General features: G+C 61.8%; 51 protein-coding genes (1 of these 51 cut by a window edge). 24 read left to right on the top strand and 27 right to left on the bottom strand.

From position 1 onward, the window contains the following. Together HMI60_RS02145 and HMI60_RS02140 are read left to right on the top strand one after the other, a co-directional pair. Positions 1-207, top strand: the final stretch of a protein-coding gene (locus HMI60_RS02145) for an alpha/beta fold hydrolase (RefSeq protein ID WP_193590465.1). It extends 660 nt beyond the left edge of the window; only the last 207 of its 867 coding nucleotides appear in the window; the start codon falls outside the window, past its left edge; it ends in the stop codon at positions 205-207. Between the two features lie 82 nt (positions 208-289). Beyond that, the gene (locus HMI60_RS02140) at positions 290-892 is read left to right on the top strand and encodes a TetR/AcrR family transcriptional regulator (protein ID WP_055976272.1); all 603 of its coding nucleotides are present in this window, start codon (positions 290-292) and stop codon (positions 890-892) included. Positions 893-917: 25 nt separating this feature from the next. On the opposite strand, the gene HMI60_RS02135 is transcribed toward HMI60_RS02140, so the two are convergent. The 10 genes from HMI60_RS02135 to HMI60_RS02090 all read right to left on the bottom strand — a co-directional run bounded on the left by HMI60_RS02135 (position 918) and on the right by HMI60_RS02090 (position 12,729). Further along, positions 918-2,516, bottom strand: a complete 1,599-nt coding sequence (locus HMI60_RS02135) for an ABC transporter ATP-binding protein (RefSeq protein WP_193590464.1) — start codon at positions 2,514-2,516, stop codon at positions 918-920. Beyond that, positions 2,509-3,354 (bottom strand): ABC transporter permease, encoded by an 846-nt coding sequence (locus HMI60_RS02130; protein WP_193590463.1) that lies wholly within the window; start codon positions 3,352-3,354, stop codon positions 2,509-2,511. The genes HMI60_RS02135 and HMI60_RS02130 overlap by 8 nt, the downstream gene beginning before the upstream one ends. Continuing rightward, complete coding sequence (locus tag HMI60_RS02125) at positions 3,338-4,279, bottom strand: ABC transporter permease (RefSeq protein ID WP_193590462.1); 942 nt, start codon at positions 4,277-4,279, stop codon at positions 3,338-3,340. Before HMI60_RS02125 ends, HMI60_RS02130 begins: the two co-directional genes overlap by 17 nt. Before the next feature lie 27 nt (positions 4,280-4,306). Next, positions 4,307-5,854 carry an ABC transporter substrate-binding protein gene (locus HMI60_RS02120; RefSeq protein ID WP_110504183.1) on the bottom strand — a complete coding sequence of 516 codons (1,548 nt, stop codon included), beginning with the start codon at positions 5,852-5,854 and terminating at the stop codon, positions 4,307-4,309. 138 nt (positions 5,855-5,992) lie between these two features. Further along, positions 5,993-7,036, bottom strand: coding sequence for an NAD(P)-dependent alcohol dehydrogenase (locus HMI60_RS02115; RefSeq protein WP_079581295.1), 1,044 nt, complete (start codon positions 7,034-7,036; stop codon positions 5,993-5,995). A gap of 50 nt (positions 7,037-7,086) precedes the next feature. Next, on the bottom strand, positions 7,087-8,067 hold the full coding sequence (locus tag HMI60_RS02110) for a D-2-hydroxyacid dehydrogenase (protein ID WP_193590461.1): 981 nt from the start codon (positions 8,065-8,067) through the stop codon (positions 7,087-7,089). Next, positions 8,064-9,185 carry a tartrate dehydrogenase gene (locus tag HMI60_RS02105; protein WP_193590460.1) on the bottom strand — a complete coding sequence of 374 codons (1,122 nt, stop codon included), beginning with the start codon at positions 9,183-9,185 and terminating at the stop codon, positions 8,064-8,066. The genes HMI60_RS02110 and HMI60_RS02105 overlap by 4 nt, the downstream gene beginning before the upstream one ends. Further along, a complete protein-coding gene (locus HMI60_RS02100) occupies positions 9,182-10,732 on the bottom strand; it encodes an aldehyde dehydrogenase family protein (protein WP_193590459.1) in 1,551 nt (516 codons plus the stop codon). The genes HMI60_RS02105 and HMI60_RS02100 overlap by 4 nt, the downstream gene beginning before the upstream one ends. A gap of 17 nt (positions 10,733-10,749) precedes the next feature. Beyond that, positions 10,750-12,027 carry an FAD-binding oxidoreductase gene (locus HMI60_RS02095; RefSeq protein WP_193590458.1) on the bottom strand — a complete coding sequence of 426 codons (1,278 nt, stop codon included), beginning with the start codon at positions 12,025-12,027 and terminating at the stop codon, positions 10,750-10,752. A gap of 27 nt (positions 12,028-12,054) precedes the next feature. After that, a complete protein-coding gene (locus tag HMI60_RS02090; RefSeq protein WP_018778560.1) occupies positions 12,055-12,729 on the bottom strand; it encodes a haloacid dehalogenase type II in 675 nt (224 codons plus the stop codon). 334 nt (positions 12,730-13,063) lie between these two features. Here HMI60_RS02090 and HMI60_RS02085 point away from each other — a divergent pair, with 334 nt between their 5' ends. From HMI60_RS02085 to HMI60_RS02055, 7 genes are all read left to right on the top strand, one after another. Continuing rightward, positions 13,064-13,987, top strand: a complete 924-nt coding sequence (locus tag HMI60_RS02085; RefSeq protein WP_018778561.1) for an ABC transporter substrate-binding protein — start codon at positions 13,064-13,066, stop codon at positions 13,985-13,987. Between the two features lie 46 nt (positions 13,988-14,033). Then, positions 14,034-14,930, top strand: coding sequence for an amino acid ABC transporter permease (locus HMI60_RS02080; RefSeq protein WP_026267280.1), 897 nt, complete (start codon positions 14,034-14,036; stop codon positions 14,928-14,930). Beyond that, entirely contained in the window at positions 14,927-15,694 is a 768-nt protein-coding gene (locus tag HMI60_RS02075; RefSeq protein WP_193590457.1) for an amino acid ABC transporter ATP-binding protein, read from the top strand. The genes HMI60_RS02080 and HMI60_RS02075 overlap by 4 nt, the downstream gene beginning before the upstream one ends. Positions 15,695-15,697: 3 nt before the next feature. Then, the gene (gene solA / locus HMI60_RS02070; protein WP_193590456.1) at positions 15,698-16,834 is read left to right on the top strand and encodes an N-methyl-L-tryptophan oxidase; all 1,137 of its coding nucleotides are present in this window, start codon (positions 15,698-15,700) and stop codon (positions 16,832-16,834) included. Positions 16,835-16,909: 75 nt separating this feature from the next. Then, positions 16,910-18,163 (top strand): aspartate aminotransferase family protein, encoded by a 1,254-nt coding sequence (locus HMI60_RS02065; RefSeq protein ID WP_193590455.1) that lies wholly within the window; start codon positions 16,910-16,912, stop codon positions 18,161-18,163. A gap of 27 nt (positions 18,164-18,190) precedes the next feature. Continuing rightward, on the top strand, positions 18,191-19,645 hold the full coding sequence (locus tag HMI60_RS02060) for an NAD-dependent succinate-semialdehyde dehydrogenase (RefSeq protein WP_193590454.1): 1,455 nt from the start codon (positions 18,191-18,193) through the stop codon (positions 19,643-19,645). Between the two features lie 39 nt (positions 19,646-19,684). Then, positions 19,685-20,377, top strand: coding sequence for a GntR family transcriptional regulator (locus tag HMI60_RS02055; RefSeq protein ID WP_181423272.1), 693 nt, complete (start codon positions 19,685-19,687; stop codon positions 20,375-20,377). 67 nt (positions 20,378-20,444) lie between these two features. Here the strand turns inward: HMI60_RS02055 and HMI60_RS02050 are convergent, their stop codons facing one another. Continuing rightward, positions 20,445-20,801 carry a cupin domain-containing protein gene (locus tag HMI60_RS02050; protein WP_110504176.1) on the bottom strand — a complete coding sequence of 119 codons (357 nt, stop codon included), beginning with the start codon at positions 20,799-20,801 and terminating at the stop codon, positions 20,445-20,447. A gap of 273 nt (positions 20,802-21,074) precedes the next feature. Here HMI60_RS02050 and HMI60_RS02045 point away from each other — a divergent pair, with 273 nt between their 5' ends. Then, entirely contained in the window at positions 21,075-23,282 is a 2,208-nt protein-coding gene (locus tag HMI60_RS02045; protein ID WP_193590453.1) for an amylo-alpha-1,6-glucosidase, read from the top strand. A 4-nt stretch (positions 23,283-23,286) separates the two neighbouring features. Here the strand turns inward: HMI60_RS02045 and HMI60_RS02040 are convergent, their stop codons facing one another. Then, positions 23,287-23,517, bottom strand: coding sequence for a hypothetical protein (locus HMI60_RS02040; protein WP_144401263.1), 231 nt, complete (start codon positions 23,515-23,517; stop codon positions 23,287-23,289). A gap of 237 nt (positions 23,518-23,754) precedes the next feature. Between HMI60_RS02040 and HMI60_RS02035 the strand changes: the two genes are divergently transcribed. The 7 genes from HMI60_RS02035 to HMI60_RS02005 all read left to right on the top strand — a co-directional run bounded on the left by HMI60_RS02035 (position 23,755) and on the right by HMI60_RS02005 (position 30,344). Beyond that, positions 23,755-24,444: a haloacid dehalogenase type II gene (locus HMI60_RS02035; protein WP_193590452.1), complete on the top strand. Its 690-nt coding sequence runs from the start codon at positions 23,755-23,757 to the stop codon at positions 24,442-24,444. A 16-nt stretch (positions 24,445-24,460) separates the two neighbouring features. Beyond that, the gene (locus HMI60_RS02030) at positions 24,461-24,937 is read left to right on the top strand and encodes a RidA family protein (RefSeq protein WP_193590451.1); all 477 of its coding nucleotides are present in this window, start codon (positions 24,461-24,463) and stop codon (positions 24,935-24,937) included. Between the two features lie 10 nt (positions 24,938-24,947). Then, positions 24,948-26,054: an alanine racemase gene (locus tag HMI60_RS02025; protein ID WP_193590450.1), complete on the top strand. Its 1,107-nt coding sequence runs from the start codon at positions 24,948-24,950 to the stop codon at positions 26,052-26,054. 66 nt (positions 26,055-26,120) lie between these two features. Next, on the top strand, positions 26,121-26,855 hold the full coding sequence (locus tag HMI60_RS02020) for an SDR family NAD(P)-dependent oxidoreductase (RefSeq protein ID WP_193590449.1): 735 nt from the start codon (positions 26,121-26,123) through the stop codon (positions 26,853-26,855). 47 nt (positions 26,856-26,902) lie between these two features. Continuing rightward, a complete protein-coding gene (locus tag HMI60_RS02015; RefSeq protein ID WP_227453637.1) occupies positions 26,903-28,309 on the top strand; it encodes an FAD-binding oxidoreductase in 1,407 nt (468 codons plus the stop codon). A gap of 138 nt (positions 28,310-28,447) precedes the next feature. Then, positions 28,448-29,584, top strand: coding sequence for an FAD-dependent oxidoreductase (locus HMI60_RS02010; protein ID WP_193590448.1), 1,137 nt, complete (start codon positions 28,448-28,450; stop codon positions 29,582-29,584). 97 nt (positions 29,585-29,681) lie between these two features. After that, complete coding sequence (locus HMI60_RS02005; protein ID WP_110504168.1) at positions 29,682-30,344, top strand: GntR family transcriptional regulator; 663 nt, start codon at positions 29,682-29,684, stop codon at positions 30,342-30,344. Positions 30,345-30,391: 47 nt separating this feature from the next. On the opposite strand, the gene HMI60_RS02000 is transcribed toward HMI60_RS02005, so the two are convergent. The 9 genes from HMI60_RS02000 to trxA form a co-directional block, all read right to left on the bottom strand. Further along, positions 30,392-31,816, bottom strand: a complete 1,425-nt coding sequence (locus HMI60_RS02000; RefSeq protein WP_110504167.1) for a glycoside hydrolase family 32 protein — start codon at positions 31,814-31,816, stop codon at positions 30,392-30,394. Between the two features lie 134 nt (positions 31,817-31,950). Next, positions 31,951-33,498: a glycoside hydrolase family 32 protein gene (locus HMI60_RS01995; RefSeq protein WP_193590447.1), complete on the bottom strand. Its 1,548-nt coding sequence runs from the start codon at positions 33,496-33,498 to the stop codon at positions 31,951-31,953. Further along, positions 33,495-34,586 carry an ABC transporter ATP-binding protein gene (locus HMI60_RS01990; RefSeq protein ID WP_193590446.1) on the bottom strand — a complete coding sequence of 364 codons (1,092 nt, stop codon included), beginning with the start codon at positions 34,584-34,586 and terminating at the stop codon, positions 33,495-33,497. Before HMI60_RS01990 ends, HMI60_RS01995 begins: the two co-directional genes overlap by 4 nt. Beyond that, on the bottom strand, positions 34,583-35,545 hold the full coding sequence (locus tag HMI60_RS01985) for an ABC transporter ATP-binding protein (RefSeq protein ID WP_079581308.1): 963 nt from the start codon (positions 35,543-35,545) through the stop codon (positions 34,583-34,585). Before HMI60_RS01985 ends, HMI60_RS01990 begins: the two co-directional genes overlap by 4 nt. Further along, a complete protein-coding gene (locus HMI60_RS01980) occupies positions 35,542-36,480 on the bottom strand; it encodes an ABC transporter permease (RefSeq protein WP_018778582.1) in 939 nt (312 codons plus the stop codon). Before HMI60_RS01980 ends, HMI60_RS01985 begins: the two co-directional genes overlap by 4 nt. 10 nt (positions 36,481-36,490) lie before the next feature. Then, complete coding sequence (locus HMI60_RS01975; protein WP_018778583.1) at positions 36,491-37,468, bottom strand: ABC transporter permease; 978 nt, start codon at positions 37,466-37,468, stop codon at positions 36,491-36,493. Between the two features lie 141 nt (positions 37,469-37,609). Further along, on the bottom strand, positions 37,610-39,283 hold the full coding sequence (locus HMI60_RS01970; RefSeq protein WP_018778584.1) for an ABC transporter substrate-binding protein: 1,674 nt from the start codon (positions 39,281-39,283) through the stop codon (positions 37,610-37,612). Between the two features lie 78 nt (positions 39,284-39,361). Beyond that, a complete protein-coding gene (locus HMI60_RS01965; protein ID WP_227453635.1) occupies positions 39,362-40,375 on the bottom strand; it encodes a LacI family DNA-binding transcriptional regulator in 1,014 nt (337 codons plus the stop codon). 326 nt (positions 40,376-40,701) lie between these two features. Then, on the bottom strand, positions 40,702-41,130 hold the full coding sequence (gene trxA / locus HMI60_RS01960; RefSeq protein ID WP_193590445.1) for a thioredoxin: 429 nt from the start codon (positions 41,128-41,130) through the stop codon (positions 40,702-40,704). Between the two features lie 384 nt (positions 41,131-41,514). On the opposite strand from trxA, the gene mtr reads away from it, so the two are divergent. Then, on the top strand, positions 41,515-42,930 hold the full coding sequence (gene mtr / locus HMI60_RS01955) for a mycothione reductase (protein ID WP_193590444.1): 1,416 nt from the start codon (positions 41,515-41,517) through the stop codon (positions 42,928-42,930). 1,023 nt (positions 42,931-43,953) lie between these two features. On the opposite strand, the gene HMI60_RS01950 is transcribed toward mtr, so the two are convergent. Together HMI60_RS01950 and HMI60_RS01945 are read right to left on the bottom strand one after the other, a co-directional pair. Then, entirely contained in the window at positions 43,954-45,183 is a 1,230-nt protein-coding gene (locus HMI60_RS01950) for an amidohydrolase (RefSeq protein WP_018778602.1), read from the bottom strand. A 25-nt stretch (positions 45,184-45,208) separates the two neighbouring features. Continuing rightward, positions 45,209-46,663 carry an MFS transporter gene (locus tag HMI60_RS01945; protein WP_193590443.1) on the bottom strand — a complete coding sequence of 485 codons (1,455 nt, stop codon included), beginning with the start codon at positions 46,661-46,663 and terminating at the stop codon, positions 45,209-45,211. A gap of 114 nt (positions 46,664-46,777) precedes the next feature. Between HMI60_RS01945 and HMI60_RS01940 the strand changes: the two genes are divergently transcribed. The 6 genes from HMI60_RS01940 to HMI60_RS01915 all read left to right on the top strand — a co-directional run bounded on the left by HMI60_RS01940 (position 46,778) and on the right by HMI60_RS01915 (position 53,772). After that, positions 46,778-47,770: an Lrp/AsnC family transcriptional regulator gene (locus tag HMI60_RS01940; protein WP_227453634.1), complete on the top strand. Its 993-nt coding sequence runs from the start codon at positions 46,778-46,780 to the stop codon at positions 47,768-47,770. A gap of 45 nt (positions 47,771-47,815) precedes the next feature. Beyond that, positions 47,816-48,709, top strand: a complete 894-nt coding sequence (locus tag HMI60_RS01935; protein ID WP_193590442.1) for a LysR family transcriptional regulator — start codon at positions 47,816-47,818, stop codon at positions 48,707-48,709. 131 nt (positions 48,710-48,840) lie between these two features. Next, on the top strand, positions 48,841-50,211 hold the full coding sequence (locus HMI60_RS01930) for an L-serine ammonia-lyase (RefSeq protein WP_055976338.1): 1,371 nt from the start codon (positions 48,841-48,843) through the stop codon (positions 50,209-50,211). Between the two features lie 459 nt (positions 50,212-50,670). Continuing rightward, positions 50,671-51,927: an ABC transporter substrate-binding protein gene (locus tag HMI60_RS01925; protein WP_018778607.1), complete on the top strand. Its 1,257-nt coding sequence runs from the start codon at positions 50,671-50,673 to the stop codon at positions 51,925-51,927. 145 nt (positions 51,928-52,072) lie between these two features. Then, entirely contained in the window at positions 52,073-52,915 is an 843-nt protein-coding gene (locus tag HMI60_RS01920; RefSeq protein ID WP_018778608.1) for a carbohydrate ABC transporter permease, read from the top strand. Beyond that, a complete protein-coding gene (locus HMI60_RS01915; protein WP_018778609.1) occupies positions 52,912-53,772 on the top strand; it encodes a carbohydrate ABC transporter permease in 861 nt (286 codons plus the stop codon). Before HMI60_RS01920 ends, HMI60_RS01915 begins: the two co-directional genes overlap by 4 nt. Positions 53,773-53,940: 168 nt before the next feature. On the opposite strand, the gene HMI60_RS21230 is transcribed toward HMI60_RS01915, so the two are convergent. From HMI60_RS21230 to HMI60_RS01895, 4 genes are all read right to left on the bottom strand, one after another. Beyond that, positions 53,941-54,393, bottom strand: a complete 453-nt coding sequence (locus HMI60_RS21230; protein WP_110504158.1) for a VOC family protein — start codon at positions 54,391-54,393, stop codon at positions 53,941-53,943. Positions 54,394-54,540: 147 nt separating this feature from the next. After that, complete coding sequence (locus HMI60_RS01905) at positions 54,541-55,290, bottom strand: SDR family NAD(P)-dependent oxidoreductase (RefSeq protein ID WP_018778611.1); 750 nt, start codon at positions 55,288-55,290, stop codon at positions 54,541-54,543. Positions 55,291-55,426: 136 nt separating this feature from the next. Beyond that, positions 55,427-56,461, bottom strand: a complete 1,035-nt coding sequence (locus HMI60_RS01900; RefSeq protein WP_193590441.1) for a Gfo/Idh/MocA family protein — start codon at positions 56,459-56,461, stop codon at positions 55,427-55,429. Between the two features lie 29 nt (positions 56,462-56,490). Further along, positions 56,491-57,630: a CynX/NimT family MFS transporter gene (locus tag HMI60_RS01895; RefSeq protein ID WP_255520226.1), complete on the bottom strand. Its 1,140-nt coding sequence runs from the start codon at positions 57,628-57,630 to the stop codon at positions 56,491-56,493. Positions 57,631-57,671 lie beyond the last annotated feature (41 nt).

Here is a 57,671-nt window from a genome sequence, read left to right as displayed (position 1 = left end):
GCCCCGTCGGACCTGTCCTTGCTCACCCAGCCCACGCTGATCGCCAACGGCGACAACGATCGAATGGTGCCTTCCAGGCTCTCCGAGGACCTTCACCGCCGCATCAAAGGTTCCCAACTGATCATCTACCCAGACTCCGGCCACGGCGGTATCTTCCAGAACCACGCCACGTTCGCACCCGCCGTCGTCGAATTCCTCACCCCCTGACCAGTACGCCGGCCAAGGCACTTGGCCCGCACTTCGATACACTCATTAGTGAGTCGAGTCATTTTGATTTCGGAGGAGCCCCTTGCCTGTCACATCCAAGCCTCTCGGACGGCGCGAGCGGAACAAGCAGGAGAAGCTGGACCGGATCACCGCCGCAGCCTCTGAACTCTTCGCCCAATATGGGGTGGAGGAGGTTACCACCCAGCAGATCGCCGACAAAGCGGACATCGGCACCGGAACCCTGTTCCTCTACGCCAAAACCAAAGGCGAACTGCTCCTCCTCGTTCAGAACGCCAACTACGCCGCAGCCCTCGAACGCGGCCGGGCCGCAGCGGAAGAAACTCCCGGCGTGCTGGATGCGGTGATGTCCATCGTGAAGCCGATCGTGGAGTGCAACCGAACCCAGGTCGACAACGGACGCTTCTACCTGCGCGAAATGGTATTCGGAGACCCCACAGAGCCACACCACAGCGCAGCCCTGGCGATCGTTGGGGAAACCGAAGAAGCCATCGCCACCGTATTCACCCGGGATGGACTGGCTGATGCCCAGGACGCCGCGACGACAGCACGGGTTGTGTCTGCGGTCATGTTCATGACCATGGCGGCAAGTGACAACACCGGCATTGACATCGAGGCCCTGGTGCAGGAAATCAGGACCCAGATTCGGCTGTTGATACCACGCTGAAACGGGCCGGGTCCCCTGCTTCCCGCTAGAGCGCCGCCCGGATCTTCTTCAGGTGCAGCCCCCGGCAAGGGATGGCTGCTGAGACGAGGTCTTGGCTGTGCTGGTGCTGCGGATCGGCGAAGAACTTCTGGGTGTCCGTGAGTTCAACCAGACGGCCTTGGAAGAGGACGGCGACCCGCTGGCACATGTGCCGGACCACGTCCATGTCGTGGGTGATGACCACAAGGGTCATGCCGCGCTCCCGGTGGAGGCGTTTGAGCAGGTCCAGGATGGTTCGCTGGGTCAGCGCATCCAGGGCCGAGGTGGCTTCATCGCAGATGAGCACCTCGGGTTCCAGCAGCAGTGCCCTGGCAATCGTGATGCGCTGCAACTGGCCGCCGGAGCACTGGCTTGGGCGCCTGTCCAGCAGGTCAGGGTCCAGCTCGACCTCCTCCATGGCTTCCCTGAGCAGCTGGCTCCGTTCGGCAGATGTCAGTTGTTTGCGGGGTTGAAGCGGGGCTTCCAGGCTGGCGCGCAGCGTCATCCGGGGATCGAAAGAATCGTGCGGTTCCTGGAACACCAACTGCACGGCGGTGGGGGCACTCGTTCCCCCTGCAAGCGTCCTGTCGATGCTCCCGCTGCTGATCTCTTCCAGCCCAACGATCGCCCGGGCAAGGGTGCTCTTCCCGGACCCGGATTGGCCAAGGACGCCCAGGATCTCCCCCTGCTTCACATCGAGTGAAACGGAGTCCAGCGCCGGGTGGTCAACGCCACCCCCGCCCCAGCGTCGTCCGGAGCCGAAGTTTTTGACCACGTTTTTCAATGTCAGAACGGTCCGCTCGGGTACCCGGGCATCTGAGGTGCTGGTGGGCGACAGGTTGGACGCATCACGGAGGCTGCGTGCATAGGCAGTCCGGGGACTCCCAAGCACAGCTTCGGTGGTGCCGGACTCCACGATCACTCCGGCTTCCATCACCAGCACCCGGTCAGCGAAGGCGGCCACGGAAGCAAGGTTGTGCGTGATGTAGAGGATGCCAAGCCCGCGCTGGATCCGTTGCCGGTCGAGCAACTCCAGGATTTGCTGCTCCAGCACCTTGTCCAGTGCGGAGGTCGGCTCGTCAGCGAGGAGGATGTCTGGCTGACCTGCCAGGGCCATGGCTGTCATTGCCCGTTGCGCCATCCCGCCGGACAACTGGTGCGGGTACGCCCGCGCGCCCCGGGCCGGATCCTCAAAGCCGACTTCGGCAAGCAATTCGTGCACCTTCGCATCGGCCGCCCTGCCTCGCAAACCACCGTGAAGCTTCAGTGGTTCCTTCAGATGCCTGCGGATGGTTCTGTTCGGGTTGAACATCCTTTTGGGTTGCTGGAAGAGCATCCCCAGCCGACCGCCCCGGATTCGGTTAAGTTCAGTCTCCGGGGCGCGGGCCACGTCCACAGCGCCGAGCCTGATGGAGCCGGAGGCCATCTCCAGTTGCCCGGGCAGTAGCCGCAGAATGGACTTGGCAGTCATGGTTTTGCCGGAGCCCGAACCACCCACCAAGGCGACGAACTCGCCCGGCTTAACCGAAAGACTGACCCCCGACAGCACATTCCGTTCGGTACCGGCGTTGCGAACCGTCAGATCTTCGATCACGAGCTCAGGCATGCTGACCCTCCACCACAAGAGCGTCCACGGGATCCGCGGCCCGGCGGGATGCCCGCTGGCCAATAAGGGTGACGCACAGAGCCACCAGGAAGATGGCAAGACCAGGTGCGATGATGCCCCACGGAGCCCTCTCCGCGTACGGCTGGGCCGCAGCAAGCATGGATCCCCAATCAGATTGCGGCGGCTGGACGCCAAGCCCCAGGTAGGACAATGCACCCACGCTGATCAGCAGCTGCCCGAACCGAAGGGTCGCCTGCCCCAGCATCGGTGCGGCCAGGTGCGGCAGGATGTGTCGGAAAATAATGAACGACGGCGGACACCCCACCACACGCGCCGCTTCAATGAAGCCGCGTGAGGACACGTCATAGGCAAGAGTCCGGGCAAGCCGGGCAAAGGGCGTCCATCCAGTGACGGTCAGGGCCACCAACAACGACGTGAAGCCGGTACCCATCGCAGCCACAATGAAGAGCGCTACTACCATCTCCGGCAGGGCCAGCAGGACGTCGTTGGTGCGCGTAAAGAATTCATCCAGCCAACCCTTGCGGCGCGCACTAAGCACACCGATCGCCAAGCCAATGACCCCGGTCAGCACGGTTGCCAGTGCCGCCACCACCAAAGAAAAGCGACCGCCGTCGAGCAAGCGGCTTAGTGTGTCCCGGCCCAAATGGTCCGTTCCCAACCAGTGGTCGCCGCTGGGCGGCGCCAGGCGCGCAGCAAGGTTTTGCGCATCCGGCGGGAAGGGCACCAGCCATGGGGCGGCCGCTATCGCTGCCACAATCAGGGCGAGGACGACGACGGCGGCACGGTCGATCACTGAACTCCTACGCAAGGGCGCCACTCACCTTGGGGCTGAGAATGCGGTGGACGAAGTCAGCGAGCGTCGTGATCGCTACTGCGAGGGCCACCACAACCACTACGCCTCCCTGAGCCAACGGAATGTCACTGTTGACCACAGCGTCGTACAGGAGACGCCCCATGCCCGGGATGGCAAAAATGACCTCAACAATTGCCGACCCTCCCAAAAGTCCGGCGAACCAGACGGCGAAAAGTGTGGACAACGGAACCAGTCCGTTGGGAATCACATGCCGCCAGACTGTTTGCACGCGGCTCAGGCCACGGGCCCTTGCAGCCTGGATGTGTTCGGCGTCAAGGGCGTCGATCATGCCTGCACGGACAGCCGAGGTGAAGAAGCTGATGGGCCGCAATGCCAGCGTTACCGCCGGCAGGACAACGGACGATGCTGTGTTCCATCCTGCGGACGGGAACATTGACAATCTAAGCGCGAATACCAGGACCAAAAGCGGCGCCAACCAGTATTCCGGCATCGCGATGAAGGATTGGGTAACTGTGGTGATGAGCTTGTCGGTCTTGCCGCCCTGCTTCAGCGCCGCAACAATCCCCAGCGGAAGCGAGACCACCACGGCGGTCCCCAAGGCCACCAGCACGAGGCTGAGCGTGATGCCCAGCGCCGGCATGACCTGATCAACCACGGGCGTGCGGCTGATATGTGAGAGCCCCATGTCTCCGGTGAGGAAGTCTCCCAGCCAGCGCAGATACTGAACGGGAAGAGGGTCCTGGAGCCCAAGGCTTGAACTCAGTGCGTGAACGGTCGAGTCGTCCACGACGTCGCCGGCGACGCGGGACCTGATGATCTTTCGGACAGGATCGCCAGGCGTGACGTAGGGAATAAGGAAAACGGCGAAAGACGACAGCAGGACGGCGGCCACGAGGGTCGCCGTCCGCTTCGCGAGGAACGTGATCATGCGTTTTGGTTCGCTGGTCCCGGATCCTCAGGAGCCGGACTTGGCTGTATCGGCCGTCAGAACGTAGCGGGACAGGGGGTCCTGCACATAGGAAAGCACGTTGCTGCGGACGGCATCCGTCGCTTGTTCGTTGACGAGCCAAAGGTTGACGGCCTGGTCGTCCAGGATCCCCCCGGCCTGGGCATACAGCTTGTAGCGTTCTTCGGTGTTGGCTGTTTGGGCCGCCTTCGCGATGAGCTGGTCGTACCCGTCGTCGCAGAAGTGGCTGAGGTTGTACGTACCCTTGCAGGTGTAATCGGCCGTCAGGAATCCAATGGGGTCCGCAATGTCGATCAGCCTATTGCGTTGGCTGAGGATCATGTCGTAGTTGCCGGCAAGAACGTCCGGCTCGGCTGCGGCGTATTCCTTGGCCTGGATGCTCACCGGGACACCGATGTTCTTCAGGTTGTCCTGGATGACCGTAGCGACGTCCGCGAACTCTGCCCGCTCCACGATGGCGATGATTTCCAAGGGGCGGTCCGCGGAGTACCCGGCGTCCGCCAGGAGCTTCCTGGCTTCCTCCACGTTCTGCTTGGGCGAACTTGCCTCGGGTGAGGCCCACGGTTCGGAGGACGCGAAGGGACCCGCTGCGGGAAGTGCCGCACCCTCGTAGACGCTGGCGGACAGTGCTTCGAGGTCCAGGGCGGACCGAAGTGCCTTGCGGAACCCGAGGTTATTGAACGGTGCCCGACCGTTGTTCATGTAGAGCGTGGCCGTCCGGGGAGAGTCTGCCTTGAGGACAGAAACCCCGGGCGCGTTCTGCAGGGAGGACAGGGAGGCGGCAGGGATGGAGAGCGAAATATCGGCTTCCCCTGTTTGGACTTGGGCCGCGCGCGTGGCGCCGTTGGTAATGAACCGGACCTCTGCCCCGGCGAGTTTGACCTCGCCGCCCCAATAATCGGGGTTGCGGTCGAGGGTCAGGGACTGCTTGGCCTTCTCCGAGACGGGAGTGAACGGGCCGGTGCAGTGACCGAAGGGATCGACCGTCGCGCCCTGGTATGCAGCCGGTGCGAGGATGCCGGTGTTGACGCTGGCGAGGCGGAACGGGACGAGCGGACTTTCCGCCGGCGTGGTCACCCGGACGGTTCTGGCGTCCATGGCTTGGACGCTGCTCACGGTGCTGGGGCCGAACGCCCTGGCGGGCACCTTCGCTTTGAGCACGGAGTTCAAGGACGCTGCCACTGACTCGGCTGTGAGTTCGGTACCGTCCTGGAATTTGACGCCGTCGCGGATGGTGAAGTCCCACTCAAGGGGTGAGACCTGCTTCCACTCCTTGGCGAGGAACGGCATCACTTTGCCCTGGGCGGCATCATACTTGGTCAACGTTTCCAGGCAGCCGGACAGCGAGAGGATGTAAGCAGCGTCGGATTCCAATGCCCAATTGGCTACAGGGGCACGAAAGTTGTCCACCACGATGCGCTGGTTCGTGTCGGCCACCTTACCCTCAGTGCCGGGCTGGCCTCCGCTCAGGCCGCAACCTGTAAGGGTAAGGAGGGCGGCAAGCCCTGTCACGGAGAATCGGCTGAGTTTGCGCAAAGGAACCGCCTGCTGAGAACGCCCGAACGGGTGGGCTTGAGGAAAATGAAGACTATTTAGGTTAGCCTTACCTCTTTCTACCGCGAAAATGACGCGCCCGTTCCTCCGTAACAATGTGCGCAAGCCCACAGGCTGTTGTCAGAGCGTGCCGGCGTCTATGACGAAACGGTAGCGGACGTCGCTCGCCAGCACCCGCTCGAAGGCTTCGTTGATCTGTCCGGCGCGGATGACTTCCACCTCTGCTCCGAGTCCATTGGCGGCACAGAATTCCAGCATTTCCTGAGTTTGGCGGATGCCGCCCATCTTGGAGCCCGAGAGGTTGCGCCGCATTCCAATGAGGGACCAGGCGCGTTGACTCAATGGTTTCGAAGGCAGGCCTACCAAAACCATGGTGCCGCCGAGGGAAAGCAATGAAAGGTAGGCGTCAACATCGATGTCCGCAGAAACAGTGTTAATGACCAGATCCAGTTGCCCCTCGAGGTACTTGAACGTTTCGGGTTCCGATGTTGCGTAGTACTGCTGGGCGCCGAGCCGGAGCGCGTCCTCCCTCTTCTTCAGCGACTGGCTGAGGACGGTCACCTCGGCTCCCATGGCGGCGGCAATCTTGACGCCGATATGGCCAAGGCCGCCCATGCCGATGATGGCTACGCGTTTCCCTGGTCCTGCCCGCCAGTGACGCAGCGGGGAATACATGGTGATGCCCGCGCACATCAGGGGTGCGGCATCCTGAAGGGAAATGCCGTCGGGAATGTTCAGGACGTATTTCTCGTCCACAACGATGCTGGTGCTGTATCCACCGGCGGTGGGGAGCCCGTCACGTCCGAACGAGTTGTAGGTGCTGGTGGAGCCTTGCAAGCAGTACTGTTCCTCGCCCGCACGGCAATTGGCGCATTCCCTGCAGGAATCAACAAAGCAACCCACGCCAACCCGGTCTCCCACGAGGTGGCGGGTGACTCTTCGTCCGACCGCTTCCACCACGCCAGCTATCTCGTGACCGACTACCAGTGGGTACCGAACCCCTGACCACTCTCCGCGGGCAGCGTGGATGTCTGAATGGCAGATCCCGGTGTACTTGATGGAAATTCGAACGTCATAGTCACCGGGATCCCGCCGTTCCACGGTGCCGGGCTCAAGGCCGGATGTTGGAGAAGAAGCTACATAAGCCTGGGCAATGGTGGGCATACCAGCGGCGTCTTTCAGTATCGGGTCAGGTGGAGGGAAAGTCGCAGAACTCAGGGGTACGGGACGAACCCGAGCTTTTTGTCCACAATGTTCTGCAGTGGCAGGCCACGGCTGAACCGCCAGAGGTTCTCCACGAACAGCTGGCCGAGATCGTCGAGGTAGTCCTCGGTATCGCCACTCATGTGCGGAGTAAGAATGACGTTGTCCATGCTCCACAACGGATGCCCGGCAGGCAGTGGTTCGGGATGAACCACATCCAAGGCCGCCCCGGCAATGGACCCGGAGGTCAGTGCCTGCACCAAGGCATCAGTGCGGACCAGTTCGCCGCGGCCGACATTGATGAGCTGGGCGGTAGGTTTCATGGCCGCGAGCACATCGGCGTCCACCAAGCCCCTGGTGTCTTCCGTCAGCGGTGCGGCCAGCACGAGGTAGTCGAAGCCGGGAACAACCAGGGCAAGGTCTTCCGAGGAATGGATCTCATCGAAAGACGCGTCCCCGGGTCGGCTGCTGCGGCCGGCACCGCTGACACGCAGGCCCACGGCACGGAACAGGGACGCGATCTCACGCCCGATGGATCCGGTCCCAACCACCAGTACGCGCTGGCCCTGAATCTTGCGAGTGACGCGGTGCTGCCAGCGCCCGGCCTGCTGGAGCCTCAGCGAACCCTGCGAGTCCTTTGCGATGTCCAGGACGAATCCCAGCGCGAACTCGGCAATCGCGCGGCTCAGGACCCCACGCGAATTCGTGTAGACAACCCCGCTGTTGATCAGGTCATCGAAGAGGAGCTGGCTGATGCCGGCCGCCGACACATGGACCCATTTCAGCGACGAGGCCGCGGCCCAGTTCTCGCGCAGTGCCGGGGAGAATGAATGCCATTGGTACAGCACGTCCGCGCCGTCAAGCGCCTCGGCCAAACCGTCCGCCTTGGTCAGGCGGAGCTCAGCCAGCTCCTGGACTTCGTCCAGCCGGGGCGGCAGGTCCTCCCGGTACAGCACAGCGACGACCGGCCTTTTGGGTTCGGCGACCGTCATGACGACGACGCCGCTGCTGCCGCCGGCTTTCCGGAAGTCCCCGTATCCAGGGAGTCAGCGGCGTACAAGTCGTCGATGGCGGCCAGGACCGCCGCCGTGAACTCCGACGTCGACGATGGTCCCCCGACATCGCGGGTGCCAAGGCCTTCGCGCAGTACCGACTCGAACGCCAGCTGCAAGTGCCCTGCAGCCTCAGGATGGCCCAGGTGCTGAAGCATCATCGCTCCGGACCAGATCTGACCCACCGGGTTTGCCAGCCCCTTGCCTGCAATATCCGGAGCTGATCCGTGCACGGGTTCAAAAAGCGACGGGTAGTCCCCGTCCGGGTTCAGGTTGGCACTGGGGGCCACGCCAATGGACCCGGTAACGGAGCTGCCGAGGTCAGAGAGGATGTCTCCCAGCAGGTTGGAGGCGACAATGACGTCATAGGTCCACGGCTTCAGGACCAAGTGCGCAGCAAGCGCGTCCACCAGTTCGCTGCTGAGCGTCACATCAGGGTAGAGCCGGGTGGTTTCCTCCACCACTTCGTCCCAGAAGGGCATGGTGTGGATAATGCCGTTGCTCTTGGTTGCCGAGGTCAGGTGACCGCTCCGCGAGGATGCCAGCGATGCAGCGTAGTGTGCTGCCCGCGATACGCCCAGCCGGGTGAAAATCGTTTCCTGGACCGCCGTCTCGTGCGGCAGCCCGCGGTAGGTGCGGCCACCAACCTCCGAGTACTCCCCTTCGTTGTTTTCACGCACGATGAGCACATCGATCGGCGTCTTGTTGGCCAGGGGCGACTTCACGCCGTCGAGCGTTTTGACCGGACGGAGGTTGATGTACTGCTGGAATTCGCGCCGGATGGGGATCAACAGCCCCCACAGCGATTCGGCGTCCGGGACCTCAGGTGAGCCGACGGCGCCATGGAAGATGGCGTCGTGCTTCGCGAGCACTTCCAAACCGTCAACGGGCATCATCCGTCCGTGTTCGCCGTAGTAGTCCGATCCCCAGGGCAGGTAGGTGAATTCACAACGAATTGAGTGAAGCTGCGCGATCCGTTCGAGGCATTCGATGGCTGCGGGAACAACTTCCTTACCGATTCCGTCGCCGGCGATGACTGCGATTTTATGGGTAGTCATGATGCATTCCGTTCTGAGGTGGCGGTGAGCTGCTGCCATCGGGTGGCGGATCCGGCCAATTTGATGATGGTGCTTTTTGGTTCGGTCATCTCGCGTACTGCGTGCTTTACGCCTTCACGGCCCACACCGGACTTCTTGAAACCGCCAAAGGGCATGGAGTCAATCCGGACATCGCTGGTCTCGTTGATGACCACAGCCCCCACATGCAGCTTGTCGGCAATGGCCAAGGCCAAGCCGATCGACTCAGTAAACACCCCGGCCTGAAGCCCGTACTCTGAAGCATTGGCGGCGTGGATGGCGTCATTGACCTGGATGAAGGGCGCGATGCTGACGACCGGGCCAAACACTTCCTCCCGGATGACCCTGGCGTCTGCAGGTACATCGCTGAGAACGGTCGGCTGGTAAAAAGCGCCGCGGCGCTGACCGCCCACGTGCACAGTGGCGCCGGCTGCCTTGGCCTCCTCCACCCAGTCCTCCACCCGACGGGCCTCCGCTTCGGTAATCAGCGGTCCGATGTCCGTAGCCCGGTCAAATTTCGCTCCGGTTCGGAGGGCGCTGGTCCCGGCGACCACTTTTTCAAGGACTTCTTCGAACAGGGAGATGTGCACATAGACCCGCTGCACGGACAGGCAGTTCTGACCGGCCACGCCGAAGGCACCGGACACGATTGCCTTGGCAGCGGCCCCCGCGTCAGCGTCTGCGCAGACGATTGTGGCGTTGTTGCCGCCGAGCTCAGAAAGGATCTTCTTTGATCCCGCGGCGGCAGCAATACGATCCGCCGTCTTTGGTCCGCCGGTGAAGGAAATGAGGTCCACGTGGGGGTCGGTCACGATCGCCTCGGAGACGCCCGGCCCCGAGACGACAGCGGCGAGCCTGCCGGCCGGGACGCCCGCGTCCAGCAACAGCTGGACGAAGGCAAGTCCCGTCAGGGGCGTACGGCCGGAAGGTTTAAGCACGACGCCGTTGCCTCCGATCAGCGCCGGACCCAACTTGTGTGCCACGAGGTTCAGCGGATCATTGAACGGGGTGATGGCCGCGATGATTCCCACGGGTTTCCGGTTGTACCAGCCGATCTTGTTGGCCCCGGCCATGCTGTCTTCAAAGGCGAGTGTTTCTCCAACGAGTTCGCTGGACGCCGCAGCGGAAAGACGTAACGTCTCGATGCACCGGCGCACTTCACGCTCAGCTTCGGTGATGGTCTTGCTGCTTTCGGCTGCAATGATCTCCGCGAAACGCCCGTCCTGCTCGGCAAGCAGCGCTGCGGCCCGCTCCAAGGCCTCCCGGCGGTCCCGGAGAGCCCAATCATCTTCCTGGAGGTGACGATGAATGAAGGCAACGGCCCTGCGGACATCCTGCGGGGACGATGAACACACTTCCCCCAGCAAGAGTCCATCTTCGGGATCCCGGACCTCTACGGTCATCCCGGCTGTCTCCCAACGGCCTTCGATGAACGCGCCACCTGGCAGTGCGGCGATGCTTGCCCGCCTGTAGGCGGTCTCCTGAGCCGGTTTTGGGCGCTCTCCAGCGACTTTCGTTGATGAACTCATGGATACCTTTGTCCTGCCTACTTGATCCGGTCGATGACTTTTGCCGCTGCCCCGATGAAGGGCAGGAACCATGGCGGCCCGAAGTGGCCGGGCACTGGCGGGTTCTTCAGGTCTTCCCAGACGTTCGCTTGCTTGTCCCCGGCCATGTAGTGGGCCATCCGCTTGCCCATGTGGGCTGCCATCTGCACGCCGTGGCCGCTGTAGCAGAGCGAGTAGAAGAGACCGTCGTGAACGCCTGCGTGGACCATCTGGTCCATGGAGAGGTCAACCAGGCCGCCCCAGATGTAGTCCACCTCCACGTTCGCCAGGTACGGAAAGAGTTCCGTCATGGCCTTATGCAGAATCCCGGCACTCTTGACATCGGAGTCCGGGCTGGAGAGTGCAAAGCGTGCCCGGCCACCGAACAGCAACCTGTTGTCTGGAGTGATCCGGAAGTAGTAGGTCAGCATCTTGCTGTCGGACGCCTGGCGCCTGTTCGGAAGAATCCGGTTGACCACGTCTTCGGGCAAAGGCTCGGTGACGATGATGAAGCTGCCCACCGGGATGACTCGGCGCTGAAGCCACGGAGTGACATTGCCTGTGTAGCCGCTGGTGGCAACCAGCACCTGCTTGGCCCTGGTGATCCCCCGGGTGGTGTGGACATCGTGGACTGTCCCCGCAACCTTCTTCAGCTCGGTAACACCCGCGTTTTCGCAGATCGATGCTCCGTTGTCAGCGGCCACCTTGGCCAGCCCTTGAACGAACTTCCCCACATGCAGGCCCGCACCCAGGGGATCCATCATGGCGCCCTGGTAAAAGTCCGTTCCAATTTCGCTGTGGATTTCCGACTTCGGGATGACGTTCACGTGGTGGTCAACAAGGTTGGCGAGCAGTTCCTGGGACTTCAGGAATCCGTCGTAGTGCGACTTATGGAACGCAAGCGAGAGCTTGCCGAATCGCTGAAAATCACAATCGATGCCGTTGTCGTGTACCAGCTTCTCGATGGTTTCGATGGCGTCGTTGTATTCGCGGAACATCTCTACCGCGCGCGGCGCCCCGTATCGCTTTACGGCCGTACTAAAGCCAATGGCCAAACCAGTGGTTGCCATGCCCCCGTTGCGGCCCGATGCGCCCCAGCCGACAGTGTGGCGTTCGAACACAGCAACACTGGCGCCTTGCTTGGCGAATTCAAGGGCAGCGGACAGTCCGGTAAAGCCGGCGCCGATAATCGCAACATCAACGTTCTCGGGGACCGGAGTGCGGCGGTAGTCGCCGGAGGGCTCTGCAGTATCTAGCCAGTAGGGAACAAGTTTCACGGTTTGGCCTTTCGCCTCGACGTCGGTTCAGAGACCGAGGTATGTGTTGATCTCATCCAGGGACTTGGCCGTGCGGAGGTCGTAGCCATCACCGATGGGGTCGTAGCCGCGGTCCAGCATCCAGAGGTTCCGGAAACCCATGTCGTGCATGGGATGCATGTCGTAACGGGTGTGGGAGGAGATGTGCAGGAAGTCCTCCGGCTTGGCATTCAGGGTGTCCAGCATGTATTCGAAGGCCTGGTAGCGCGGCTTATACGCCTGGGCTTGCTCGGCGGTAAGGACGGAGTGGAAGTTTGCGCCGAGCCTGGGAATGCTGATGTCCAGGAAGCTGTCGTCGGCGTTTGACAGGGCCACGAGCTGGAAGTTGTCGCCCATGAGTTTGAGTGGGGCCGGCACGTCGTCGTGGGCACCCCAGCCGCGGACCGCCTCGGCAAACGCTGCGCCTGCTCCTTCGGTGGGCCCAATGCCCCAACGCTTGCACACGCGATCAAAAGAATCCTGAAGGATCTGCTCATAGGGCTTGAAGTCCCCCAGGACCTCGTCAAACCTGTATCCGCGGAACTGCTTCTTGAACGTTGGCCACTGCTCTTCAGAGATACGTCCGTCGAGCAAGCGCCGGGTAGTGGGATCGATGTCGAAGTTGATCAGCGTGCCGTAGATATCAAAGGAGATGTACTTCGGCCGGAAGTTGCTCTCTGCCATGTCGATTCCGTTTCTTGTCGGGAGATTGAAGCGGGCGGGCCGCTGGTGAAGGTGTCGGGCGAGGCTGGATTCCGCCGCAATTGCAGGGCGGGCGGGGTGCGGGCTGCTCGACCGATGACTCGACTCTAGGGCGTTAAATTGTCAATTGTCAACAGTTTCTCACGGCAAATCAGAACGGTTCTCATCGGGCAGATTTCAGGAAAAACTTTCTGTAAATTGTTGACAATCTACTTTTGAGAGGGTTGCATTGCTGTAGATGACGGAGAGATCCGGATCACATTTCAACTTAAAGACTCCCCCTCCCCCACCGCCCGACCCCTCGAAGGGAAGCACTATGAAGATTCGCACGAAAGCTCAGACGGCCGCTGCCGGACTCGCCGTTCTGCTGGCGCTGAGCGCATGTGGCGGCACCGCCAACAGCGACTCTGCAGACAGCAGCAAGACAGCCAACACCACCGACATTTCCGAGGGCGTCCAGCCTGACGAAAAGGCCGTGAGCCTCTTGCCCGCATCCTATAAGGAGAAGGGCGAACTGACGGTGGCAATGGACCTTCATTACCCGCCGACAACCTTCCTCGCCGAAGACAACTCCACTGCGATCGGCCTGAACCCGGACATCGCCCGCTTGGTAGCCAAGAAGCTCGGCTTGAAACTGAAGTTCCAGGACACGAAGTTCGACACCATCGTTCCCGGCTTGGATGGCGGACGCTACGACTTCACCGCCACGACCATGTCCAAAACGGATGAGCGCCTTAAGGTCCTGGACATGATCGACTATTTCAAGGCCGGAAACTCAGTAGCCGTAAGCGCGGGAAATCCCCTGAAGCTCACCAACGAGACCCTTTGCGGTAAGAACATTGCCGTCACGCAGGGTTCGACCGGCCAGCTCAAGCGCCTCCCGGCCCTGAACGAGCAGACCTGCACGTCCAAGGGACAGCCGGCGATCAATGCAGTCACGCTGCCCAATGTCCAGGAAGCCTTGACCCAGCTGGCATCCAAGCGCATCGATGGCATCTTCTACGACACCACATCCCTCGCATGGGCCGGAAAGCAGCAGCCCAACGCCTTCACTCTCCTGACCCCGCAGGTTAACGTCGGCTCGAGCGACCTTACCGCCATCGGCGTCAAGAAGGGCTCGCCCCTGACCCCCGCCCTTCAGGCAGCCATCCAGTCAGTCCTGAACAGCCCTGAGTACAAGAAATCACTGGAGACCTGGGGACTTGAATCCGGCGCCATCACTGACGCCAAGTTGAACTAGCGGGTCACCGATGAGACAAGCAACTATTGAGAGAAGCAAACCGGCAATGAACGGGATGGACGCGACACTCAAACCTCGAATCCGTCGCAGGAGCACCTTTGAATACGTCGCATGGGTCCTCTGCATTGTGCTTGGCCTGGGCATCCTGGCCTCCGTAGCGACGAACCCGAATTTCAAATGGGACGTCGTGGCGAAGTACTTCACCCACGAGGCGATCCTTCGCGGGCTGATGCTCACCATCTTCCTCACCGTGGCCAGCATGGTGCTGGGTACCCTCCTGGGCCTGGTCATCGCCATCATGAGGTCCTCGAAAATCAAGCCGATCGCGGCCACGGCAGGTCTCTTCATTACCTTGTTCCGCGGCACCCCTGTCCTGGTCCAACTGATTTTCTGGTTCAACATCGCAGCCCTCTACCCGAACCTGACCATCGGTATCCCGTTCACCAACATCGGCACTGCGATCGATACCAACGCCCTCATGGGCCCGATCACCGCAGCCCTGATCGGCCTGACCTTGAACGAAGCGGCCTACATGGCGGAGATTATCCGCGGCGGATTCTCTTCGGTGGGCAAAGGACAAATTGAAGCGGCCGACTCCCTGGGCATGAGCGCATCCATGAAAATGCGTAAGGTCATCATTCCCCAAGCAATGCCCTCCATCATCCCCGCTACAGGCAACCAGGTCATCGGAATGTTCAAGGAAACCTCCCTGGTCTCCGTCCTGGGTGTGGCCGAACTCCTCCAGAGCGCCCAGCTCATCTACGCCCGCACCTACGAAACCATCCCGCTGCTGATCGTCGCGAGCCTCTGGTACCTCGTCATGACCCTGCTGCTGAGCTACCCCCAATCCAAGCTCGAGCAGAAATACTCCCACACCTCCGTACGGGTCCCCCGCAAGGCCCGCAAGGTGACACTCACCGCACCGGAAGGCATCGCACGATGAACGCTGACGGCACCATCCACGCCCGCCGAATCCGCAAATCCTTCGGACCCAAAACGGTCCTTCACGATATCGACCTCGACATCGCCAGCGGTGAAATCTGCTGCATCATCGGCCCCAGCGGCTCCGGCAAGTCCACCCTCCTGCGCTGCATCAACGGCCTCGAGACCGTCGACTCCGGAGTGCTCAAAGTCAACGGCGACGACTTTGGGTACTACGAAACCGAGAACGCCTACCACGCTCTGCCACCCAGGAAACTGGCCGAACAGCGCACCCGTGTCGGCATGGTGTTCCAACAATTCAACCTCTTCCCCAACATGACAGCCCGCCAGAATGTCATGTCCGGACCGGTCCTGGTCAAAGGTGCCGACAAGAAGCAATCCGCCAAACGCGCCCAGGAGCTGCTCACCAGCGTCGGCCTTGGAGCCTTCGGCGACCGCTACCCTGCGGAACTCTCCGGCGGCCAGCAGCAACGCGTGGCCATCGCCCGCTCACTGGCGATGGATCCCGAAATCATCCTCTTCGACGAACCCACCAGCGCCCTGGACCCCGAAAAGGTCGGGGAAGTCCTCAGTGTCATGCAGGACCTCGCCAAGAAGGGCATGACCATGGTCGTTGTCACCCACGAAATGGGCTTCGCCCGCGAAGTAGCAAACACCCTGCTTTTCATGGACGAAGGTTTCGTCGTAGAACGCGGCGACGCACGCGAGATACTTACCGATCCAAAAGAACCCCGTACCCAAACCTTCCTGAAGCAGGTGCTCTAAACCATGGATGGAAAACTTGCAGTCATCGGCCTGGGCAGCATCGGAAGCATGGCCCTGTGGCAGGCCTCGCGGTTGTCCGATTCTGTAGTGGGTTTCGAAGCGCAAGCCCCTGCCCACGCGCGCAGTGCAGCCGGCGGAGACACCCGACTCTTCCGCATGATCTACCGCGGCAACCCTGCCTACTATCCCATCCTGGCTCGTTCCCGCGAACTATGGGCAGAACTTGAAGCGGAGACCGGGCAGAGCATCCTCACCCGCTGTGGTGGTCTCTCCATCGGCACCAACGACGGACCATACCTCCGCAGCCTGCTCGAGACGACACGAGAAACGGGCGCTGCCCACCACGTCCTCACCCGTGAGGACATGGCTGCACGCTACCCCCAGCACAACCTCCGCGCCGACGACATCGCCATCCATGACCCCAACGCAGGCGCCCTGCGAACCGACCGCGCCATCACCGCGGCCATCACAGCAGCGGAAGCCAACGGCGCATCCGTCAACACCAACACTCCTATCGAGAGCATCACTGACACCGACGACGGCGTCGTTGTCACTTCCGGTGCAAACTCCTGGACTTTCGAACGGGTCATCGTCGCCTCGGGCGCCTGGTCCAAGCAGCTCATGCCGGAATATCTCAAACGCCATACGGAAACCAGGCGGATCTTCCTCTCGTGGTTCGTCGCCCGGGACGCGGAGCAGTTCGCCCCGGAGAAATTCCCCGTCTTCATCAGGATTTCGGGTGATCGTTCCATGTACGGCGCTCCCGCAGTGGATGGTGTCACCGTCAAAGCCACTCTGGACGGTCGCGGGGCACCCACACCCGCTGCCGATTCCGTGCCCCGCGACCTCAGCACAGCAGAGATCAAGGAAACCACGGAGACGGTTTCGGAATTCTTCCCGGGTTTGATCCCAAGCATCGTGCGTTCGGATGCGTACCCGGACCTCTTCACCTCCGATTCCCACCCGCTGATGGGTTTCCTCGGCGGGTCCAGCAGGATCTACTCGGCCACTGGATATTCGGGAGCCGGCTTCAAGATGGCCTCCGGCTACGGAGAAATCGCGGCCAGCGAAGCACTCGGTAAGCGCTGGTTCGAAGATCTGGACTTCCTGCGCCCCCAGAGGTTTCAGCAGACCCAGTGAGTATCGCGCCGATCAGGACATTCGTTCGGATCGCGTATTGTTGACAATCTACAGTTCCTAAGAAAGTATGAAGCCATGGCAACACTTAGCCCGATCCTGAAGCAGGCGACCCCCGTGGTTGTCGATCACGCCGCAGGTAGCTGGATCCACGCGACCGACGGGAAAAAATACCTCGATTTCACCACCGGGATCGGCGTCACCAGCACCGGTCACTGCCATCCCGATGTTGTGGCCGCCGCCCGCGAACAGGTGGGCAGGATTGTCCACGCGCAATACACCACCGTCATGCACAAGCCCCTGTTGGAACTCACCGAGCTCCTCGGCACCGTATTGCCGCAGGGTCTGGACAGCGTCTTTTACGCAACGTCGGGCTCGGAAGCAGTGGAAGCCTCCATCCGGTTGGCCCGCATGGCCACCGGCAGGCCAAACATCATCTCCTTCCAGGGTGGTTTCCACGGCCGGACCGTCGCCGCGGCCTCCCTGACCACTGCGGGAACAAAGTTCCGCTCAGGATTCTCGCCCATCATGGGCGGCGTCCACGTAGCCCCGTTCCCGCATTGGTACCGGTACGGCTGGGACGAAGCCACCGCCGTCGAATTCGCACTGAAGGAACTGGACCACCTCCTGCTGACCATCAGCGCCCCGAGCGACACGGCCGGCTTCATCATCGAACCCGTCCTCGGCGACGGCGGCTACATTCCCACCCCTATTGCCTTCCTCCAAGGGCTGCGCGAGCGCGCGGACAAGCACGGCATCGTGCTGATCCTTGATGAAGTCCAGGCCGGAGTCGGCCGCACCGGCAAGTTCTGGGGACACGACTGGGCGGGCATAACGCCCGACGTCGTCATCACCGCCAAGGGCCTCGCCAGCGGCTTCCCCATCTCGGCAATCGCCGCCTCCAAGGAACTCATGGGTAAGGCCTGGCCTGGCTCCCAGGGCGGAACCTACGGAGGGAACGCCGTCGCGGCAGCAGCCGGTGTCGCCACTCTCGGCGTCATCAAGCGCGAAAACCTCGTGGAAAACGCTCGTCTCCGCGGCGAGGAACTACGGGCAGGGCTGGAGGCGATCCAAGCCGGATTCAGCGGAATCGGCAACGTCCGCGGCCGGGGCCTGATGCAGGGTGTCGAATTCACAGCAGCGGACAAGACCCCCGATGCCGCTACTGCACTGGCTGTCCAACAGGCAGCCATCAAGGAAGAACTCCTGCTCCTCACCTGCGGTCCGCACGGCAACGTCATCCGCCTCATCCCAGCGTTGAACGTCAGCAGCGACGAGATCCAAGTTGCTTTGTCAAGGTTCTCGCAAGCGCTCAAGTCGGCCACCTCCTAGTCCCCCTTGATTACTGAAAGAGCCACGATGTCCCACACACTTGATCCAAGCTCACTGCAGACAGATCTCTTCATCGACGGTCACTGGCAGCCGGCCGCAAATGGCGCCACGTTTGCCGTGGAGAACCCCGCAACGAACGAAGTCATCGCCCACGTCGCCGACGGAGGCCCCGACGATGCCGCCCTGGCCATTGAGGCCGCCGGAAGGGCACAGGCAGCGTGGGGCAAATCCACTCCCCGCGAACGGGCGGACATCCTTCGCCGGGCGTTCGACCTCGTCATCGCCAATACGGAGCAATTAGCGGCAATCATGACCGCCGAGATGGGAAAGCCGCTCGCGGAGGCAAAAGGCGAGGTCGCCTATGGCGCCGAGATGCTCCGGTGGTTCTCTGAGGAAGCAGTCAGGATCGGGGGCGACAACGCCACCTCCGTGGATGGCAACACCCGCATCCTCATTACTAAAGAACCAGTAGGGCCTTCGGTCCTGGTGACTCCATGGAACTTCCCGCTTGCCATGGGTGCGCGGAAAATCGCTCCTGCCATCGCTGCCGGATGCACCATGGTGTTCAAACCGGCGGAGCTGACGCCCCTCACGTCGTTGGCGCTCGTTGAGATCTTCAAGGAAGCAGGACTTCCCGACGGCGTGCTGAACGTCGTGACGACGTCGGGCGCTTCCAGCGTGGTCCGGACCTGGACGGACAGTGGGATCGCACGCAAGATCAGCTTCACTGGTTCAACTGAGGTGGGAAAGATCCTGCTGCGGCAAGCTGCCGACAACGTGATGCGTTCCTCCATGGAGCTCGGCGGAAACGCACCCTTCATCGTGCTGGCCGACGCGGATATCGAGAAGGCCGTCGATGGAGCCATGAAGGCCAAGATGCGGAATATGGGAGAGGCCTGCACGGCCGCCAACCGCTTCTTTGTCCACCGCTCCGTCGTGGAAGAGTTTGGCGGGAAGTTCGCCAAAAAAATGTCAGAATTGCAGGTAGGCAATGGCGCTGTAGCGGGGACCGACGTCGGACCCCTTATTGAGCAGAAGGGTCTGGATAAGGTCGAAAGCCTGGTTGCAGATGCCGTATCCAAGGGCGCGCGGGTCTTGACCGGGGGAAGCCGTCCGGAAGGTCCGGGGTACTTCTACTCCCCCACCGTACTGATGGACGTGCCCACGGAGGCCGCCCTGATGTCAACGGAAATCTTCGGACCGGTAGCGGCGATCACGCCGTTTGACAGCGAAGACGAAGTCCTCCGCCTGGCCAACGATACCGAGTGGGGCCTGGTGGGGTACGTGTTCACGGAGAGTATGGAGAAAGCAATGCGGTTCTCCGCCGACCTGGAGGTGGGAATGGTTGGCCTGAACACTGGCCTGGTGTCCAATCCCGCCGCACCATTCGGCGGTGTCAAGCAGTCCGGATTGGGTCGCGAAGGCGGCAAAATTGGGATTGACGAGTTTTTGGAATACAAGTACACCGCAGCAGCGGTCTAATAGGTTCAACTTGCCGAAGCATGGAATGAGGGGATGTCAATGGCGGCACCGGAGGGAATGTTCGTGTTGGAGGGCCGGCCCACGGCGCAGCTGATTGCTGACCAATTACGTGAGCTGATTGTGCAGGGAGCTTTCACGCCTGGACAACAGGTCAACGAATCAGCGCTGGCCAGCCAGCTCAGCACGTCCAGGGGCCCGCTCAGGGAAGCGCTACAGCGGCTGTGCCAGGAAGGCATTCTGGTCAGCAAGCGCAATCGTGGCGTTTTCGTTCTGGAGCTCTCTACGGAAGACATCCGGGAAATCTACGCCGTCCGCGAGGCGGTGGAGCTGGCGGCCGCCAATACACTGCTGGACTCGGAGCCGGATCAGGTCACTGATACCTGCAGGGAACTGAAGGGCATCATCCGAGGCATGGCCAAACAGGTCGCTGCGTCTGACTGGCAAGCTATCGCGCGGCTGGATATGCAGTTCCACACGGCCTTCGTTTCAGGAACCGGCAATACGCGTTTGATCCGGATCTATGAAACCCTCGCAGCGGAATCCCGCATGTGCATTTTGAGCCTTGAGGTGGCCTACCCCCGCATCGATGCCCTGGTGCAGGAACACCAGATGATCCTGGACCTGCTCGAGGCCCGTGACCGAAGTGGTCTTCAGGATGCCATCAAACGGCACATGCAAAAGGCCGTCGAGGACCTCACTTCCAAGCCTGAAGTAACGGAAATTACCGCTTAGGCTTTTGAACTGCTTCGCATTAAGAAGGGCCCGGTTCGCATGCGAACCGGGCCCTTCCTTTCTGCCTCTAATTGGTCGGGACGTCAGTCACGACCCACATTTTCCGCAGCGTCTCATGAATGGTCCACGTACCCGTCCAGCCGGCCGGCGTGACGAACAATGTGCCAGGACCAATCTCAAAGCTGCTCCCGTCTTCTTCAGTGATTGTCCCTTTGCCACTGAGGATCTGGCAGATTTCGTCGTAGCCGGGACGAGTGCTCTTGAATACTCCTGGCGTGACCTCCCAGATGCCTGTCTTGTGTCCCTCCCTTGCCCACAGCCGGAACGAGACCTCGGTCTGCCCTGGTGTGCTGCTGGTTGCCTTGGGTATGTGCTCCCCGGGGTTGGCGGTTAATGCATCGTTCATCACAGTGGCCTTGACCATTGCTGCTCCTTCCGGGCCTGGGCCCGACGTCAATGGGCCCGCCATCTTTGGCAGGCCGATTTCCATTTTAGCAATTGTCAACAATTGACGATATGTTTTGCCGGAAGTGACCACAGGGCGGACGCCCCACACCAGGGCGGAGACCCATTCACCGAGGAACAAGCGAGACCTTCATCGCCGGCTGAAACCGCCCCGACCCCGGGTCTGGCCCACGACGCCGAGCAGGAGTAGCGTCGCTCTGAGCAGGTAGCAGAACAGCCAAAGGAGCCAGACATGGCTGGATGGAATGCCGATACCGCCGCCGGCCCCCTGGGCGCGGGGACCGTCACGCTGGTGGAGGGTACTTCCTTCTGCATCTCCCTGCCCAGCGGCGACATTGGTCCGGATCATCCGCACGGCCTGTTCTTCCAGGACACGCGCATCCTGTCCACCTGGAGCTTGACGGTGAACGGTCAGCCCGTGGAACCCCTGACAGCCCAAACGAGGGAACCGTACAGAGCCATCTTCGCCGGCCGCATCACCATGTCCGACGGATATGCGGACACACCGCTGATCGTGGAACGTGTCCGCGAATTGGGCGTAGGAATGGTGGAACGCATGACCGTTTGGAATTATTCGATGAAACCCGCGGACTGCCTGATGGAAATCACGGTCGGTGCGGATTTCGCCGACGTCTTCGAAGTCAAGGAAGCGCGGGTTCTGACGCAGTGGGAGGAAAGCTGCGAAGCCGATGCCAACACACTGATCCTTCGCGCCCGCTGGCGGGACATCCGGAAGTCCGTCGTCGTACGTTCCGATGTTGCCCAAGCGAGCCGTGAAGGTTTTAGCTACAGGACCACTATTCCGCCCAGGGGCTCTTGGAGCACCGAGCTGACCGTGATGCCCGGACTTGAAGGGTCGGCGCCGTCAGCGCCGGTGGTGCATCCCGCCGTCGGCGAATTATCCCGAAGCGATCAACGCCGACAGGAATGGGTGGCCAAGATTCCCGTCCTGCATATGGGCAACCACTCAATAGAGAGGACCTTGAGGCGGAGTTACGACGATCTGGGAGCCCTCCGCATCGAGGACCCAGCCCACCCGGAGAGGGTGGTTGTGGCGGCGGGAGCCCCGTGGTTCATGACCCTGTTTGGCCGGGACTCGTTGTGGGCATCGGAAATGGCCATGCCGGTCGATCCCTCGCTGGCCTTGGGAACCTTGCAAACATTGGCTGAGAGGCAGGGTTCGGTAGTCGACCCCGTGAGCGAGGAGGAACCGGGCAAGATTTTGCATGAGGTCCGCCTGGATGTCTCCAGCAGCCTGGCCTTGGGTGGCAAGTCAATCTATTACGGCAGTGTCGATGCCACTCCGCTGTTCGTGGTGGTTCTGGGTTCGGTCAGCCGTTGGGGTTTCGCCAAGGACACCATTGCCGCGCTGCTGCCCCACGCAGACCGCGCCCTCGACTGGATCCGGGACTACGGCGACAGGGACGGCGATGGGTTCGTCGAGTATGAGCGGCTCAACGATCGCGGGCTGATCAACCAGGGCTGGAAGGACTCATGGGACGGGATCAACTTCGCGGACGGAAGGCCCGCTGAGCCGCCTATCGCGCTGTGCGAGGTCCAGGCATACGTCTATGACGCGTACATGGCCCGCGCCTGGATGGCATACGACGCCGGCGACTCACCCCTGGCGCGCGAACTCGCCGATCGTGCCTCGCAATTGAAAGCCAGGTTCAATGAGGAATTCTGGATGCCGGATCGTGGCTATTATGCGATCGCATTGGACGGAAGGAAGCGGCAGGTGGATGCCTGCGCATCCAATATGGGGCATTGCCTCTGGGTTGGCCTGGTGGACGAGGACAAGGCGCCCCTCGTAGCTGAGCGGCTTATGTCACCGGAGATGTTCAGCGGCTGGGGCGTACGGACGCTGGCAACCGATATGGGCGCCTACAACCCCGCCAGCTACCACAACGGTTCCGTCTGGCCGCACGATAACGCAGTCATCGCAGCAGGTCTGATGCGCTACGGGTTCGTGGAGGAGGCTCAACGGATTGCCACAGCTTTGCTTGATGCAGCCGACTACTCCGAGGGCCGTCTTCCCGAGCTGTTTTGCGGGTTCAGCCGGGAGCAGTACAGCGAACCAGTCCCCTACCCCACCGCCTGCTCACCCCAAGCCTGGGCAGCCACCTCGCCCATCCAACTGATCACGAGCCTGATGAGATATGACGCCCACGTGTCGCGCGGCGGCTTCTGGATGGATCCCCGGTTGCCTGCCTCCTACGGCGACCTGCACATCACCAACGCGCCCATGGCGGGCGGCCGGGTGACCATCGACATCGCCGATTCAATTCCCAGGGTGCAGGGATTGCCGGATGGCATGAAGTTCCACCGGGGACACCGGCCCTGGTTGACCGAACTCGTGGGGCAGGCGGGCTTGTGGAACGACCTCGATGCCAACAGTCGATCGCATGGCGGCCCGGGCAGGGACCCCCAAAGGAGCTAACGTTCTAGAACGCCGCGCGCAAGGATGTCGCAACGAAACGGCCGCGGCCGGCCGCCTCGCGCAGAATCCAAACAGCCGGAACTCCGCCCACGGCGGGCATCACCTGGCCCTCGGCAATGAACATCGGGGCAGCTTCATGACCTACGGACCACCACCCCGCCTGCGGGCAATGGTGACCAGTGCTCGCCGTCTCGGACTCGTTAGGGGCTGGGGCAGCAGGGCGGCGCTTCTTCATGGTAATTCCTTCTCCGGGTAACGCCCCGCGGATGGGGCGAGGACATGAATAGAGCCTAGCAATTGTCAACAATCTACGAAAGGGTGAGGGTCTGTAATTTTTGGGCCCACCCTGGTGCTGCTTTCCCGACCTCCTTAATCTTGTTGACAATCCGACTCGAGCAAGCGTATTGTCGACAATCGACGAAGACGTAAGCGTGTTTCGTCGACAATCGACATCGCTAGAACCGGAGGAAACATGGCATTCGCAACCAAGCCAAAATTCGTTACGTTCGACATGAACGGAACATTGATCAAATTCAGCATCAACGATGCGATCCGTGACGTCCTGGCTGACCGGCTTCCGGCCGACATCGCTGATCACTACCTGCGGGCCTGCAAGGCATACCGCATCGACGAATGCATGGGCGACTACAAGCCGTTCCACCAAATCATCGCCGACTCCATGGAACGGGCTTCCCGCAGGGTTGGCATCGATTACAAATCCGCCGACGCCCGCGCTGTCTACGAGACCGTCCCCGAGTGGGGCCCCTACCCGGGCGTCACCGAGGCGCTGAACAAGCTGGCTGAGGCCGTTCCGCTGGTCATCATCACCAACAGCGACACTGCGCACGCTACTCGCCTTTCCGAAAACCTGAAGGCACCGTTCGAAGCTGTTATCAGCGCCGAACAAATGGGCATGTACAAGCCCCGGCTCGGCGCATTCGAGTACATGTTCGACAAGCTCGGCGTGACGCCGCACGAGATCGTGCACGTTTCCGCGAGCCCGATGTACGACCTGCGACCCGCAGCCACCTTGGGTATCAGCAACAAGGTCTACGTCGACCGCGGCTTTGAGCACGACGAGCACTGGCTCGGCTACGAACGAATCACTGAAATCGCCGACCTGCCGGTCCTCTTTGGCCTGCAGCGTCCAGCAGCCACATGAGAAAGCCCGCATACAGATGAGCGCCACAAAGACCGGGCCGGCTATCACCAGGCTCCAGGCTCTTGGCCTGGATCTTCCCACCCTCGCCGACAACCCCCATTACGTGGATCACCGGGCCGTTCATTCGAGCATTCACATTTCCGGCCAGCTGCCATTCAAGAACGGCGTCCTCCTGGGGCAAGGCATTGTTGGACGGGACGTGGAGCTGGAGGCAGCGCGGGAACTCGCACGACACGCCGCACTGAACTGCCTCGCCGCCGCGGAACAAGCAGTGGGAGATCTGAACCGGGTCCGGATAATCCAGATGCTGGTCTTCGTCGCCAGTGCACCCGACTTCGGACTGCAATCGCGGGTGGCCAATGCGGCCAGCGACTTGCTCCTGGAGGTGCTGGGCGAGAACGGACGACATGCACGCACCGCTATCGGCGTCGCAGGGCTGCCGCTCAACGCACCAGTCGAGATCCAAATGGTCTGCACGGCCGTTGACGAATAAGGAGAACACCGTGAACCGGCTTCAACAAGCCTTGGACAGCTTGCAGGATCGGATCGACACCCCGGCCCCGATCGTGTTGATCGATGTCATGCAGGACAACATCGATCGCATGCAGGCCTTTGCCACTCATCGGAACCTCGACGTCAGACCGCATGTGAAAACGCACAAATGCTTGGAAATAGGCCGTCGCCAGGTAAAAGCCGGCGCGGTGGGCATCACCGCAGGCAACGTGGGTGAGGCCGAAGTGTTTGCCGCGGCCGGCTTCGACGACATCTTCATCGCCTACCCGATCTGGCCTTCAGTGACGAAAGGCCTGAGGATCCGAAAGCTTGCCGCCACCACCCGGCTGCGGGTCGGCGTTGACAACTTTGCGGCAGTCGACGCTCTTGCCGACGCGATGGGCTCTGAGGCCGATCGGCTGGAAGTCGTAATCGAAGTCGACTGCGGTGCCCGTCGTTCCGGAGCACCTCCGGAGGCAGCAGGCTCCCTCGGGTCGGCCGCCCGCAAGCGAGGCCTGGTGCCGGTGGGCGTGTTCACCTACCCAGGCCACGGCAGTCTGAGTCCGGACGCCCGCAAGCGTGCCGCAATGGACCAGGAGGCCGCGCTCACCACCGCCGTGCGCAGCTTCAATGCCGTAGGGATCAGAGCCGACGTGGTCAGTGCAGGATCGACACCCACCATCGAATTTGCAAGCAACAGCATCATTACCGAAATCCGGCCTGGCGAGTACGTTTTCAACGACCTCAACAACAGTAGGCTGGGCGCCTGCACCGAGGAACAGATCGCGCTTTTTGTTGCCGGGACCGTGGTGAGCGACTGGGTATCCGATCAGGTCATACTCGACGTAGGCACCAAAGTGCTGAGCCGTGAAGGCAGTCCTGAAACCGGCTACGGCGCCGTCGCCGGCACACAGGCAGTCCTGTCCAAACTCAACGAATACCACGGCTTCCTCGCCGTGCCCCCAGGCGATTTCCATCCCGGCATCGGCGCTGTGCTTCCGATCGTCCCCAATCACGTCTGCCCGGTAGTCATCAATTTTGACGAGCTGATAGTCACCGACAGCGCTGGCGCTTTCCTGGAGCGCTGGACAGTGGATGCCCGCGGATTCCTCGGCTGAACCGCCGCCAGCGGGCCGAAGGCATATCCCGTCCCAACAATCACCGACTTCACGGAGATAGACACCATGAGACTCGAAAACAAGACTGCTGTAGTAACCGGAGCAAGCAGCGGAATCGGCGAGAGAGTGAGTTCGCACTTCCGCCGCGAAGGCGCCCGTCTCATCCTCACTGGCCGGAGGGAACAGCTCGATAGCACCCTGCCCGAGGACCTGTACGTTCCCGGCGACCTCAACGACGAAGCGTTTGTCGAAAGCCTGGCCCGTCAAGCGGCAGAGTCGTTCGGCACCGTAGACGTGGTTGTCCTAAACCATGGACTGCAGGTCAGCGGTCCCCTGGCAGAGATGAGCTACGACGACGCCAAGAACGTGCTTCACAGCAACCTGCTCAGCTCGTTCCTGATGATGAAACACTTTGCGCCCTTGATGCCGGCTGCCGGAGGTTCATTCGTCTTGGTCAGCTCACGGCTGGGTATGGTCGGAAAGCCTGACGAGGTCCTGTATTCCGCAGCCAAAGGGGGCCTCATCATGCTGGCCAGGGGCGCAGCGATAGAGTGGGCTCCCCGAAACATCCGGGTCAACGTCGTAGCTCCAGGACTGACGGCAACCCCTGTCATCGAAGCATCGTTCCGCCGCAGGGAGGATCCCCTGGCCTATCGTCGGGAGCGGGAAGCACAGATCCCGCTACAACGCCTCGCTTCCCCCGAAGAGATTGCTGACGCCATCCTCTTCATGGCGTCATCGGAATCTTCTTACGTCACCGGCGCGGTTCTCCCTGTCGACGGCGGTTACACCGCCTTCTGACCACCACGTCCCCCAATGCACGACATCACACACAAAGCAGGACCAAAATGAATGCCCTTTCAGCAACCCCCCGCAACGGAGACCTCGGCTTCTGGATGGCCGGCCGCACAGACAATAAACCCACTTGCCCGCAATTCACGGGGCAGGACACTGTAGACCTGGCCATCATAGGTGGCGGTTACACAGGCCTGTGGGCGGCCTATTTTGCCAAGAAACTCGAACCCTCACTCAAGGTAGCGGTATTCGAGGCAGAGCAGGTCGGCTATGGCGCCTCCGGTCGAAACGGCGGCTGGCTCTCAGCAATGCCTCCGGGAAACCGGGCAACGTTCGCCCGCGCATCAGCAGGTGGCTTGGAAGCGAGCAGGGCTTTGCAGCAGGAGTTTGTGGCGGGCGTCGATTCCGTGCTGGACATTCTCCAGGCCGAAGGCATCAACGCGGACCAGCACAAGGGTGGTGCCCTGGTGGCTGCCCACACCAGGGCGGGGCAGGGCCGACTGGTGGCCCGCCGCGATGCCGACCTGAAATACGGCCTGACCGAAGACGAAATCCAGATGTTGGACCGCGATGACTTTCAAAGCCGTATTAATATCTCCACGGTCCACGGAGGGCTTTACTACAAACACTGCGCCCGGTTCCACCCTGCGAAGCTGGTTCACGGGCTGACAGACACCCTGCAGTCCATGGGGGTCAGCATCTACGAGGACAGTCGAGTAGACAGTGTCGGGCAGGACACCCTCACCCTGGCGGACGGGCGGGTCAGCGCCGCCAAGACCTTCATCTGCACGGAAGGGTACTCGGGCCCGCTGCTTGGAACCCGAACCCTTATACCGATCAATTCCTCCATGATCGTGACTAAGCCGCTCCCGGACGAAGCCTGGCAGCACATCGGATGGAAGGGACTCCAGTGCCTCAGCGACTCAGCACACACATTCATCTACGCCCAGCGAACAGCGGACGGCCGTATCACCATGGGAGGGCGAGGAGTCCCCTACCGCTACAGCTCCGGCACTGGAGGAAGCGGTTCAACAGCACAGTCCACCGTAAATCTGCTTGCGGAGAAGCTCCGGACATTCTTCCCGGATGTCCCCTTCGAGGTGGACCATGCCTGGTCCGGTGTTCTTGGTGTAACCCGTGACTGGAACGGCGGTGTCCACTGGGATCCAACGGCCGGCGTCGGCTCTTCAACGGGTTATGCGGGACACGGCGTCACGGCAGCCTATGTCGGTGGGCGAACCCTCGCCGAGCTGGCGTTCGAACGCGAGACTGAACGGACTTCACTTCCCTGGGTGGGCTACCGCGCGCGGAAGTGGGAACCGGAGCCCATCCGCTGGTTGGGTGTTCATCGCATGTACCGTCTCTTCGGACTGGCTGACCAATGGGAAGAGCGCCGGGATTCAACCAAAACTTCACTCTTGGCCAAATTCGGCAGCAGGCTCGCCGGACTCCATGAATAGCGCATCTGCCAACGCTCTGGCTAAACCCTCGAAGGGAAGCATCATGAAAACCGGTTCCAGACGCCGGCATGGGCCTGAAACAGGGCGCGGCGCCAATACCAGCCCGGCAAAAAACCAATCTTCAGGGAGGGCCTGACCATGGATGGAAGACTCGCAGTCATTGGACTCGGCAGTATCGGCAGTATGGCGTTGTGGCAGGCCTCCCGGATGGCCGGCCCGGTCACTGGGTTCGAGGCACAATCCCCTGCTCACGGGAGAAGCGCCGTGGGCGGTGACACCCGCTTGTTTCGCATGATCTACCTCGGGACCCCCAGCCTCTACCCGATCCTCGAACGCTCCCGTGATCTTTGGGCTGAGTTGGAAACAGAAAACGGGCAGGACATTCTCACACGGACCGGAGGACTGTCCATAGGCACCGCCGGCGGCCCGTACATCAGCGGCCTCTTGGAAACCGCACGACTCAACGGGGCTGCCCACGAAGTCCTCAGCCGCGAAGATCTCGCCGAACGCTATCCACAGCACAACCTCCGCGCAGACGATGTCGCCGTTTACGATCCGAATGCGGGGGTCCTGCGCACGGACCGCGCCGTCACAGCCGCCATAGGCGCAGCACGGGCCAATGGAGCTACGGTGCACATCAACACCCCTATCGACAGCATCTCCGAAACCGACGACGGCGTTGTTGTCACCTCAGGTGGGAATTCGTGGAGCTTCGAGAACGTCATTCTCGCCTCGGGCGGTTGGTCGAAACGACTCATGCCTGAGAATCTGAAGTCGCATGTTGAGACGCGCCGGGTGTTCCTGTCGTGGTTCGTGGCCCGCGACGCAGCCCGCTTCACCCCGGAAACGTTCCCCGTTTTTAGCCGCATGTACGACGACCGCGCCATGTACGGCGCGCCCGCCGTCGATGGGGTAACGGTCAAAGCCACCTTGGATGGGCGGGGAACAGTGGTCACCGACGCCGACCGTTTTCCCAGGGAACTCTCGGAAGCCGAAACCACCGAGACCTTGAAGACAGTCTCGGACTTCATCCCGGGCCTGGTTCCGTCGATCGTCCGCTCAGACGCCTTTCCGGAGCTGTACACCAAGGACCGGAACCCTCTGTTGGGATGGCTCAGCGAATCGAGCCGGATCTACTGTGCGACGGGGTTCTCCGGAGGCGGTTTTAAGAACGCCACAGGGTACGGTCACATCGCCGCGCATGAAGCGCTTGGCAAACAACCAATCGAAGGCCTGGATTTCGTGCGTCCGGAGCGGTTCACCACCGGCGCCTGATGAGGGCACCCCAGCTCAGAAACCTTCCCTGAGTAGAGCCCACCACGGACGAAATCAACACCCCCTGTATAATCGACAATCGACGAGGAGGCCCAGGGTGGATCGCAGGTTTGAGTGGCAAGAGCAGCGAACGACCACGCCTGACGGCGTCTACCGGGTGCTCCGCACCGCCATCTTGGACGGAACCGTCTCTCCCGGGGAACAGCTGCGGGAAACGCATATCGCTACGGATCTCGGCATCAGTCGTTCGCCACTGCGTGAGGCGTTGACCAAGCTTGAAGAGGAAGGCCTCGTGGTGAAAGTCCCCTTCCGTGGTTCCTTCGTTGTGGAGGTAAGCGATCGGGACGTCTCCGAGATCGCATCCATCCGCCTGCTGGTGGAGCCTTATGCCGCCGAGCTCGCTGCCCCGACACTGCGGGATGCGAAACGGCCTCTTCTCAAGCAGACCATCGAGGAACTCTACCGGGCAACCGATGCGAACGATATCCCGGCGAGCATTGATGCCCACCTTAGGTTCCACCGGCTCTTCTACGAACACTCCGGTAACGCGGCGCTTTACAGTCTGTGGAACGGTTGGGAGAACAAGTTGCGTCTTTACTTCGCGGCGGACCATCCTACGTACAGCGATCTTCATCAAGTTGCCGTCGAACATGAAAAGCTGGCGGAGCTTGCTTTGAACGGTGACATCGAGGGCTACCGCAAGGAAACGCTCAGCCAGTTCCAGAACGCTTTAGGCGCCGAAACCGCAGACCCGGCCTGACGTCAACTCCGGAAAAGCCCGCCGGCAACGCCGGCGGGCTTTTCGCGCTACGGCGTGACCTTGAGTTCCCGGATGGTCAGTTCCCGGAACGTGGCCGCACCTTCGTGGGCGTAGAGGCGGATGCCGTCATCGCCGTCGAGCGGGAAGACCCGGTGCGAATGGACCACGCGCCCGTCGCCGACGAACATCTCTACACTTGTCCGATCCACCAGGATGCGTAGCGTGAGTCTTCCGGCGGCGGGGTCCACCGGGGTTTGGGATTCCCCGGCCGTGGGGTTGACGGTGGGACGGCGGTTGACGTAGGCGAAGGGCCCGCGCAGGTAGACGCCTGCGGCAACGTGTCTGCCTCCTCCTGGTGCGCGGCATAGCTCGAAACCGAGATTGGCCGGTGGCGCAGCCGGATCCCACACCACCTCGCAGCTCAGATCGTACGCGTTCGAGCGGACCTTCAAGTCGTATGTACCGGCAACTGCCACATCACCCAGCCGATGTGTGCGCTTCACGTGGTTACCCAGCGCGGACGTGGGGGTGGAGGAAAGGTAGTAGGCGCCATTTCCACGCTTGAGCCGGACGTCACGCACGATCATGTCGTCGCCGTTGTAACCGTCAGCGGCAAGGGTGGGCGTGTTGTGGGGGTAGTCCCAGAAATTAGCCCATCCGATCGCCCGCCGCAGGGTTGGGTCCTCCGCACCCGATTCTGTGTGATGCGGGTAGGTCACAGCGCCATAGAAATCGAAGCCGTAATCGAGCCATTCCGGCTCGGCATGGTCGGGCGTAAAGGAACTGCCGTCGAAGGCGCCGGTCCAATACGCATACGTCGCGGGCAATCCGCGGCCCTTGCCGTTCGCGCTGGTGCCCAAGACCCAATGGGAGGTGCCGTCGTCGGCTGTCATCCGAAAGAGGTCAGGGCACTCAAGAAGCCCAAGGTCGGTGCGGACAAACTCCCCAACACGCTTCCAGGTCCGCAGGTCCGGTGAGGCGTAGAACCCGAGCTTCTGCCCCTCGGCGTTGGCCATGAACCACCGCCCACGGTCCGCGTCCCGGATCACCTTGGGATCACGGAAATCGTGCACGCCGGGGTTGGGCAGCACCGGCGCCGCGCTACCGGGCTTGAACGAACGCCCCCTGTCAGTCGAGTACCAAAGGTACTGCGCCTGGCGCCCTTCCGGTGCCTGGGTGACGAGTGCTATGACCGCCCCCGCACCGTATCCCGCAGTATTTCGCTCATCCACCACCAGGCATCCGGACCAACAGTCACCGTTGCCGTTGCTGAACTTCGGGATCGCGACACCCCGGTCCCGGAACGCTACGTGATCGGTTGTAGTGGCCCGGCGCCAGGACGTGCCGCCCCCGCCGGTGATGTAATCGGCGTTGTAAAGGTAGTAGTAGTGGTACTCCCCGTCCAGGTAGATGGGTCGTTGGGGATCGTTCTTCCAGTTGTCGCTGACGCTGAAGTGATAGTCGGGGCGCATCCGGGTTGGTCCTTTCGAGGGGCTGCCTGCCGCCGACGCGGGGCCGGACAGCGCCAGGGATCCGCCCAAAGCAACCGCACCGGCGCCTGTCAGTAGTCCGCGGCGGGAGAATGATGATGAATTCTTCATGGGTTTCACTTCCGTTCCGGCAGGAGGCTGCGGGTTTCTTCGAACACCCCGGCCATGGTCCAAGCATCAAAGGAGAGGAGCCGCACCGTACCTTCGGTGGCGGCCAGTGTTACGCGCCCGCCGCCTTGGGTCGGGTAGACGCGGGCAGTCAGCGGCTTGCCGTTGGCGAAAATTTCGACGGCGGACCGGTCCACCAGAATGCGTAGGCGAACCCAGCCGTCCGTCATGGGAAGGGGGCCGGACTTCTCCTCCACATCAACGGCCAGGTCCAGGCTGCTGCGCGTGCGGTCCAGATGCAGCATGCCGGTGGCGCCTCCGTCGGCCGAGCGGCCCAGAATGACCACCGTCTCTTCAGCGCCGTCCACAGATCCAAGCAGTCCGAGTCGCAGCTCCGCACCTGCGGAGAGCTGCAACTCCACCTCAAGGTCGAGTTGGTTGCCGGAAACACCGGTATCCATGGCCGTTCCGGCCACCAGTACCTGGGCAGGCACATGGGTGTGACTCCTGCGCAGCTTCCCGATTTCGGGCACTGGTGCGAACTCCAGGTTTCCGTCGTTGCCCAACGTGGCGACCCGCGGCAGACTCATGACCCCGGACCACCCGGCTTCCACCATGGCTGCGTCGCTTCGCCCTTCCTGCATCCAGCCGAACATGACCCGCCGGCCGGATTCATCCTGGAAAGACTGGGGTGCGTAGAAGAAGCGGCCGCCGAAATCCAGCCGGTGCAGCGACTCGGGTTCGAAGGTGTCGCCGGCGTAACGACCCGTCCAGTACAGCGGGTGGCGGGTTTCGCCGTCGTTCCACGCGGAAAAGACCAACACATCCGTCGAGTCACCGGCATGTGGAGATCCCAACGATCCTTGTCCTGCACGGAAAAGATCAACACATTCCCACATGGTCCCTGTCCAGTCAGGGCCTTCAGGATCACCTTGGGAGGCATCCCCGATGAACAGTGGCCCGAGATAATCCCAGGTGCGCAGGTCCGAGGACTCATAAAGAAACGCCGTGCCGCCGACGTCGCGGATCCCCGAACCGACCAGCTGCCGCCAAACGCTTCCCTCCCGCCATACGCAATGATCGCGGAAGGCCGTGATGTCCACACCGGCCGGCGGTGCGCCAATGACCGGGTTTCGGGGGTCCTTGGTCCAGTCCTGCAGGTCCGGAGTTCCTGCGGCGACGCAGGGCAACTCCTTGCCGCCGGACCGCCCGGAGTACACCAAGGTGGGCGTGCCGCCGTCGTTCACCAACACCCCTGACCAGCAGCCCTCTGCGTCCGGTCCCGCGGACGGTTCCAGAGCTACGGGTTGGTCACTCCAGGAGACCAGATCGGTGCTGGTGGCGTGGCCCCACTGGATGCGGTGGTGGAAGGCACCCTCCGGGTTGTACTGATAGAAGAGATGGTAAGTACCGTTCCATTGGCTGACACCGTTGGGATCGTTGAGCCAACCGGCCGGCGAGACGAAGTGGAAACGCGGCCTTAGTGGATCTGCCTCGGCACGGGCCACTAATTCATCCTGCGGAACCGTGGCGAGCGGATGGGTCACTTCAGTCATGCGGAAGCCTCATCTTGAGCGGTCGACGCCGGGTGGCCGGGTTGGATTGGTTCACTCGCCAGGGCGTGGACGCCGGCAGCGGCCCATGGACGGTACAGGTGGCAGCGCACCCAGTGACGGTTTTCGGGGTCCCCCACCCGATGGCGGACGGGTTCCTCAGCCGAGCAGGCCTGGTCCGGGTCGCCGTCGAACATGCAGTACGTCGAGGCCATGACCGCCTGCCTCAGTTCGGCCCGACGGACGGGATCGTACGAGCCGGCCCTGGCCGGATCCGGCACGGCCGAGACCAGCAGTTGGGTGTAGGGGTGCGCAGGGTTGGCCAACAGATCCAGGGACTCGCCCTCTTCAACGAGCTCTCCGGCGAACATGACGGCCGTCCGGTCCGCCAGGTAGCGGGCGGAGGCGAGGTCGTGGGTGATGTACAGCATGGAGATGCCTTGCTCGTCGCGGAGCTTGCGCATCAGGTTCAGCACGCCGATCCGGACGGAGACGTCCAGCATGGACGTCGGCTCGTCGGCCAGGATGACCTGCGGTTCAACGGCCAGGGCCCGGGCGATCGCAACGCGTTGGCGCTGACCTCCCGAGAGCTCGTGCGGGTACGAGTTCAGCATGTCAGGTTCCAAGCCGACGGTGGTCATAAGTTCTTCCAGGCGGTGCCGGGTCTGCTCCTCGGAACCGCCCTTGCCGTGGATCGCCAGGGAACGCCGCAGGAAATGCTCGATCCTGTGGGCCGGGTTCAAGGAGCCGAAGGGGTCCTGGAACACCATCTGCAATTGGGACCGGAAGGCCCGGGACGCTTGGAACCGATCCCGTTTGAGGACATCGACGCCGTCAATGAGGATCTCCCCCGAACTCGGCTTCTCGAGCCGCGCCACACAGCGGGCCAGGGTGCTCTTGCCGGAACCGGACTCTCCCACGAGGGCTACGATTTCGCCCTTGCCAATGGTCAGATCGATGTCGTGCAGGGCGCGGACGGAGTCGCGGGAGAACAAACCGCCAATCGGGAACGACTTTCCCAGTCCACGGATTTCAAGGGCAGGGGTACTGGTTTTGGACGCGGCCGAGGGGGTCATCAGGGAGTGGCTCATCGTGCAGCTCCTTCGAAGTCAGTCGAATCAATCACCGAAGCGTCGGCACCAAACGGGGCCACAAAATGGCCGGGTGCTGCCTCGGTGAGGTCCGGGATGTTCCGGAACTTCACGCCGTCGGGCAGTCCCGTCAACGGAACGCGGGGACCGGTAAGGGGCGGAAACGCGCCCATCAGTGCCTGGGTGTAAGGGTGACGGGGATCGGCATATACGTCCTGGGCTTTCGCGGTTTCCACGATCCGGCCGCCGTACATGACGGCCATGCGGTGCGAGAGTTCCACCATGAGGGACATATCGTGCGTGATGAAAAGGACGGAGAAGCCGAGCTCGCGTTGAAGTTCCTTGATTTGGGCCATGATTTCCTGTTGCACCACCACGTCCAGTGCTGTGGTGGGTTCGTCCAGGATCAGCAGTGACGGCTTGAGCGCCACGGCCATGGCAATGACGGCACGCTGACGCATTCCGCCGGAGAGCTGGTGCGGGTAGGACTTCAGCCGGGCGGGGTCGATCCTCACAAGCTCCAGCAGTTCACCGGCACGTCGCAACGATTCCTTCCGGGAGTAACCGGCGTGGGTAGTGAAGATGTCCACGATCTGGTCGCCGATGGTCATCACCGGATTGAGCGAATTCATGGCCGACTGGAACACCATCGCCACGTCCTGCCACCGGAAGCGCCGCAGCTCCTCGGCGCTCATGGCCAGGACGTCCTTGCCGCCGAAGGAAATGCTGCCGCCGGCGATCTTTGCGGGATCCTTCAGGAGCCTCATGATCGAGTTGGCAATGGTGGACTTGCCGCAGCCGGACTCCCCCGCCAGACCAAACACCTCGCCGGTGCCGATGCTGAAGGAAACGCGGTCGACGGCGGTGGTGGAGCGGGTATCTCCGATGTACTTGACGGTGAGGTTCTTGACGTCGAGGACGGGTTCGTGGGAGCCGAAGGAGACTTGGGAGATGGTCATTTGGCGGTGCTCGTTTCGGCTTTCGTGGGTGTTGTTTTGGGCGTCTTGATCTTTCGCAGCCGCGGATTGGTGACTTCGTCCACGGCGTAGTTGATCAGGGCAAGGGCGAACGCGACCAGTGCGATGCACACACCGGATGGTACGAACACCCACCAGCTCCCGGTCAGCAGGGCACCTTCGTTACCGGCCCAGAAGAGGTTGTTGCCCCACGAGACCGTGCTGACGTCACCAAGCCCCAGGAACTCCAGGCCCGCTTGGGCTCCGATGCCGTAGATGACGCAGGCCAGCAGCGTGCCCATGACGATCGAGGCCATGTTGGGCAGGATCTCGCGGAACATGATCCGTCCTGCCCGTTCGCCGGACACGACGGCCGCAGCGACGAAGTCCTTGGACCGGATCGACAGTGCCTGGGAGCGCAGGACGCGGGCCGAACCGGCCCATCCCGTGACCACAAGAACCAGGATCACAGTCCCCAGGCCCGGCGGAAGGAACGCCGCCAGGATGACCAGCAGGGGCAGTCCGGGCAGAAGCAGGAAGACGTTTGTGACCAGGGACAAGGCTTCGTCAATGAACTTGCCGAAGTACGCCGAGGCCAGGCCCACGAGAATGCCGATGAAAGTGGACGCCAGACCCACCGTCAGTCCCACGAACAGGGAACTCCGTGAGCCGTGGACAGTCAGCGCCAGCACGTCCTGTCCCTTGGCGGTAGTCCCCAGCCAGTGCTCTGCATCCGGTTCCAGGGACGCCATCGCGGTGATACGTGACGGATCGCCGGGGAACAACACCGGCGCCAGGAGGGCCAGCGCAATGAATACGATCATCACGGTCATGCCCAGCAAGGCTTTCTTGTTCGTGAGAAGTCCGTGGACGAAGCTGCGGTTGGGTTTGCGGGCAGCCGGAGCTTGAGTGGGCTGCTTCAGAAGTGCGGTTGTCATGATCAGTCCTCTAGTTGCTGCGCACGCGCGGGTCGAGGCGGACGTAGAGGATGTCCACCAGGAAGTTGGCTAGCAGCACGGCGGCGGTGATGGTCAGGAACAAGCCCTGCATCAGTGGATAGTCGAGGCCCTGGACGGCGTTCAGCAGTTGGTAGCCGACGCCCGGATAGGCGAAAACCACTTCAGTGAGCAGCGCACCGCCCACCACGAATCCCAGTCCCATCCCGAAGCTCGTCACCGAGGGCAGCATGGCGTTGCGTGCTGCGTAGCGAAGCATGATGCGGCCCGGGCGGAGTCCCTTGGCTTCGGCCATGGTGATGTAGTCCTCCGAATTCGTGGCGATCATGGTGTTGCGCATTCCCAGCATCCAGCCGCCAATGGAGACCAGCACGATCGTCAGCGCCGGCAACACCAGGTGAGCCCCGACGTCGCCGATGAACTCCCAAGTGAACGCGGGCTCCAAACCATCGGTGAACGCATGCCGGATCGGGAACCAACCCAGCACCACCCCGAACAGGTACAGCGCACCCATCGCGAGCCAGAAGTACGGGAACGAGCCGATGAAAACCAGCACCGGCGGGAGCGCAGAGTCGATCGCTCCGCCGCGCCGCCATGCGGCCAGGACGCCCAGCAGGTTACCCACGACGGCGGCAATCACCAGCGCGGTTCCGCCCAGTAGCAGCGTCCAGCCGATCTGGGACGAAATGACTTCGGTGACCGGCGTGGGGAATCGGGAGATGGAGACCCCCATCTGGCCGGTGAAGATGTTGTGCAGGTAGTCGATGTATTGCTCCCAGATGGGCCGGTCGTCAACGCCCAACAGCTTTCGCAGGGCCTCGATCTGCTCCGGTTGCATTCGGTCCTGGGAGCGGGCAAACATGCGGGATACGGGGTCTCCCGGCATGAAGCGCGGGAGCAGGAAATTCAGGGTGATGGATGCCCAGAAGGCGATCAGGTAGAAACCAAGGCGGCGCAGGATGAAGCGCACGGTTTCCCTCCATTCGGGAATTGCGGGGATTGCGGAAAGTGAAGAGGGCACGCCCGGCGGCAGTGGCCGGTTCAGCGGCAAGGTGGCGGCGTCGTGGCAGCGGGCAACCGCCGGGCGTGCACTGAGAAGAGTTGCGGGGATTTACTTCCGCGGTTCCAGGGTGGTCAGGACCAGCACCGTCGTAGGTGATCGGACGGACAGCGTGGCGTACGGGTTGCCCTCAGTGGGCCAGCCGGTGAAGCGGGTGTCATTGAAGGCACCCCATTCAGGGCCTGAGAACAGCGGCACCAGCGGTGCTGCGTCGTTGTACTCTTCCTGCAGCTTGTTGGCGATGTCCTTTTGCTTGGATTCATCCGTCTCCGCAACGAAGTCGGCCAACAGGGCATCGGCCTTCGTGTCGCCGAAGCGGTGGTAGTTATCGAACGTCTTCGTGCCTACCGGTTTGACCGTTGCGGTGCCCATGGAGGTGTTGAAGTACTTGTACGGGCTGGGATCGTTGGCGCTCCAAACGATGCCGGAATCGAAGTCGCCGGTCTCATAGCCCGCGACCACAGCGGCCCAGTCCGGGGACTCGACCTTGGCCGTGACGCCCACCTCGGCCAGGTTCTGCGAGATGACGTTGGCCACGGAAAGCCAGTCAGAGGATGTGGCACCTACGGAGATCTTGAATTCGAAAGGCTTGCCGTCTTTGAGGGTGCGCTTGCCGTCTGCTCCCTTGGGGTATCCCGCCTTGTCCAGAAGCTCGTTGGCCTTCTGCACATCGTGGTTGGTCCACGTGCAGTTGTCCTTCACCTGGGCGTTCTTCCAGGTCTCATAATTACCGGAGAGCCCGGTGCAGTCAGCCGGCTTGGCGTAACCGCTCATGCCGATCTTGGTGACCTGGTCACGGTCCACGGCCATGCTCAGCGCTTTGCGGACGTCGACATCGTTGAACGGCGCCTTGGTGGTGTTGAGCTGCCAGTTGATCATGGCACCGGTGGCAGGGAACCAGTATTGGCGGTGTTCCTTGTCCTTTGAAACAAAGGTCTTTTCGATGTTGGGAATGTACTGCGGAGCCCAGTCCACGTCCCCGTTCGCTGCGGCGAGGTTGGCGCCGTCGTTTCCTGCGAAAGCGAGCATCTTGATGCCGGCGATCTTCTGCTTTTCAGGCTGCCAGTAATTGGGGTTCTTCTTCAGCACGAAGGACTGGGCCTGGAAAGTATCAACCTCGGTGTACGGCCCGGTACCTACCGGCTTGGCATTCGCATCCTTCTCCGGGTCCGGCAAAGCGGACCAGATGTGCTTGGGCAGGATGCTGAGTTGGCCGACGTCGTAGAGGGCCGGCGACCACGGCTTATTGAAGTTGAAAGTGACCTTGTTGCCCTCGGCGGTGACGGTGTCCAGGTACTCAAAGCCGCCCTTGATCTTCTTCTGGAGTTCGAAGGTGTAGGCAACGTCATCAGCCACGAAGGGCTGCCCGTCGGACCATTTCACACCGTCACGGAGCGTGAAGGTGACCGATTTGCCGTCCTCGGCTGCTTTCCACTCCGTGGCCAGCCACGGCACCGTGTCCCCCTTGGCCGGGTTGAAAATGAGGAGGGATTCATAGATGGACTGCTGGACCATCGGGTTCACCGTGGGAGCGAACGGGTTGAAATTCTGCACGAATGTGCCCATGTCCTCCCGCGGGATGGTGAGGAACGCGCCGGCGTTCGCTCCGGCGTCGGAGGTGCCTGTTTTAGAGACGTTTGCCGTGCAGCCGGTGAGCAGCATCGCGCCCACTGCAAGGCTCGCCGCCGTGATCCGGGCAGCCCGGAAGTATCGGGGTTGTGTCATGATGGTTATCTCTTTCCTATCTTCATCGTCCAAGGTGAAGGGGTGGGTAAGGGTTGCTCTTCGGCATTGATTTCGCGGTCAGACCGAAGAGCGTTCTAGCAGCGGACAGTCGACCAATTGCTGGTCGGCAAGGATCGGCTGTCCTGCTGTAAGAGCGGCAAGCGTTTGGACGCCCAGGGCGCCCATTTTTTCGAACGGCAACGCAACCGTGGTCAATTTGGGCCGCAGGTAGGCCGCAATGAGTTCCTGGTTGTCGAAGCCGATCACGGCGATGTCCCCGGGGATGGTCAGGCCCCGTTCCTTAATGGCGTCATAAGCGCCCATCGCCATGCGGTCATTGAGGCAGAACAGCGCCGTCGGTCTCTCTTGTGGCGGGTAGCGGTCCAGGATGTGGCACGCGGCATCGTAACCGCCGTCGGCCGTTGCATACCCGGACACCACCAGTTCGGGGTCCAGCTCCAGTCCGGCGACGGCGAGTGCTTCGCGGGCACCCTCCAAACGCCCTACTGCCGCAGGAATGGCCGGGTCCAGGTTGATGACACCGATCCGGGTATGGCCTGCTTGGAGCAAGCGTTCGACGGCCACCCGTCCCCCCGCCCGCTCATCCGGGACGATCGAGGGCAGCTTCCCGTCCGCGTCGAAGCAGTTGATCAGGACTGTGGGGACTTCGTTTGCACTTTCGGGGACGTGAACGCCCCGGTGAAAGGTGGCTGCGTAGAGGAGTCCTTCCACCCGTTGTTCCAATAGCTTCTCAGTAGCAGCATCTTCCAGGCCCTCGTTGGGTCCCACGGCATCGGCCTGGTCGGAGGGCGCGATGAGCAGGAACCGGCGGTCAAGCCAGGCTTGGTCCTGGGCTCCTTTGATGATGTCGACGGCGAACGGAGCCGTGACGATCTCCGTCACGATCCCGTACCAGTCACTACGGCGGGATGCCAGCGCACGGGCGCCGGCGTTCGGGCGGTAGCCCAATTCCTGCACGGCGTCGTTGATCCTGGCGCGGGTTTCTTCGGAGATGCTTGCGTTCTCCCGGTTGCTGAGCACAAACGAAACAGCTGTCCGGGAAACGCCGGCGTGTTTGGCTACGTCTTTCATGGTGACTCCCCGCTGCTTCACAGCCACGGGGGTGTCTGGGTTGGTGCTTTTCGCCATCGAATGCTCCGGTGTTCTTCGCTCATCCAGGTCTGCGCCCAACGTTGTTGTTCGGCCGGCCCGGGGTGGAAAGCAGCGTTGGTAACGCGCGTTACTTTCCGGACATGTGACTCAGGTTACCCACGTTACTTGAACTCTGTCAACACTCTTTCTTCGGCGTAGGGTCGCGCCCTGTATCCCGCGGATTCGCGGCATGAACCTGACGCGCGCAGCCGTAAAGGCACGACGGCGGGGCGCCGCCCCTGCCGCCGTCGTCCACTGTTCCCGGACTACTTCGAGAGTGCCTCCTCCAACCAGGACCTCAACACCGGCGCGGGAGCCGCGCCGGCCTGCCTCGCCACGATATTGCCGTCAACGATGACCATCAACGTCGGCACCGCCTGGATGGCGAACCTGGCAGAGAGCTGCGGCGAGTGATCCACATCGACCTTCACGAGTTTGATGCGACCGGCGCGTTCGTGTGCCAGTTGGTCGAGCACGGGGCTCACCATCCGGCAGGGTCCGCACCACACAGCCCAAAAGTCCACCAACACCGGAACGCTGGACCGTTCGGCGATCGCGCTGAAGTCGTCGTCGCCCGCTTCAACCACCCAAGGCAGGTCCTTGTGGCAGCTCCCGCAGCGCGGCCGGCCGTCGGCGGCGGCCGGAACGCGGTTCGACTTGCCGCAGTGAGGACATTTGATGATGGCTTTGTTCATGTGATTGAGGCCTCCGTGAGCTCCGTAGTGCTGTATTCAAGCGCGGGATTCGAGGCCAAAAAACGGCCTTCGTGATCACGCTGGCCCGCGCGATACTACCCGGCAGCAGTGCCTTGCACCAGGGCCTCCCCCCCCGGCGACCGCCTGCCACCACAAGAGATGATTCATCATGAAAACTTGGACCCGCCTTGGGTTCGCCGCTTGTCCACGGGCGCCTAAGGCGATGGTCAACTTGCCGATTGCGTCGTGTTGCTCGTTGAACCCTCCCGTACTCAGTTGTTCGGCGAAGGATCCGGGCGTCAGGGTACACATCCCGCCATTGGCTCATGAGACCTGTTGGCGTCGGGTTCATTAGGGTGGAAGTAAACCCGCAGTAAGGACCACATGCACACCGTCACCAGCAGCACCGCCGTAGATGGCCACTATGACTTGGTCATCATTGGCACCGGCTCCGGGAACTCCATTCCCGGGCCCGGTTTCGAAGACCATTCGATCGCGATCATTGAGGAGGCATCGTTCGGAGGCACCTGCCTGAACGCCGGATGCATCCCAACAAAAATGTTCGTGCACACAGCGGACACCGCACTCGAGACCCGCGAGTCAGCACGGCTGGGCCTTAACGCCTCCGTCAACTCCGTGGACTGGCCCGGCATCGTCCGCCGCATTTTCGAGGACCGCGTAGACCCAATCTCCGTCGCTGGCGAGGAATACCGGCGCAGCCAGCGGAGCCCGAACACGGACGTCTACGACCAACACGCCGTTTTCACCGGAGAACGCACCTTGCGCACCGGCCAAGGGGCCCACCAGAGGACCATCTCCGGTGACCGGATCGTCATCGCTGCAGGCTCCCGCCCCGTCGTCCCCGACGTCATCTCCGCCTCAGGCGTTCACTACTACACCAGCGAAGACATCATGCGGCTTCCGCAGTTGCCTAAATCCTTGGTCATCATCGGCGGTGGCTACATCGCCATGGAGTTCGCCCACATCTTTGATGCCCTCGGCACGGATGTCACGATCATTGCCCGCTCCACCCTCCTGCGGAACCTCGACGACGACCTGCACGACCCGTTCAACGACCTCGCCGCAGAGCGTTTCGATGTCCGGGCCGGCCGGACTACCGTCAGCGCCGAACAGAATGACCGCGGCATCACCATACGGCTCGACGACGGCTCAACCGCCACCGGGGAGGTACTTCTGGTAGCGACCGGACGTACCCCCAACGGAGACCTGATGGACCTGTCCGCCGCCGGGATCGAGACCATAGGCGGCGGGCGCATCAAAGTAGATGAGTATGGCCGGTCGACCTCCGCCGCAGGTGTATGGGCGCTCGGCGACGTCTCCTCCCCCTACATGCTCAAACACGTCGCCAACGCCGAAATGCGCGCCGTGCGCCACAACCTGCTGAACCCGGGAAACCTGCAGAAAATGCCGCACGACAACGTCCCTGCCGCTACCTTCACACACCCCCAGATCGCCACCGTCGGAATGACCGAGTCCCAGGCCCGCGAAAAGGGTCACAACGTGACCGTCAAAATCCAGGCCTACGGCGACGTCGCGTACGGCTGGGCAATGGAAGACACAACCGGCATATGCAAACTCATCGCTGACAAGGACACCGGCAAACTCCTGGGCGCCCACTACATGGGCCCCCAGGCTTCAACGCTGATCCAGCAAATGATCACCGTCCTGGCCTTCGACCTCGACGTCCGCGAGTTTGCCGCGAAGCAGTACTGGATCCACCCCGCACTACCGGAGGTCACCGAAAACGCCCTGCTCGGCCTGACGTTCGACCAGACGTAGACGCACGCGCGGCTCTCCCTCGATGCGCCGGGCGGCCGGGACGCGGGTTCCCCACTTCCGGAAGCGTCACGGTAACGCCTTTGATTGCACTACTAGATAGCGATCCAGCAAGGTTCCCGCGCCGAAGATAGAGTCGATGCCGCTCGTCAAACGGCCTCTTGGTTCCGATGTTGGTGCGGTGGCATCGGGAACGGAGATCGAGCAGATTCGAGGGAAAGATTGAATCGTGAGAACGTGTTGTTGCACGGCTTGGGTTTGGTTCTTGTTTCTGGCCTGAGGGCGCCCGTACCGGCGATGGCTGCCACCCATCAGAGCGTATCTGCCGGGAATTTCCGGGCCAAGGCCCCTGACAATGCTGGAGGCGTCGACGACAAGTTGCCGTTTACGATGTCAACGCACCACGAACAGGCCGACGGACAATTCCAGCCCGCCGCTGGCTATAACGGTTTTAACTTTCCAGGAACCAAGAGTGCAACCAGCTGCTAAGACGCCCGACCGCCACACGACCTCAACGAAGCACCGGATCTACTGGCCTGGACTCGGGCTGCTTGTGGGGCTGACAACCCTTGGGATCAGAGGCCTGCTCGGAGATTCCCAGAACATTCTCAGCGCGACACTAACTGTGTTGATCCCGGTGGTTGCTGCAATCTTAGCGTCGTTCATCGTGAAGAACAACAGGCAGTGAGGTCGCTGCGCTCCTGAATCACGTCGGCAACTGTAAGGATCTCGTTCCGTGTCAACAGATTTGCGGGTTGCGATAACAAACACTGGGAAGTGGCGGAAACCTCCGGAATCCGGGGCAGTCCGGCGGAAGAACGGGGCAATCCGTGGTGGAAAGGGTGGACATTGTCCCCACTGCTCATTTACATCCGATTAGCCCGGGGTCTGGTAGCAGGGCACGGCAACTTCGTATGTCTTGCATCAAACGAAGCCGTCCCCGTCGCACTGCGCACGGCCCGACCGCGACGAGGTGGCGCCCCTTAGCGTTTCGACTAAGAGACGCCACCGGTCAACCTCCGGGAATCAGGCTTCCAGCGTCACCGTCGTGGCGCCGGGAACCCGCGCAGCCTGGAGTTCCAGCAGTTCGGCCCGGAGTGAGGTATCCAGAGCCGCATCCAGAACCGTGAGTGCCAGGACGGTGGCGCCGTCGAGTATGGCTTCGTCCGCCTCCGGTGAGATGGCGGCGGCGGTGAAGTCCGGGTGGTGCGGGACCGCGGTGCTGTTGCGGACCACCACCATGCCGTGCACGGACGGGACTACCTGGGAAACGTTGCCCATGTCGGAGGAACCGCCCCCGAAGATGGGCGTCGTGTCCACGGGCCTTCCGACGGTTTCCATGTTGGCGTCCCATGCTTCGCCCAGCCCGACGTGGGTATTGAGCGGGGCGTAGGGGTGTTCGGTCTGCCGGTGGGTCCAGGTGCAGCCGGTGGCGATGGCCGCACCTTCGAAGCACGCGAGGACGCGCCGCTTGAGGTCCCGCCAAACATCAACGTCTCCCGCGCGGACTTCCACCTGAACCGTGGAGTCGCCGGCGATGACGTTGGTGGCGCCGCCGCCGTGCGAGATGAACGCGTTGGTGTTTGCGTTCTCCGGCAGGTGCTGCCGCAGGACGGCCATGTTCATCAGCGCCAGACTCGCCGCCGCGCCTGCGTTGATGGCCTTGTCCGGGGCTCCGGCTGCGTGGGCTTCGCTGCCTTTGAACTGCACTTCGAAGCGCTCGACGGCGGCCATACCAATGGCCGCCGCACTCCGCTCAGCGCCCGTCATGCCATGCACCATAAGGGAGAACGCTGCGTCCTCCCACGCTCCGGCCTGAAGCAGCGAGACTTTTCCGCCGCCGTGTTCCTCCGCGGGAGTGCCGAGGAGTTTGATCCGCAGTCCGGCGGCGTCGGCCACGGGCTTAAGGGCCAGCGCAGCGCCGACGCCGGCTGCGGCGATCATGTTGTGCCCGCACGCATGGCCGACTTCGGGAAGGGCATCGTATTCGGCACAGATGACCACGGTCAGTTCGCCGGTGCCGTAGACGGCCTCGATCGCCGTCGGAACATCATAGGCGCGTTCGGTCACCTCGAAGCCGCCGTCGCGGAGGACAGCGGCCACGGCCGCAGCTGAGTCGTGTTCCTCCCAGGAGATCTCTGCCAGTGCATGGACCTTGTGGCTAAGTTCAAGGATGGAAGGCCCGACGGCGGCAGCGGACTCGCGTACGGTGTCGCGCAAGGTGTCCTGGGAGGTGGTGTCGATGGAAACGGTCATTGTTGATCCTTCGTGTCGAGGTGGATTAGTTGGCAGGTTCGAGGACGTCGTCTGCATTCGATGACGATGTGGTTGATTCGACCGGTGTGGCCCGGGCAGGCCGGATGAACAGAACGGCCACGGCGAAGAGGACGCAGACTGCGGCGCAGATCCACCAAACGGCGTGAAAGGACAGTTCGGTGGCCGCCCGCGTTCCGGCGGCTGTTGGTGTGGTGAGTGCTGCCATCAGCAGCGCGAAAAGAGCACCGGCGACTCCTCCGGCGGCGGTGCGGGCTGTGTTGTACAACCCCGAGGCGATCCCCACTGAATCGGCTGCTGCCCGCTGGACCACCAAAGTGGGGAGCGTGCCGCTGACCAGCCCCGCGCCGAGTCCGGCCATGACGAGCCACGCCGCGAAGGTCACCAGGGTACCCGGCTCCAGAATCATGAGGACGTACGCGATGGCGCTGAGCCCTCCCCCAAGGGCAACACTCCGTGGGCCGCCGATCAGCCGGGATGCCCGGTCGCTGAGCGAGGCACCCAGGAAGGCCGCAAGAGCCATGATGCTGAGCATTGTTCCCGCGGCAGAGGCAGCAGCGCCGAAGCCGAATCCAAGCGTGGCCGGATCGGAGCGCAGGTAGACGGAGATGGGTGCTTGGGCGCCGAACAGTTGCGCGCCGTAAAGGAAGGCGACGACAATCGGAAGGCCAATGCCGCCACGAAGGAGCATGGTGAGGTCCACCAGGGGGTGTTCTGTCCTGCGGGCTGAAACCACCCAGCCGGCCAGGAGGGCGATGCCGACCGCCATCGCGAGGGCCGTGGTCAGCGGCGGCCACGTTGAGAGATTCGAAGCGCCTCCCAGGAGAGCAGCCAAGCCACCGCCAAGCAGTGCAGCACCGAGATAATCCACCCGCCCTTCGCTCCGCAGCGGGCTTTCCTTGACGAAGAACGCGATGCCAGGAACGCACAGGGCCATGAAGATCGCCGGCATCAGCAGAGTGATGGAAAGGCTCTCAGTCGCGTCGAGGACAATTCCGGCCAGGAGACCGCCGATGGTTGCGCCGAGGGTCAACGCCGCCACGAGCCTGCCGATGCTTCGCCCGGAGCGTTCAGAGTCGCGTTGATGGACGATGGCGAATTCCAAGGGGAGGAAAACGGCCAGCGGGGCTTGGATAGCACGTCCCAGAAGGAACAGTTCATAGTTTGGGGCGAAGGCAACCAAAACGGAAGCCGCGGCAACGATAGCCGTGGAGATCATGAGTATCCGCTTGTGGCCGTGGATGTCACCCAGCTTGGACAGCAAAGGGACCACCAGCACTGTCGCCAGCAAGTAGGCGGCGCTGATCCAATTCAGCGATGCTGCCGAAACTCCATGGTGTTCACCTATGGAAGAGAAGAGAGGATTCAGCCAGCCCTGAAGTATGCCACTGCCAAGCTCCATGACCACCAGGAAACCGACGGCTCCTGCCGCCGTAGTGGATTTCTGCGCCGTTGTACGCATGTGCGCTCCGATGTGATGAGAAGTGAACGGGATCACAACATCATGGAAGTGCCGTGTTTCCAATTGATGAAATTGCAGCTTTCCGTGGCTATTCTGTCTTCTATGCCGGAAAACATGCTTGATCCACTCGAGGAGCGCCTCATCCATGCTCTTCAGATCGAAGGTCGGGCGCCGTGGAGTGAACTGGCCCCCCTGATCGGAGTCGACGCCGTAACCCTCGCCAGGCGCTGGGACTCGCTGCGGGAACGCGGGCTCGCGTGGGTCACCGGCATCTTCCCCGACGGAGCATCGGCCCTGGTGGACATCACCTGCAAACCCCAGCAAACGGGCGACGTGGCCCGCCAATTGGCGCAGATCCCGGAAGTGATGACCCTCGACCACACCTCCGGCGGACGGGATCTGTTGGCTACGGTCCTCGCCGACACCCCGCTCTCCATCTGGGACACAGTCACCAACCGCATCGGCGGCTTGGAAGGCGTCAGGAACACCCAGACCCATCTCGTTACCGAAGTAGTCATGGAGGCCTCCGATTGGAGACTCCGCGCCCTCACACCGCAGGAGGCAGCCAGGGTCCCCCGCCCCCGCCCACCACGGGCACGGGCGCCGCGGACCGTGCACCCTGATGTCGAAGCAGCGCTCCGCCATTGCCTGGCCGAAGATGGGCGGCGCCCCGTCAGCCGCATTGCCGCAGAACATGGACTCAGCGAACAGCGCGTCGCGGATGGGCTGGCCCGCATGCGCGCCGATGGCATGCTGCGGATACGCACGGACGTCGCACGCACGGTCACGGGTTGGCCTGTCTACGCCTGGTACTTCATGCGGACCGCCGCCAAGCACGTTCAGCAGATGAAGGGGCTCATGGCTAAGATTCCTGAAGCCCGAACGGCGCTGGCCGTCGCAAGCCAGTACAACTTGGTGGTGGCGGTCTGGCTGAAGGAAATGTCCGATGTCATGCGCTTCGAGGCTGCCATGGAAGCTGCCGTGCCGAGCGCCCGCATCGTTGACCGCAGCGTGGTGTTCAGGATGAGCAAGCACCTCGGCCGGCTCATCGATGAACAAGGGGCCGCGACGCTGGGATTCGTCCACCCGTCGTCGGAAAGTAGCTGAGACCGCAGTTCTGAGGTTAAGTGGTCCTAAACTCTGGGAGGTCCCGTGCTCGATATCCGACGCCTGCAAATCCTCAAGACCCTTGAGGTTGAGGGAACCATGACGGCCGTTGCCGCCAAGCTCCATATGACAACCTCCGCGGTCAGCCAGCAGTTGGCCGTGCTTGAACGGGAGGCCGGGCTGGCGCTCCTGATCCGTGCCGGCCGGAAAGTGCGGCTGACGGAAGCCGGAGTCATGCTGGTGAAGCATTTTGGCCGGATAGCTGCTGAAGTTGAGGCGGCCGAGGCGAACTTAAAGAAGCTCCAGACAGATGTCCGTGGACACCTCGCCATCAGCGCTTTCCCCAGCTTTTGCAGCACGGTGCTCCCCGCCGCCGTCATGTCCCTTCAGGCCAGCTACCCGCGACTCGACATCACCGTGTCCGACCTCGAACCATTCGAAAGTGTGGCCCAGTTGAGGGAAGGGCACATCGATGTCGCAGTGCTGGATGACCTGCACGACATCCAGGATGAGGGGCTCGTAAAGACTATTCTGGCCCGCGATGAAATCATCCTCTGTCTCCCCCAGGACCGGGAGGCACCGGACGCTGCGACGCTGGCCGACTACGCCGATGAACGGTGGATCCTGGACCAGGAAGGCAGCATTTTTGAGCAATTCGTCCTGCAAACCTGCCGTGACGCTGGATTCGAGCCGAACGTCATAGCCCACTGTCGAAACCTGATGGCCACCCTGGGATTGGTCCGTGGTGGCCTCGGGGTCGCCCTGATGAGTGAACTGAACCTTGGCCGGGAAACGGACGACCTGGTGGTGCGTCGCGTAGATCCAAGCTGCGGCCGCAACATCATTGTCTTGCACCGGGCGGCCAGCCGGGAATCGCCGGCAGTAGCGGCCGTCGTCGACGAACTGCGGAAAGCGACTGACGCCCGCCCCAAAGCGTGACGCGCGCGGGAGTCCAGGCGAATTGTTAAGTTCTGCTTGACGTTCTGTTCAAAAGTTTCCGATAGACGCTGACCGCATTCGCACCCAAGCTGGTAGCAGACCCCACACCAAATCTGCACCGGAGGTATGCCATGGCTTTAAGTGCCCTTGACCTTTTCTCAATCGGAATCGGCCCCTCGTCGTCCCACACCGTGGGGCCGATGCGCGCGGCCCGCGCGTTCGTCGAAGTACTGGAGAGGGAAGGAAAGTTCGACGCCGTTGATCGCCTTCATGCTGGGCTGTTCGGTTCGCTGGGGGCTACCGGACGCGGGCACGGCTCGGATAAGGCGGTCATCCTGGGATTCATGGGCGAGTCGCCGGAAACCGTTGACACAACCACGGCAGACACTGTGGTCAACGAAGCCACTGAGGCCGGGAAGATATTGCTTGCAGGGCGCCGAATGATCACCTTCAACAGAAGCAAGGACGTGGTGCTCCATCTGCGCAAGTCATTGCCTGCGCATCCAAACGGCATGCGGTTCCAAGCCTTCGACAATCTGGGGAGAGTGCTGAGCGAACGCGTCTACTACTCAGTGGGCGGCGGCTTCGTCGTTGATGAGCATGACGTTGGGAACTCGCGTCCCGAGACGATACAACTCCCCTATCCGTTCTCCGACGCCGAGGAACTGTTGGCCCACTGCAAGCGTGAAGGCCTTTCCATCAGCGACGTCATGCTCGCCAACGAAAGCGCTTGGCGCAGCGAGGCGGAAACCCGCGCGCAGTTGATGCACATCTGGGAAACCATGAAAGAGTGCGTGTCACGCGGCTGTAGCCGAACGGAAGAACACTTGCCCGGGAACCTGATGGTCCGCCGTCGTGCGCCGCGGCTGCTGGCGGACTTGCAAGCGAAAGACGACACCAGCGATCCCTTGCGTGCAGTGGACTGGGTGAACCTGTTTGCCCTGGCGGTGAACGAAGAGAACGCCACGGGTGGACGCGTCGTCACCGCCCCCACCAACGGCGCTGCCGGAATCATTCCAGCGGTGCTGCACTACTACATGATGTTCACACCCGGAGCCAACGAAGAAGCAGTGATCCGATTCCTCCTCACCGCAGCTGCCATAGGTGTCCTGTTTAAGCAGAACGCCTCCATCTCCGGCGCCGAAGTCGGCTGCCAAGGGGAAGTCGGCTCAGCCTGTTCCATGGCAGCGGGCGCGCTGTGCGAAATTCTGGGGGGCACACCCCAGCAGGTAGAGAACGCCGCCGAGATTGGTATCGAACACAACCTCGGGCTGACCTGCGACCCCGTTGGTGGCCTGGTCCAGATCCCGTGCATCGAACGCAACGCCATGGCCAGCAACAAAGCCATCAACGCTGCGCGGATCAGCCTGCGCGGAGACGGCGTCCACCACGTCTCGCTTGACACAGCCATCAAGACGATGCGCGAGACAGGAGCAGACATGAAAAGCAAGTACAAAGAAACGTCCCGCGGCGGCCTCGCTGTTAACGTGATCGCTTGCTAAGGCCCGCAGCGGCCTCCCCTGATTGATCGACAGCAGGCGGAGGATCTTGGGTCAGAGCCCTGATGCCCACCACGGGTGACGGGATTTCCGGCTGGAACTTCTCCACGTCAGACCAGCACGCCCAGCCACGGGCTGTTCACTCTGCGCTGCTCAACCCGTGCTTGTGGGCTCCGAAAGGTTCCGGCTTTCAAAGGTCGACGCCCAGGGCTGAGTCAGGGATTTAGTCCGTTCCGGATCTATATCGAATCTTTCCTTGACAGAGCCATCCCGCGGCCCTAAATTTAGTGCAACCGATCTCAGCAACCGATCTCAGTCCTACTTCTGAAAATGCAACCGATCTCAAAGGAGAGATTCGATGAACCAATCGGCTTCTCCCTACCGTCGAAGTCCCGCATTTAGCCCGCGTCGCTTGAGCACGGCATGCTCCCACATCAGCACACCCATTCACAGGAGAAATTCATGATCAAAAAGCGATGGGGCTTGGCGCTCGTAACAGCCGTTGTGGCCGGCCTTGCCCTCAGCGGCTGTTCACCCTCAGCTTCGGAACCCAAAGGTCCCGTGACTCTGAACTACTGGGACTTCCTCGATCCCAGCCAGGCTAATCCGCGTTCAAAGGCACTGAAGGAAAACATTGCCAAGTTTGAGGCGGCCAACCCGGACATCAAGATCAACCTCTCCGTCGTTTCGTTGGGCGACATGTTGAACAGACTCCCTCAGGCCGCGGCAGCAGGTCAGGCCCCTGATGTCTTCAAGATGTTCACTCCCGTCGTTCCCCAGATGGCATCTGCCGGCGTCTACTCCCCTCTGCCGGACGCCGCCTCGAAGGTAACTGATTGGCTGCGTCCCACAGACACTCTTGCGGGGCCCGACGGCAAGCCTGTTGCAGTGCCGTACGAATACCGAACCTGTGCCCTCTACTACAACCAAAAGATCCTTAGCCAGATCGGCGCGGCCGTCCCGACCACATACAACGAGGTTGTCGAAGTCGCCAAGAAAGCTGCTGCCGCTGGCTTTACCGGGTTCGGGACGGGCTTCTCGGACACAGATAACTCGGCCATCATCAGTACCTTCTTTAACTGCTTCATGTCCCAGGTGGATCAGGAAATCTGGAACAAGGATGGTCAAGCTGATTTCGCGACGGACAAAGGCAACGAGTTTGGTGACTTCCTGGCCAAGCTCAGGGACGCAAAGGCTCTTGGTAGCAACGTCGTATCCGACACGTACGGCACGGTAGCTGACGGCATGGCGAGCGGCACTGTCGCGATGGCGGTCCTGGGCACAGAACGAGCGGTTTCCTTCGGCTCGCAGAACAAGGACCTCAAATGGACGGCCCTGCCGAAGGCGAGTACCGGCGACACGACAGGTACCACCATTGGATGGACCCTGGGGATCGGAAACGGCAGTAAAAACACCGAGGCTGCCTGGAAGTTTATCGAGTACATGACCGGGCCGGAAGCCGGTGCGCTGATGGCAACCGGCGGTGAGGTACCCACCCGTGCCGCCACCTACCAGCAACCGTTCTTCTCCACTCCAGAGGCAAAGACCGTCAACGACATCGCGGCCTACGTCAAGACCAACAGTGAACCACGCACGTATTCCAACACATGGACCGCGCTTGCCACTGGCCTCTCCCAAGCCGGGCAGAAGCTGACTCTCAACGGCTCATCAGGCAACGACTTTATTCGTTCCGCCCAGGACGCGGCCAACAAGAAGTAGCCGCCCGAAATAGGGGGAGCCTGGGAAACCAGGCTCCCCCTGGAAGGGACAGATAATGTCAACCAAAAGCCCCATCCGCAGCCCACGCAAGACCCCAACGTCGCCCTTAGGCACCCAGACCCTCCGCCGAGTCCGTAGGGATCGAATGGTATGGCTCTACGTCCTCCCGGTCAGCGCCGTCTTCCTCTTTGTATTTGTGGGGCCGCTCATCTACACAGCGTGGACGGCCCTGCACGAGACGTCGTATTACCAGATTGGCAAATTCTCGGGTTTGAATTCCTTTGCCCGATTGTTCTCAGACTCCGACCTGCCGAGCCGCATATGGACAACCTTGGTGTTCTCGCTCGGGGCCTTGGTTATCGCTTTGCCGGCAGGGCTGCTATCTGCAATCGTGCTCAACAACCTTCACCGCTTCAAGCGTTCGGTCCGGAGCCTCTTCCTCCTTCCCTGGCTGATGTCCCAGGCCACTGCAGGAACAATCTGGCTGTGGTTCCTCAACCCCAACTACGGCCCAGCATCAGCGATCACCAAGTCCCTCGGGTTCGGTCCCACGGACGTATTCTCAACACCGACCAGTGCGCTGGTTGCAGTAACACTGATGACAGCCTGGTGGTCCTACCCGCAAGCGATGCTCCTCTTCCTGGGCGCCCTTCAAACGATTCCTGAGGAGCTCCGCGAAAGCCTCAAAGTGGACGGCGGCGGTATTTGGCACCAGTTCGTGAACATCACGCTGCCCTACTTGCGCAACACCATCGTCTCCGTCGTGGTCGTCCTTCTCATGCTCTATGTGCAGATGGTCACCATCATCCTCGTCACCACAAGAGGAGGCCCCATCGGTTCTACAGAAACCCTGTCCATGCGGGTCTACAACCAGATGTTCGACAAGTTTGATCTCTCCGGAGCATCAGCAACGGCAATCCTGCTCTTCGCCGTCAACATCGTCCTGACCCTCGTCGCCATTCGCTTCCGACGGAAGGAAAGCCTGTGAGTATCACAACCCCGCGCCGCCAGCGGCGCCTGGGCAGTTTCATCCGGGCGGTCCCCGCCTGGGCGTACATCATCCTCTCCGCAACGGTCGTACTCCCGCCGGTCGCATGGATTGTGTCCACGTCACTGAAGACCGGTTCAGGCACACTGGAATTCCCGCCAAAATGGATACCGGCCCCATTCTCATCCGAGGGCTATGTCGGCCTTCTGACCTCGACCAACATCCGATTCTTCGTAAATTCCCTCATCTATGCCGGCGGCTCTATCGTCCTGGCTCTGGCCATCTGTATCCCTGCGGCATATGTGGCCACAAGGTATCGGAGCCGCCGCATGGAAACTCTGATGACGGGGATTCTGGTCCTGTCCATGGTCCCGGCCATCGTAGTCTTTATCGCGCTGTACTCGATGTTCGTCAAGACCGCATTAATCAACACTTACCCCATGATGATCATCGTCTACACGGCAATCATCTGCGGACAAACCATCCTGTTCTTACGTAATTTCATCGAGAATATTCCTGTGGAAATCGAGGAAGCGGCCGCCATCGATGGCTGCTCCCGCATGCAGATCCTGTGGCGCATCATCCTCCCTCTCATCCGTCCTGGTATCGCTGCCGTCGCCATCTTCATTTTCGTGTTCGTTTGGAACGACTTCCTTGTCGGCACTGTCCTCGCCACCACTGAAGACATGAAGACCGTGCAGAACGGCATAGTGCGTTACATAACCACCGGCTTCGGTAGCTTCTGGGGACTCTTCGCCGCCTTCATCGTCGTTGCCTTCATCCCTGTTCTCTCAATCTTCCTGGCGTTCCAGCGCTGGTTTGTGGCCGGCATGACCTCCGGTGGTGTCAAGGGGTAAGTCGGCGCACCAACCAGCCGCACTCTCCCGCAACACACAAAAAGCAGGCCCTGTGACCGTCGCCGACGGCTCACGGGGCCTGCTTTTGCGCAACATTGAGCGGAGCCCTTGCACCCCCGAATCAGTCGGGGGTGGCGGGGCCGGCGCGTCATTCAGCCGGCGGGCGCCTTACGTGTCCTGGCTTGGGCGCCAGTCCGGCGGCTGAATCAGCTCCACACGATTTCCGTCAGGATCGAGGAGGTAAACCAACCACCCGCCGGCAATGGGGCCCGAGGTCGGGGCAACGGGTTCAGACACCGCGCTGTAACCCAGCGCTGTCATCCTGGCGTAAACCTCTCGAACGTCAATGTCTGTAAAGGCCAGGTGAGCTGTGCCCGGTTGCGCCCGTGATGGATCAACTGCTGGCAGTAGCGGCTCGGCATGTGCTATTTCCAGCCGGAAGGATCCGTCGCTGGTAGCGAGAAGCATGGCTCTAACGGTCACGTCAGGACGGCCGTAAAGTTCTCCGATATATGGTCCCGACGTCCAGGCATCCAAACGCGCCAGTCCGAGGCCATCCACATAGAATCGCTCGCTCCGCTCCATATCCGTGACGTGCAGGGCAGTGTGGTGATGTCGCATTATGTGTCTCCTTCGTAGGTCAGGGACCCGTCTCTGACTGCTCAATGACCTTCCTGGATGAGGGCAGCCCTATGGCGTTGATGTTGCTCCGGGTGGGTCAAGGGCACACAGCCACGGGCCGCCAATGGACAAGCTCTGTCGGGTGTCTCAGGTTCCTATTCCCAGATGTGCCCCGCCGGCCACATCCAAGGACACCCCCGTGATGTAGCGGTTGTCGGGATCTGAAAGGAACAGGATGGCCCGGGCTACTTCATCGGGTTCAGCGAAGCGGCGCATCGGCAGCTGCGCTGCCCTCTTCGCTCGGTTGGCTGCAGCGTCCGGACCGGAATCCCGGGCAAATTGTGCCCACATGGGTGTGTTCACCGGTCCTGGTGCGATCGCGTTTACAGAGATTCCATTGGGTCCGAGCAGTTCGGCAAAGGACCACATGATGTGGAGGACGGCGAGCTTGCTCGCGTTGTAGGGCAGGTAGTTGAGGCGTGATTCTTTGGCCGCAACTGAGGACAGGACCACGATGGAGCCGGCCGTGCCGGTCTCAAGCATGGATTTTGCGGTCTCCCGGACCATGGTGAAGGTCGCGGTGGCGTTGATCCTCAGGATGGAGTCGAACTCTTCGGTGGTTGTTTCCATGATGTCCGGGGTTGGGCCGAGCACTCCTGCTGCATGGATGAGGACATCAACACGGCCGTGTTGGGCTTGGATGTCCTGGATGACCGTAGCGCATTGTTTTTCCGAGGTGATGTCGAGGGGGTAAAACGCCTCCAAGGACTGGTCCTCTTTGGGGGAACGATCGGCGCCGATGACCCTGGCTCCGGCGGCTATGAGTGCGGTGACAGCGGCGTCGCCGATTCCTCCGCTTGATCCGGTTACCAGGACCACTTGGTCTTTGAGGCTCATCGGTTCTCTCCGTTCCGGGTGCAGCTCGAGCGCAGTGCTCGTGCGGTCGGAGTGTGAGGTGCTGGTTTCATGTTCATTTTCCTTACTCGATAATGCTCGGTTCGGCGGGTCGACCTTTGATCGGTTCGATTGGTGCTTAGGGGGCTGGCACCTCCGGAGCGCCGGAGGCCGAGGCCGCCTGAACGGCGTCGGCGATTTCCGTGGCGCGGAGCGCCTGGGCAAAAGTAACGGCAGGTGCGTCACCCCTGCAGAACCTCACGGCTGCTGCTGCCTGGCGCAGGAAGAGGTCCGAGGGCTCGAAGTTTTTCTCCTGTTGTCCGCCGTCACGGTTCCACACGTGAAGGGAATCGTTTGACCACAGCATACGGCCGCCAGTGGCCAGAACATCCACGGTGAGGCTCCAATCTCCTTGGTTGAGCCCTTGGGGTTCCTGCCAGGGAGACCAGTAAGTCTGCAGAGTGAACACCACGCCAGACGGGAATTCGAGCGTGGAAATGACGTGTTCCGGTACCGGAGACCCGTACAGGCTGCTGCTGACGCTTGTGGCAAGGACTTTTGGGTCACCCTCGAACCACGAAGAGACCAGTTCGATGGCATGGATACCGTTTACCACCGCAGCGCCGCCCTCACCCGGATCAGCGCGCCATGAGTCGATGGTCTCCTTGTGGGCGACTGATCGAACGTTGACAGCGATCACGTCGTTGTCTCGGATCCACTCGGAGAGGAGTTCGACGGCGGGATGCTGATGGAGTGTATACCCCACCATGAGTCGTTCGTTCACTCCTGTAGCGGCGGACACGACGGCGGCACCTGCTGTATCTGCCGCCACGGGCTTTTCCGTCAGCACCCGGAATCCCCTGTTCAGCAAATCTGCACAGATTTCCGGTTGCAGAGTGGTGGGTAGCGCTACCACGACCAAGTCCAGTTGATCAGAATGAAGGTCCTGGATGCCGGGCACCACCCGCGCGCCCAGCTGGTCAGCCAATGAAACCGCCCGTTCGTCCTTCTCCACAAGGTGGGTGACGTTGGCGCCCACCTGGGCGAAAGCCCGGGCATGACGGGATCCTGCCCACCCGGCCGCGCCCACCACGGCGACGCGCGGGGGCTGTGTCGCCGTCGTCATGATGTCGGACGCGCAAAGGTCAGGCCCAGGGCCATAAGCGGTGCTCATGTAATCTCTCCTTTGAGTTGCTTCGAAAATTAATGAATCGGTTGCTTGGAACGGCGGCACCAGACTGTGGTGTCATCAAGCATGCGTGGTTTGTTGACCATGATGGCCCCTGCCACAAGCACCAGGAGCCAGACACCGAGCATGCCGAACGAGGGCAGCCAACCATCCCCGGGAATGTGCAGGAGCGCGAAAAGGAACGGGCCGACGCTTGCGAGGGCATAGCCGGTTCCTTGGGAAAACGCAGACAGACTTCCTGAACCGGACTGCGTTCGTGTTCGCTTATTGATCATGATGAATGCAAAGGAATAGGCGCCCTGGCCCAGCCCGGCAATGACGACCCACAAGGCTGCCGAAGCTGGCGGCGCCATCATGATTCCGCCGTAGCCTAAGGCGAAAGCTACGACAAACAGGACGGCAACAGGTAGTGGCCGGGACATCCTCACAACAACCATGGGCACAATCAAAGCGACCGGCAGAGCAAGAATTGAATAGAGCGCCAGCATGGATCCGGCAGTTTCCTGGCTCAGTCCTCTGTCAACGAGGACAGCCGGGAGCCAAGTGAGCGCCGCAAAAGTATTGCTGGAACAACCAGCAAAAACCAATGCCGTGCCCCAGCCGATAGCTGATCGCCACGGTCTGACTCCATTCGCAGAAGGCAACTGCCTGCCCTCCGCTGCATGATCCCCCGAGCGGGCAACGGTCCTTCTGGCCACAAGAAGAATCAGCCACGGGACCGCAGCCAACGCGCTGAGGGCAGCCCAAATACCGATGGAGAACCGCCAGCCATAAAGTGCATCCAAGGGAATGGCGAATTGGGCGGCTACTGCCGTGCTGACACCCAGGAGTGTGACGTGGATCGCTGCGAGCAGCCCGATTCTGTCTGGGAAGTACTTCGCCAGGAGAGGTGGAGCCACGACATTGACCAGACCAATCCCGAGCATGGCGACACAGGTGAACACCAGGAATGCCAGGACATTCCATCCCACTGCGCGGCCTAGCTGACCCAATGTTGTTAGCAGGATCGCAATCACCAGGAGGTGCTCCAGCTGGAGGCGCCGCAGGAGCGGAAGGGCAGCGAAGCCCACCACTGCGAAGCTGGCGGTCGGCAGCATTCCGAGAATTCCTGTGGTCAGGGCGTCAAAGGGAAGGTCCGTGCCAATTCGGCCCAAGAGCGGAGACGCCGCCGAAACCGCTTCGCGAGCGCTAAAGG

The sequence above is a fragment of the Paenarthrobacter sp. YJN-D genome (genome assembly GCF_015040335.1).
Lineage (GTDB): Bacteria > Actinomycetota > Actinomycetes > Actinomycetales > Micrococcaceae > Arthrobacter > Arthrobacter nicotinovorans.
The sequence above is the reverse complement of the archived record's forward strand: the minus strand, read 5'-3'. Positions and strand labels throughout refer to the sequence as shown.

Bases quoted from the DNA above. Each gene is read 5' to 3' on its own strand.
- trxA (WP_193590445.1), bottom strand. From the start codon at position 41,130: ATGAACAAAGCCATCATCAAATGTCCTCACTGCGGCAAGTCGAACCGC.
- HMI60_RS01905 (WP_018778611.1), bottom strand. From the start codon at position 55,290: ATGAGCCTCAAAGACCAAGTGGTCCTGGTAACCGGATCAAGCGGAGGA.
- HMI60_RS02105 (WP_193590460.1), bottom strand. From the start codon at position 9,185: ATGACTACCCATAAAATCGCAGTCATCGCCGGCGACGGAATCGGTAAG.
- HMI60_RS02020 (WP_193590449.1), top strand. From the start codon at position 26,121: ATGAGACTCGAAAACAAGACTGCTGTAGTAACCGGAGCAAGCAGCGGA.
- HMI60_RS02065 (WP_193590455.1), top strand. From the start codon at position 16,910: ATGGCAACACTTAGCCCGATCCTGAAGCAGGCGACCCCCGTGGTTGTC.
- HMI60_RS01980 (WP_018778582.1), bottom strand. From the start codon at position 36,480: ATGACAACCGCACTTCTGAAGCAGCCCACTCAAGCTCCGGCTGCCCGC.
- HMI60_RS01920 (WP_018778608.1), top strand. From the start codon at position 52,073: ATGGTATGGCTCTACGTCCTCCCGGTCAGCGCCGTCTTCCTCTTTGTA.
- HMI60_RS02110 (WP_193590461.1), bottom strand. From the start codon at position 8,067: ATGACGGTCGCCGAACCCAAAAGGCCGGTCGTCGCTGTGCTGTACCGG.
- HMI60_RS01950 (WP_018778602.1), bottom strand. From the start codon at position 45,183: ATGACCGTTTCCATCGACACCACCTCCCAGGACACCTTGCGCGACACC.
- HMI60_RS01985 (WP_079581308.1), bottom strand. From the start codon at position 35,545: ATGACCATCTCCCAAGTCTCCTTCGGCTCCCACGAACCCGTCCTCGAC.
- HMI60_RS01990 (WP_193590446.1), bottom strand. From the start codon at position 34,586: ATGAGCCACTCCCTGATGACCCCCTCGGCCGCGTCCAAAACCAGTACC.
- mtr (WP_193590444.1), top strand. From the start codon at position 41,515: ATGCACACCGTCACCAGCAGCACCGCCGTAGATGGCCACTATGACTTG.
- HMI60_RS02075 (WP_193590457.1), top strand. From the start codon at position 14,927: ATGAACGCTGACGGCACCATCCACGCCCGCCGAATCCGCAAATCCTTC.
- HMI60_RS02080 (WP_026267280.1), top strand. From the start codon at position 14,034: ATGAACGGGATGGACGCGACACTCAAACCTCGAATCCGTCGCAGGAGC.
- HMI60_RS01970 (WP_018778584.1), bottom strand. From the start codon at position 39,283: ATGACACAACCCCGATACTTCCGGGCTGCCCGGATCACGGCGGCGAGC.
- HMI60_RS02030 (WP_193590451.1), top strand. From the start codon at position 24,461: ATGAGCGCCACAAAGACCGGGCCGGCTATCACCAGGCTCCAGGCTCTT.
- HMI60_RS01965 (WP_227453635.1), bottom strand. From the start codon at position 40,375: ATGAAAGACGTAGCCAAACACGCCGGCGTTTCCCGGACAGCTGTTTCG.
- HMI60_RS01930 (WP_055976338.1), top strand. From the start codon at position 48,841: ATGGCTTTAAGTGCCCTTGACCTTTTCTCAATCGGAATCGGCCCCTCG.
- HMI60_RS02045 (WP_193590453.1), top strand. From the start codon at position 21,075: ATGGCTGGATGGAATGCCGATACCGCCGCCGGCCCCCTGGGCGCGGGG.
- HMI60_RS02090 (WP_018778560.1), bottom strand. From the start codon at position 12,729: ATGGCAGAGAGCAACTTCCGGCCGAAGTACATCTCCTTTGATATCTAC.
- HMI60_RS01995 (WP_193590447.1), bottom strand. From the start codon at position 33,498: ATGACTGAAGTGACCCATCCGCTCGCCACGGTTCCGCAGGATGAATTA.
- HMI60_RS02135 (WP_193590464.1), bottom strand. From the start codon at position 2,516: ATGCCTGAGCTCGTGATCGAAGATCTGACGGTTCGCAACGCCGGTACC.
- HMI60_RS02000 (WP_110504167.1), bottom strand. From the start codon at position 31,816: ATGCGCCCCGACTATCACTTCAGCGTCAGCGACAACTGGAAGAACGAT.
- HMI60_RS01940 (WP_227453634.1), top strand. From the start codon at position 46,778: ATGCTTGATCCACTCGAGGAGCGCCTCATCCATGCTCTTCAGATCGAA.
- HMI60_RS02125 (WP_193590462.1), bottom strand. From the start codon at position 4,279: ATGATCACGTTCCTCGCGAAGCGGACGGCGACCCTCGTGGCCGCCGTC.
- HMI60_RS02015 (WP_227453637.1), top strand. From the start codon at position 26,903: ATGAATGCCCTTTCAGCAACCCCCCGCAACGGAGACCTCGGCTTCTGG.
- HMI60_RS02060 (WP_193590454.1), top strand. From the start codon at position 18,191: ATGTCCCACACACTTGATCCAAGCTCACTGCAGACAGATCTCTTCATC.
- HMI60_RS02100 (WP_193590459.1), bottom strand. From the start codon at position 10,732: ATGAGTTCATCAACGAAAGTCGCTGGAGAGCGCCCAAAACCGGCTCAG.
- solA (WP_193590456.1), top strand. From the start codon at position 15,698: ATGGATGGAAAACTTGCAGTCATCGGCCTGGGCAGCATCGGAAGCATG.
- HMI60_RS01925 (WP_018778607.1), top strand. From the start codon at position 50,671: ATGATCAAAAAGCGATGGGGCTTGGCGCTCGTAACAGCCGTTGTGGCC.
- HMI60_RS01945 (WP_193590443.1), bottom strand. From the start codon at position 46,663: ATGCGTACAACGGCGCAGAAATCCACTACGGCGGCAGGAGCCGTCGGT.
- HMI60_RS02040 (WP_144401263.1), bottom strand. From the start codon at position 23,517: ATGAAGAAGCGCCGCCCTGCTGCCCCAGCCCCTAACGAGTCCGAGACG.
- HMI60_RS01900 (WP_193590441.1), bottom strand. From the start codon at position 56,461: ATGAGCACCGCTTATGGCCCTGGGCCTGACCTTTGCGCGTCCGACATC.
- HMI60_RS02010 (WP_193590448.1), top strand. From the start codon at position 28,448: ATGGATGGAAGACTCGCAGTCATTGGACTCGGCAGTATCGGCAGTATG.
- HMI60_RS02050 (WP_110504176.1), bottom strand. From the start codon at position 20,801: ATGGTCAAGGCCACTGTGATGAACGATGCATTAACCGCCAACCCCGGG.
- HMI60_RS02035 (WP_193590452.1), top strand. From the start codon at position 23,755: ATGGCATTCGCAACCAAGCCAAAATTCGTTACGTTCGACATGAACGGA.
- HMI60_RS02115 (WP_079581295.1), bottom strand. From the start codon at position 7,036: ATGCCCACCATTGCCCAGGCTTATGTAGCTTCTTCTCCAACATCCGGC.
- HMI60_RS02085 (WP_018778561.1), top strand. From the start codon at position 13,064: ATGAAGATTCGCACGAAAGCTCAGACGGCCGCTGCCGGACTCGCCGTT.
- HMI60_RS21230 (WP_110504158.1), bottom strand. From the start codon at position 54,393: ATGCGACATCACCACACTGCCCTGCACGTCACGGATATGGAGCGGAGC.
- HMI60_RS02055 (WP_181423272.1), top strand. From the start codon at position 19,685: ATGGCGGCACCGGAGGGAATGTTCGTGTTGGAGGGCCGGCCCACGGCG.